The 57671-nt window shown below is 70.2% G+C and carries 53 protein-coding genes and 1 tRNA gene (1 of these 54 running past the window's edge); 18 read left to right on the plus strand and 36 right to left on the minus strand.

Annotated features, from left to right (window positions below):
- The 14 genes from VGR06_RS19520 to VGR06_RS19585 form a co-directional block, all read right to left on the minus strand.
- Positions 1-758, minus strand: a 758-nt coding sequence (locus tag VGR06_RS19520; RefSeq protein WP_327560532.1) for a methyltransferase, incomplete at its 3' end; no start/stop codon positions are given.
- Positions 759-910: 152 nt separating this feature from the next.
- Complete coding sequence (locus VGR06_RS19525) at positions 911-1819, minus strand: phytanoyl-CoA dioxygenase family protein (protein WP_327560533.1); 909 nt, start codon at positions 1817-1819, stop codon at positions 911-913.
- A gap of 14 nt (positions 1820-1833) precedes the next feature.
- Complete coding sequence (gene hppD / locus VGR06_RS19530; RefSeq protein ID WP_327560534.1) at positions 1834-2898, minus strand: 4-hydroxyphenylpyruvate dioxygenase; 1065 nt, start codon at positions 2896-2898, stop codon at positions 1834-1836.
- A gap of 55 nt (positions 2899-2953) precedes the next feature.
- Entirely contained in the window at positions 2954-4213 is a 1260-nt protein-coding gene (locus VGR06_RS19535; protein ID WP_327560535.1) for a beta-ketoacyl-[acyl-carrier-protein] synthase family protein, read from the minus strand.
- On the minus strand, positions 4210-5829 hold the full coding sequence (locus VGR06_RS19540) for a class I adenylate-forming enzyme family protein (RefSeq protein WP_327560536.1): 1620 nt from the start codon (positions 5827-5829) through the stop codon (positions 4210-4212). Before VGR06_RS19540 ends, VGR06_RS19535 begins: the two co-directional genes overlap by 4 nt.
- Positions 5826-6347 carry a beta-ketoacyl synthase chain length factor gene (locus VGR06_RS19545; RefSeq protein ID WP_327560537.1) on the minus strand — a complete coding sequence of 174 codons (522 nt, stop codon included), beginning with the start codon at positions 6345-6347 and terminating at the stop codon, positions 5826-5828. The genes VGR06_RS19540 and VGR06_RS19545 overlap by 4 nt, the downstream gene beginning before the upstream one ends.
- On the minus strand, positions 6344-7462 hold the full coding sequence (locus tag VGR06_RS19550) for a beta-ketoacyl-[acyl-carrier-protein] synthase family protein (RefSeq protein WP_327560538.1): 1119 nt from the start codon (positions 7460-7462) through the stop codon (positions 6344-6346). Before VGR06_RS19550 ends, VGR06_RS19545 begins: the two co-directional genes overlap by 4 nt.
- Positions 7463-7581: 119 nt before the next feature.
- Complete coding sequence (locus VGR06_RS19555; RefSeq protein ID WP_327560539.1) at positions 7582-7926, minus strand: hypothetical protein; 345 nt, start codon at positions 7924-7926, stop codon at positions 7582-7584.
- Between the two features lie 38 nt (positions 7927-7964).
- Entirely contained in the window at positions 7965-8240 is a 276-nt protein-coding gene (locus VGR06_RS19560) for an acyl carrier protein (RefSeq protein WP_327560540.1), read from the minus strand.
- Between the two features lie 107 nt (positions 8241-8347).
- The gene (locus VGR06_RS19565; protein ID WP_327560541.1) at positions 8348-9748 is read right to left on the minus strand and encodes a fatty acid--CoA ligase family protein; all 1401 of its coding nucleotides are present in this window, start codon (positions 9746-9748) and stop codon (positions 8348-8350) included.
- 232 nt (positions 9749-9980) lie between these two features.
- Positions 9981-11309, minus strand: a complete 1329-nt coding sequence (locus VGR06_RS19570) for a PLP-dependent aminotransferase family protein (RefSeq protein WP_327560542.1) — start codon at positions 11307-11309, stop codon at positions 9981-9983.
- A gap of 14 nt (positions 11310-11323) precedes the next feature.
- Positions 11324-12400, minus strand: coding sequence for an alpha-hydroxy acid oxidase (locus VGR06_RS19575; protein WP_327560543.1), 1077 nt, complete (start codon positions 12398-12400; stop codon positions 11324-11326).
- Between the two features lie 162 nt (positions 12401-12562).
- Entirely contained in the window at positions 12563-13948 is a 1386-nt protein-coding gene (locus VGR06_RS19580; RefSeq protein WP_327560544.1) for an MFS transporter, read from the minus strand.
- 61 nt (positions 13949-14009) lie between these two features.
- Positions 14010-16811 (minus strand): helix-turn-helix transcriptional regulator, encoded by a 2802-nt coding sequence (locus VGR06_RS19585; protein ID WP_327560545.1) that lies wholly within the window; start codon positions 16809-16811, stop codon positions 14010-14012.
- Positions 16812-16958: 147 nt separating this feature from the next.
- Here VGR06_RS19585 and VGR06_RS19590 point away from each other — a divergent pair, with 147 nt between their 5' ends.
- Entirely contained in the window at positions 16959-17843 is an 885-nt protein-coding gene (locus tag VGR06_RS19590; protein ID WP_327560546.1) for an SDR family NAD(P)-dependent oxidoreductase, read from the plus strand.
- Positions 17844-17903: 60 nt separating this feature from the next.
- Here the strand turns inward: VGR06_RS19590 and VGR06_RS19595 are convergent, their stop codons facing one another.
- Positions 17904-19181 (minus strand): GGDEF domain-containing protein, encoded by a 1278-nt coding sequence (locus VGR06_RS19595; RefSeq protein ID WP_327560547.1) that lies wholly within the window; start codon positions 19179-19181, stop codon positions 17904-17906.
- Positions 19182-19549: 368 nt separating this feature from the next.
- On the opposite strand from VGR06_RS19595, the gene VGR06_RS19600 reads away from it, so the two are divergent.
- A complete protein-coding gene (locus tag VGR06_RS19600) occupies positions 19550-20851 on the plus strand; it encodes an MFS transporter (RefSeq protein ID WP_327560548.1) in 1302 nt (433 codons plus the stop codon).
- Here VGR06_RS19600 and VGR06_RS19605 read toward each other — a convergent pair.
- Positions 20832-24329: a BTAD domain-containing putative transcriptional regulator gene (locus VGR06_RS19605; RefSeq protein WP_327560549.1), complete on the minus strand. Its 3498-nt coding sequence runs from the start codon at positions 24327-24329 to the stop codon at positions 20832-20834. The genes VGR06_RS19600 and VGR06_RS19605 overlap by 20 nt on opposite strands.
- A gap of 458 nt (positions 24330-24787) precedes the next feature.
- Between VGR06_RS19605 and VGR06_RS19610 the strand changes: the two genes are divergently transcribed.
- The 3 genes from VGR06_RS19610 (at position 24788) to VGR06_RS19620 (ending at position 29299) form a co-directional block, all read left to right on the plus strand.
- On the plus strand, positions 24788-26941 hold the full coding sequence (locus VGR06_RS19610; protein ID WP_327560550.1) for a phospholipase: 2154 nt from the start codon (positions 24788-24790) through the stop codon (positions 26939-26941).
- Positions 26942-27076: 135 nt separating this feature from the next.
- A complete protein-coding gene (locus tag VGR06_RS19615; protein WP_327560551.1) occupies positions 27077-28654 on the plus strand; it encodes an LCP family protein in 1578 nt (525 codons plus the stop codon).
- Between the two features lie 156 nt (positions 28655-28810).
- The gene (locus VGR06_RS19620) at positions 28811-29299 is read left to right on the plus strand and encodes a helix-turn-helix transcriptional regulator (protein WP_327560552.1); all 489 of its coding nucleotides are present in this window, start codon (positions 28811-28813) and stop codon (positions 29297-29299) included.
- Positions 29300-29538: 239 nt separating this feature from the next.
- On the opposite strand, the gene VGR06_RS19625 is transcribed toward VGR06_RS19620, so the two are convergent.
- Positions 29539-31014, minus strand: coding sequence for an NAD(P)/FAD-dependent oxidoreductase (locus VGR06_RS19625; RefSeq protein ID WP_327560553.1), 1476 nt, complete (start codon positions 31012-31014; stop codon positions 29539-29541).
- A gap of 64 nt (positions 31015-31078) precedes the next feature.
- Between VGR06_RS19625 and VGR06_RS19630 the strand changes: the two genes are divergently transcribed.
- Both VGR06_RS19630 and VGR06_RS19635 read left to right on the plus strand, forming a co-directional pair.
- Complete coding sequence (locus VGR06_RS19630) at positions 31079-31699, plus strand: helix-turn-helix domain-containing protein (protein WP_327560554.1); 621 nt, start codon at positions 31079-31081, stop codon at positions 31697-31699.
- Between the two features lie 130 nt (positions 31700-31829).
- On the plus strand, positions 31830-32222 hold the full coding sequence (locus tag VGR06_RS19635; protein ID WP_327560555.1) for a hypothetical protein: 393 nt from the start codon (positions 31830-31832) through the stop codon (positions 32220-32222).
- Here the strand turns inward: VGR06_RS19635 and VGR06_RS19640 are convergent.
- From VGR06_RS19640 to VGR06_RS19650, 3 genes are all read right to left on the minus strand, one after another.
- A complete protein-coding gene (locus VGR06_RS19640; RefSeq protein WP_327560556.1) occupies positions 32215-32436 on the minus strand; it encodes a DUF3618 domain-containing protein in 222 nt (73 codons plus the stop codon). The genes VGR06_RS19635 and VGR06_RS19640 overlap by 8 nt on opposite strands.
- 74 nt (positions 32437-32510) lie before the next feature.
- Positions 32511-32699, minus strand: a complete 189-nt coding sequence (locus VGR06_RS19645) for a hypothetical protein (RefSeq protein ID WP_327560557.1) — start codon at positions 32697-32699, stop codon at positions 32511-32513.
- Complete coding sequence (locus tag VGR06_RS19650; RefSeq protein WP_327560558.1) at positions 32700-34034, minus strand: beta-N-acetylhexosaminidase; 1335 nt, start codon at positions 34032-34034, stop codon at positions 32700-32702.
- On the opposite strand from VGR06_RS19650, the gene VGR06_RS19655 reads away from it, so the two are divergent.
- From VGR06_RS19655 to VGR06_RS19665, 3 genes are read left to right on the plus strand one after another with little or no spacing between them, the layout of a single operon-like run.
- Complete coding sequence (locus tag VGR06_RS19655; protein WP_327560559.1) at positions 33990-34589, plus strand: TetR/AcrR family transcriptional regulator; 600 nt, start codon at positions 33990-33992, stop codon at positions 34587-34589. The genes VGR06_RS19650 and VGR06_RS19655 overlap by 45 nt on opposite strands.
- 36 nt (positions 34590-34625) lie before the next feature.
- The gene (locus tag VGR06_RS19660) at positions 34626-36071 is read left to right on the plus strand and encodes an NAD(P)/FAD-dependent oxidoreductase (RefSeq protein WP_327560560.1); all 1446 of its coding nucleotides are present in this window, start codon (positions 34626-34628) and stop codon (positions 36069-36071) included.
- Positions 36068-36685, plus strand: coding sequence for a TetR/AcrR family transcriptional regulator (locus tag VGR06_RS19665; RefSeq protein WP_327560561.1), 618 nt, complete (start codon positions 36068-36070; stop codon positions 36683-36685). Before VGR06_RS19660 ends, VGR06_RS19665 begins: the two co-directional genes overlap by 4 nt.
- Here the strand turns inward: VGR06_RS19665 and VGR06_RS19670 are convergent.
- Genes VGR06_RS19670 through VGR06_RS19680 form a run of 3 tightly spaced genes read right to left on the minus strand, consistent with a single transcriptional unit; the run spans position 36682 to position 38556 of the window.
- Positions 36682-37080: a DUF3224 domain-containing protein gene (locus VGR06_RS19670; RefSeq protein ID WP_327560562.1), complete on the minus strand. Its 399-nt coding sequence runs from the start codon at positions 37078-37080 to the stop codon at positions 36682-36684. The two genes, VGR06_RS19665 and VGR06_RS19670, sit on opposite strands and share 4 nt — an antisense overlap.
- Positions 37081-37085: 5 nt before the next feature.
- The gene (locus VGR06_RS19675; protein WP_327560563.1) at positions 37086-37949 is read right to left on the minus strand and encodes an exodeoxyribonuclease III; all 864 of its coding nucleotides are present in this window, start codon (positions 37947-37949) and stop codon (positions 37086-37088) included.
- A 10-nt stretch (positions 37950-37959) separates the two neighbouring features.
- Positions 37960-38556: a TetR-like C-terminal domain-containing protein gene (locus VGR06_RS19680; protein ID WP_327560564.1), complete on the minus strand. Its 597-nt coding sequence runs from the start codon at positions 38554-38556 to the stop codon at positions 37960-37962.
- Between the two features lie 80 nt (positions 38557-38636).
- Between VGR06_RS19680 and VGR06_RS19685 the strand changes: the two genes are divergently transcribed.
- The gene (locus tag VGR06_RS19685; RefSeq protein ID WP_327560565.1) at positions 38637-39218 is read left to right on the plus strand and encodes a DUF1330 domain-containing protein; all 582 of its coding nucleotides are present in this window, start codon (positions 38637-38639) and stop codon (positions 39216-39218) included.
- On the opposite strand, the gene VGR06_RS19690 is transcribed toward VGR06_RS19685, so the two are convergent.
- Positions 39181-39963 (minus strand): hypothetical protein, encoded by a 783-nt coding sequence (locus tag VGR06_RS19690; protein ID WP_327560566.1) that lies wholly within the window; start codon positions 39961-39963, stop codon positions 39181-39183. The genes VGR06_RS19685 and VGR06_RS19690 overlap by 38 nt on opposite strands.
- Positions 39964-40397: 434 nt before the next feature.
- Between VGR06_RS19690 and VGR06_RS19695 the strand changes: the two genes are divergently transcribed.
- Positions 40398-40844, plus strand: a complete 447-nt coding sequence (locus tag VGR06_RS19695) for a hypothetical protein (protein WP_327560567.1) — start codon at positions 40398-40400, stop codon at positions 40842-40844.
- Here the strand turns inward: VGR06_RS19695 and VGR06_RS19700 are convergent.
- The 3 genes from VGR06_RS19700 to VGR06_RS19710 form a co-directional block, all read right to left on the minus strand.
- Positions 40819-41223, minus strand: a complete 405-nt coding sequence (locus VGR06_RS19700) for a hypothetical protein (RefSeq protein WP_327560568.1) — start codon at positions 41221-41223, stop codon at positions 40819-40821. The two genes, VGR06_RS19695 and VGR06_RS19700, sit on opposite strands and share 26 nt — an antisense overlap.
- Complete coding sequence (locus VGR06_RS19705) at positions 41220-42362, minus strand: XRE family transcriptional regulator (protein WP_327560569.1); 1143 nt, start codon at positions 42360-42362, stop codon at positions 41220-41222. Before VGR06_RS19705 ends, VGR06_RS19700 begins: the two co-directional genes overlap by 4 nt.
- A 203-nt stretch (positions 42363-42565) precedes the next feature.
- Positions 42566-42639, minus strand: a tRNA-Leu gene (locus tag VGR06_RS19710).
- 51 nt (positions 42640-42690) lie between these two features.
- Here VGR06_RS19710 and VGR06_RS19715 point away from each other — a divergent pair.
- The 5 genes from VGR06_RS19715 to VGR06_RS19735 all read left to right on the plus strand — a co-directional run bounded on the left by VGR06_RS19715 (position 42691) and on the right by VGR06_RS19735 (position 47759).
- Complete coding sequence (locus VGR06_RS19715; protein ID WP_327560570.1) at positions 42691-42864, plus strand: hypothetical protein; 174 nt, start codon at positions 42691-42693, stop codon at positions 42862-42864.
- 167 nt (positions 42865-43031) lie between these two features.
- Complete coding sequence (locus VGR06_RS19720; RefSeq protein ID WP_327560571.1) at positions 43032-43568, plus strand: hypothetical protein; 537 nt, start codon at positions 43032-43034, stop codon at positions 43566-43568.
- 32 nt (positions 43569-43600) lie between these two features.
- The gene (gene bcp / locus VGR06_RS19725; protein ID WP_327560572.1) at positions 43601-44074 is read left to right on the plus strand and encodes a thioredoxin-dependent thiol peroxidase; all 474 of its coding nucleotides are present in this window, start codon (positions 43601-43603) and stop codon (positions 44072-44074) included.
- A gap of 127 nt (positions 44075-44201) precedes the next feature.
- A complete protein-coding gene (locus VGR06_RS19730) occupies positions 44202-46661 on the plus strand; it encodes a PQQ-dependent sugar dehydrogenase (RefSeq protein WP_327560573.1) in 2460 nt (819 codons plus the stop codon).
- A gap of 792 nt (positions 46662-47453) precedes the next feature.
- A complete protein-coding gene (locus VGR06_RS19735) occupies positions 47454-47759 on the plus strand; it encodes a hypothetical protein (RefSeq protein WP_327560574.1) in 306 nt (101 codons plus the stop codon).
- Positions 47760-47843: 84 nt separating this feature from the next.
- Here the strand turns inward: VGR06_RS19735 and VGR06_RS19740 are convergent, their stop codons facing one another.
- From VGR06_RS19740 to rph, 5 genes are all read right to left on the minus strand, one after another.
- Complete coding sequence (locus VGR06_RS19740) at positions 47844-49886, minus strand: prolyl oligopeptidase family serine peptidase (RefSeq protein ID WP_327560575.1); 2043 nt, start codon at positions 49884-49886, stop codon at positions 47844-47846.
- A 104-nt stretch (positions 49887-49990) separates the two neighbouring features.
- The gene (locus VGR06_RS19745; protein ID WP_327560576.1) at positions 49991-50107 is read right to left on the minus strand and encodes a class III lanthipeptide; all 117 of its coding nucleotides are present in this window, start codon (positions 50105-50107) and stop codon (positions 49991-49993) included.
- 30 nt (positions 50108-50137) lie between these two features.
- Positions 50138-52696, minus strand: coding sequence for a class III lanthionine synthetase LanKC (lanKC, locus tag VGR06_RS19750; protein WP_327560577.1), 2559 nt, complete (start codon positions 52694-52696; stop codon positions 50138-50140).
- Between the two features lie 141 nt (positions 52697-52837).
- Positions 52838-53440 carry an RdgB/HAM1 family non-canonical purine NTP pyrophosphatase gene (gene rdgB / locus VGR06_RS19755; RefSeq protein WP_327560578.1) on the minus strand — a complete coding sequence of 201 codons (603 nt, stop codon included), beginning with the start codon at positions 53438-53440 and terminating at the stop codon, positions 52838-52840.
- Positions 53437-54192: a ribonuclease PH gene (rph, locus tag VGR06_RS19760; protein ID WP_327560579.1), complete on the minus strand. Its 756-nt coding sequence runs from the start codon at positions 54190-54192 to the stop codon at positions 53437-53439. The genes rdgB and rph overlap by 4 nt, the downstream gene beginning before the upstream one ends.
- Before the next feature lie 95 nt (positions 54193-54287).
- Here rph and VGR06_RS19765 point away from each other — a divergent pair, with 95 nt between their 5' ends.
- Entirely contained in the window at positions 54288-55370 is a 1083-nt protein-coding gene (locus VGR06_RS19765; protein WP_327560580.1) for a YbhN family protein, read from the plus strand.
- Here the strand turns inward: VGR06_RS19765 and VGR06_RS19770 are convergent.
- The 4 genes in view from VGR06_RS19770 to VGR06_RS19785 are tightly spaced (at most 33 nt apart) and all read right to left on the minus strand, a layout consistent with a single transcriptional unit that may run on beyond the window.
- A complete protein-coding gene (locus tag VGR06_RS19770) occupies positions 55261-56031 on the minus strand; it encodes an MBL fold metallo-hydrolase (protein ID WP_327560581.1) in 771 nt (256 codons plus the stop codon). The two genes, VGR06_RS19765 and VGR06_RS19770, sit on opposite strands and share 110 nt — an antisense overlap.
- Positions 56032-56042: 11 nt before the next feature.
- Positions 56043-56852, minus strand: a complete 810-nt coding sequence (gene murI, locus VGR06_RS19775; RefSeq protein ID WP_327560582.1) for a glutamate racemase — start codon at positions 56850-56852, stop codon at positions 56043-56045.
- The gene (locus VGR06_RS19780; RefSeq protein WP_327560583.1) at positions 56849-57487 is read right to left on the minus strand and encodes a rhomboid family intramembrane serine protease; all 639 of its coding nucleotides are present in this window, start codon (positions 57485-57487) and stop codon (positions 56849-56851) included. The genes murI and VGR06_RS19780 overlap by 4 nt, the downstream gene beginning before the upstream one ends.
- 33 nt (positions 57488-57520) lie before the next feature.
- Positions 57521-57671, minus strand: partial view of an MFS transporter gene (locus VGR06_RS19785; protein ID WP_327560584.1) — the end only. 1523 nt of this gene lie beyond the right edge of the window; 151 of the gene's 1674 nt are visible here — the last part of the coding sequence; its start codon lies beyond the right edge, outside the window; it ends in the stop codon at positions 57521-57523.

Consider the following 57671-nt stretch of genomic DNA (forward strand, 5'->3'; position numbering starts at 1 on the left):
AGGATGGTCTCGGCATGCCCGTCGGTCCAGTTGTGCAGAACCCTCGCCAGGACGTAGACATCGCCACCGGCCGGGATGTCGTCGAAGAAGTTCCCCTCGAGGAGTTCGACCCGGTCCAGCACGCCGGCCTTCGTGAGCCTCGGCCTGGCCGCGCGGATGGAATCCGGCAGTTCCAGTAGCACGCCGCGCATCCCCGGATGCGCGGTGAGTACCTCCGCAAGCAGCCCGCCGTTGCCGCCACCCACGTCCACGAGAGTTCGGACGCCACTCAGGTCGACCTCGGCCAGCAGGCCAGCGACCGGCTCGCTGCCCATCGCCTCTGCGAACACTTCGGCGATGGCTGGGTGGGCGGCCAGGTAGTCGTAGAAGGGCTGGCCGTGCACCTTCTCGAACGCCGGTTCTCCGGTGTGGACGGTGTGCATGATCTCGGCGAACGAGCGGTACACCGCCTCCCCGTGCATGATCGCCGCCTGGCGCAGCGAGCCCGGCACGTCCGCGCGGAGCAGCTCGGCGGCCGAGGTCAGCGCGTAGGTGTCCGGCGCGGTCTGGCGGAACAGGCTCATCGACGACAGCGCGCGCAGCATCCGGCGCAGGGCCTGGGGGTCCGCGCCGGCCGCCGCGGCCAAGTCGGTCACCGTGCGCGGACCCGCGGCCAGCAGGTCCGGCACGCCGAGCTTGGCCAGCGCGTACACGCACTGCGCCGGCACGCTCGCGGAGAGCGTGCCGAGCAGCCTGCGCCGCGCGAAGCCGTCCGTCATACCCCACCCCACCCCGCATGTTGGCCGCTCACGTCGCCATGTTGGCCGCTCACGTCGCCATGTTGGCCGATGGCGGCCAACACAGCACCGCCACGCGCAAACATGGCGACGTCACAGGCAAACACGACGACGTGGGGCGCCAACATGGATGTTCACCTCCGCCAGATGACCGGGCAGTACTCGGGGTCGGAGTAGTCCGGGTGGCCGTCCGGCGTGCGGCGCACCAGCGAGTCGTGGTTGTAGATGGCGAGGCTGCCGTCGGAGAGCGGGAACTCGCGGTAGGCGTTGTCGCCGTCCTGCAGGTGCAGCGAGACCGCCCGGCGCGGGCGGTCACTGCGGTTGGCGCCGCTGCCGTGGTAGGTCTTGCAGTGGTGGAAGCTCATGTGTCCCTTGGGGATGATCATCGGGATCTTGTCCACCGTGGCGTTGTTGTACGCCGCGTTCTCCTCGAGCATCTGCTCCAGCTGCGAGCGGTCCCGCTTGGCGAAGTGCTGGTTGGTGCTGTCCTCGAAGCCGACCTCCGCCCAGTTGTTGCTGCCGTCCACCATCGTGATCGTGCCCATCTCCTCGTCACAGTCGTGGAAGGGGATGAACGCGGTCAGCATCTGCTCCGAAGTGGACGACGCCCAGTAGTGCTTGTCGAAGTGCCACGGCACGATGTTCGACCGCTCGCCGGGGATCGGCGGCTTGTAGATCAGGGTCGTCTGGAACACCCGGATCTCCAAGGTCTGGGCCAGCCGCGCGGCCACCGCGCCGATGACCGGCTTGAGCAGCGCCTTGGCGATGCCGTCGCTCTCGTAGTGGACGTAGTCGTTGTGCCGCTGGACATCGCCGTGGGACGGCTCCCAGTAGGCCAGCCGCGGCGGTCTGGCCGGGAGGGTGCGGTCACGCTCCCCCGCGTAGTACCGCTCGGTCGCCGATAACAGGTCGTCGACCTCGGCGTCGGTGAACAGTTTCTTGGAAAGGTACCAACCGTGCTCGGCGAAGAACGCGACGTCCTCATCGGACGGCAGCAGCGCCAGATCCTGCTCGGTCAGCGTGAACTCACGTGCGACAGTCACTCGTATCCCCTCTCTCACTTACCGGAAAGCTCGCGCTGCTTGGCCGCGTAGAGCGCCTTGATGTTGCCGCTGCCGAAGGTCAGCGCCCCCCGGCGCTCGATGATCTCCAGGAACAGCGTGCGGCGGACGTGCATGGACTCGGTGAACACCTGCATCAGCTGGCCCCAGTGGTCCCGGTCGACCAGGATGCCCAGCCGTTGCAGGTCCTCCAGCGCCGCGTCCAGGTGCCCGACCCGCTCCTCCAGCGTGTCGTAGTAGGCCGGCGGCGTGCCCAGGAACCGCACCCCGTGCTCGGCCAGCGTGCCCACCGCGGTGACGATGTCGTCGGTGCCGAACGCGACGTGCTGCACGCCCGCGCCGGCGTGCCAGGACAGGAAGTCGTCGATCTGGCCGGGGCGGCGCTCCGGGTCCGGCTCGATCAGCGTGAACGTGACGTGCTGGGACGGGCTCTGCACCACCTTGGAGTCCATGCCCTGCCCGCCGACCTCGATGTACTCCTCGAAGATCTGGTTGAAGCCGAACACGTCCTCGTAGTACTTCGCCGTGGCGTCAAGGGTTCCGGCCGGCACGCAGATCGCGAGGTGGTCGATCTCGCGCAGCAGCTTGCCGTCACCGTGCGGGTCCGGCTCGTCCACCTCGATGGCGCCGGGCAGGAACTCCCGCTGCGGGCCGTGCCGCTCGACCAGCCGGTGGGTCACGTCGCCGAACCCGGACACCTCGGCCACGACCACCTTCACGTCGTCGCACACGTACTCCGCCGGCGGCGAGACCGGCTTCGCGCCCCGCTCGACGAGATCGTGGTAGGCCTGCGCCGCGTCGTCCACGCCGATGCCCACGATCGCCACGCCGTCGCCGTGCCGGCGCACGTACTCGGTCGCCGGGTGCTCGGCGACCAGTCCTGAGGTCAGCACCATCTGGATACCGCCCTGGCGCAACAGCAGCGACCGCTGTCCGGCCAGACCGGTCTCCGGGCCACCCTGCCCGCACACCGTGAACCCGAACGCGGTGCACAAATAGAACGCGGTCTGCCGCGCATCGCCCACGTAGAGCTCAATGTGGTCTATTCCAGAGATGTTCATTGTCCAACCTTCTCCTTCTCCCGGGCGCCGGGGTGACCGGCTCCGGCGAACTTGCTTATTGCCCCTTGGTGTTCCGCCGCGCCATGCCCGTGCTCGCCGGACCGAACAGCAGGCTCACGTTCTGCCCGCCGAAGCCGAACGAGTTGGACAACGAACGATCAAGGTGCTCGGTCAGCGGCGCCTTCCTGATGTGCTCGAGGGCGCACGCGGGGTCCGGGTCGTCGAGGTTGTACGTCGGTGGTGCGACATGCCGTGCGACCGCCAGCGCGCTGGCTACCGCCTCCACCACCCCGGACGTGCCCAACATGTGACCGGTCAACGACTTTGTCGAGCTGACCGGCGGAGTGTTAGGCCCGAACACCGACCTGATGGCTGTGGCTTCCGCCACGTCGCCCAGCTTCGTGCCGGTGCCGTGTGCGTTGATGTAGTCCACTTCGGACGGTTGGGTCTGCCCGTCGGCCAGCGCGCGGCGCATGCACTCCGCGGCGCCGGTGCCGTCCGGGCGGGGCGTGGTCGGGTGGTGCGCGTCGGTCGTGGCGCCCCAGCCGATCACGTCCGCGTAGCCGGCGGCGCCGCGCGCGTCGGCGTGCGCCGCCCGCTCCAGCACCACCAGCCCGGTCCCCTCGGCGAGCACGAAACCGTTGCGGCGCCGGTCAAACGGCCGGCTCGCCTCGGTCGGCTCGTCCCACCCGCGGGCCAGCGCCCGCGCGTTGCCGAACGTGTCGGCGAACGTCGGGAACAGCGGCGCCTCGCTGGCCCCGCAGAGCACCACGTCCGCCACACCCTCCCGGATCAGCCGCAGCCCGTCGGTGATCGCCTGCGCCCCCGAGGCGCACGCGGTGCCCACCGACGAGCTGTAACCCCGGATCCCGAACCGGATCGCGATCCGGGCCGCCGGCATGTTCGGCAGGATCCCGGTGAGCAGGTACGGGCTCACCGCGGGCCGGCCCCGCTCTCCGCGCGCCAGCACCTGCCGCTCCATGGTGGCCATGCCGCCCACCCCACCGACGATCACTCCGATGCGCGCCGGGTCCACGTCCCGGCCCACCTCGATCCCCGCGTCCGCCAGCGCGTCCGCGGCGGTCAGCAACGCCAGCACGACGATCCGGTCCAGCGTGTTGGCGTCCGGCCCCTTGAGCACCGTCCGCGGGTCGATGTCGGCCATGAACCCGCCGACCTCCAGCGACCCGGACACTGGATGCCCCTCCGGCGGGCGGGAAAGCCCGGACCGGCCGGCACACAACGCGTCGAAGACGTCCTCGACGCCGTCCCCGACGGGAGTGCGCAGGCCGATTCCGGTGATCGTCGCGCTCATCGGGCCAACTCGGCCAGATGCTGCTGGCGCAGCAGGAACTTGCGTACCTTTCCGGTCACCGTCAGCGGAAGGTCCCCTGTGGACACCGCGACCACCCGCCGCAGCGTGGATCCGGCCGGCTCACCGATCGCCGCGCGCACCCGCTCGGTGCGGTCGACGTCGGGATCGGCGCCGTCCTCGAGCTCCAGCAGGAAGTCCGTGGTGACCGTGCCGTTCTCGGTGACCACCACCGCGGTGCAGTCGATCACCTCGGGCATCGCCGACAGCACCCGCTCCTCGGACATCGCCGTGTACACCTGCCGCCCGTCACCCAGCTCGCCGGCGTCCGGCGCCCGGTCCATGTGGTAGAACCAGCCCTCCTCGTCGCGGTAGACGAGGTCGCCGTACAGGCTCCAGCCGTTGACCTTGAACCGGTAGGTGGTGACCGAGTCGTTCCAGTAGGTCGGCGACAGGCTCGGCGCCTTCAGCCCGAGGTAGCCGACCACGCCGGGCGGTACCTCGTTGCCCTCCTTGTCGATCACCACCGCCTGCACGAACTCGTAGGGCTTGCCGATGCACCGCCCGTACTTCTCGGTCTCGTTGGTGTGGTGGATGTAGAACATCGAGTGGCCCATCTCGCTGGAGCCCAGGCCGTCGATGAACACCGAGCCGGGGACCGTGACCACCCCTTGCCTGGTCACGGTCTGATGCGAGCCGACCGCCACCAGCCGGCGGATGTGCGACTCGTGCGCGCAGTCCCCGGTGTTGAACCACATCCGCACCGAGTCCAGGTCATGCTTCGAAAGATCGTACCGGGCAAGCCCCGCCCAGGTGACCGCGAAGCCGAACACCCCCGCCGGCCGCCACCGCTCGATCGCGTCGAGCACGTACGAGCCGTCCTGTTTGGACAACGAGTAGAACTCGGCCCGGTTGCCCAGCGCCTGGTTCATCATGATCACGGTCGCGGTGTGCGGGATGGGCAGCGCGTTGAGGATCCGGTTGGTGCCCTGCGCCTGCGGCAGCGTCAGCAGGTGCCGGGTCGCCGCGTAGATCGTGGTGTGGGTGTGCATCACCGCCTTCGGCACCCCGGTGGTGCCGGAGCTGTGCGTGATCACCACCGGGTCGTCCTCGTGGTGCGGGTAGTGCGGCGGCGCGGTGCCCGGGTCGCCGGTGCCCAGCTCGGCCGGGGCGGCCAGGACCGGCACCCCGATGTCGTGGCCGGCCAGCAACTCCCGGTGCGGCGCGTCGGCGAGCACCCCGACCGAGCGCAGCCGGCGGATGTACTCGGCGGCGATCTCCGGCGGCATCTTTCCGTTCATCAGCGCGGGAATCGCGCCGATCCGGCTCAGCGCCAGGAAGCTCAGGATGATGTCGGCCGCGTCGGTGGTCCATACCGCGACCGGGTCCCGCGGCTTGATCCCCCGCCGGTGCAACCAGTCCGTGCGGGCGTTCACCCGCTCGTCCAGCTGCCCCAACGTGATCATCGTCCCGGCCGGGTGCCGGCCGTCGACCTCGGTGTCGAAGATCAGGCCCGGGCCGTCCGGGTCCGCGCCGAGCCGCAGCAGGGTGGCCAGGACGTTGCCGGCCCCGAGGCTCTCGTCCGCCGCGAGCCGCGCCCGCATACTCCTAGGTTTCACTGCCCCTCCGTACACACCAGCACCGCGGCGGCGCCGGCCGGCCCACCGTCCACTTGAGATTCCTGTTCGACGAGCACGACGAGCGCCGCCGACGCGTCGCCGTCCTCGATCAGCGCGGCCGCCTGCGCGAGCCCGTTCGCCCGCGGATCGCCGGTCGGGCACAGGCACACGACCGGTCCGCCCAGCCCCCACCGCGCGGCGACATGACCGGCGATGGCGTTCGGCACGGACTGGAAGAAGAACAGCGGCCCCACCCGGCTGCCCGCGTCCACCGTCCGGGCCACATGGTCCGCCGACACCGCGTCGCCGCTGGCGCTCACGATGATCATCGCCACCGCACCGCCACGCTCCGGGGTGAGCGGGGGTTCACCGTAGTGCCGGCGCAGGCACCGGTCGGCCACCTCCGCCACCAGCGGGTTGAACGAGGACAGGATGAACCCCGGCACCGGCGGCAGCTCGCGATCGTCCGGCTCGGGCCAGCTCGCCTGGCTAACGACGGTTAACTCGGCGGCGATCATGGGGTCTTCACCACCAGCGCGGTGTTGGCGCCGCCGAACGCCGCGTTCACGCTCAGCGCATGGTCGCTGTTGACCGAGCGCGGGCCCGACGTGATCACGTTGAGCTCGCAGTCCTCGTCCGGTGCCAGGAATCCCGCGTTCACCGGAAGCTTCCCGGCCCGCATCGCCAGCACCGTGACCACCAGCTCGATCAGTGCGGACGCCTCCAGCGCGTGCCCGTGCGTCGCCTTGGTCGAGCTGATCGGGATCCGCGCCGCGGCCGGCCCCAGCGCCCGGTGCAGCGCGGCCGCCTCCGCGGTGTCGCTGTACGGCGTGCCGGTGCCGTGCGCGTTGACGTAGCCCAGCGCGTCCGGCTCGATCCCGGCCCGGCGCAGCGCCGCCGAGATCGCGCGCGCCATGCCGTCCCCTTGCGGATGCGGCTGCACGGCGTGGAAGGCGTCACCGGCCCGGCCCCAGCCCACGAGCTGAGCCAGCTCCGTGCGCGCCCGGCGGCGGGTCACCGCCACCGACTCCAGCACCACCGCGGCCACCGCGTCGCCGAGCAGCAGCCCGGTCCGGCCCACGCTGAACGGCCGCACCGCACCGTCGGTGGCCAGCGTCCGCCCGGCGTCGAACAACGCGAACTGGTCCGACTCGACCAGGTAGCCGCCGGCCACCACGACCCGCTCCGCCCGCCCGGTGCGGATCATTCCGGCCGCCTCGGCCACCGCGGTGCTCCCGGATACGCACGCGCTGGTGTACACCCGAGCCACCGGACCGGTCCCGACCGTGCCGGACAGGGACTCCGCCAGCTCCGCGGGAGTTCGCCATCTGTCGAGGGAAACCCTTGGCGCGTCAGGGAAAGCATGCACGGCCAGCATGAGCGGCGTGGCCGCGCGCTCGTCGTGAGTCAACCCCGCCTGCGTGCACGCCTGATCGATGACATCCGCCAGCTCGTCGCTCAGCGTGCCCGCGTCCGGCAGCGTCGCGGCGACCTTGACCCGATGCCTTTCGATGGGGAACCGCTGCACCGTCGTAAACGGCGCCGTTCCCGCCAGAGCGCCGGCCAGCTGCGCCTCCGCCCCCCGCCCGAGCGCGCTGACCGCGGCTAACCCGGCTAACCCGACCTCTTCCATGACTCAGACCGTGTTTTCCTCAGGATGAGGAACATTCACAACGATTCGTTGTGGCGGGACACCGTGGCCGGTCACCTGACCGACCGCTCCGGCAGACCGCCACGCAGCGACGGAGCCGTTCACGGTCTCGTGCCCGGCTCGGTCGAATGGTTGCTTGTCCGGCCACTCGGGCGAACCTCCGGCCCACCCTCGCTAGCCGGATCGTGAACGGCTCCGTCGCTCGACGCGTGCCGGCCCGCCGTCGCTAGTCGGTGTTGTGAATGCTCCTCGGGCTCGATCACTTCCCGGAGCACGTCGACCGCCCCCGAAACGGTTTGCATCCGGCCCAGCTGGCCGTCGTCGAGCTCGAGGCGCACCCCGTAGCGCTGCTCCACCTGGTGCACCAACCAGGCCAGCTCCATCGAGTCGATCCGCTCGGGAATGTCCGCGAACGGCCTCGTGTGAAAGCTGGCCAGGATCTCCACGACGTCATCCCGCCCGACCTTCGCGCCCCCGCTTGCACTCACTGGCTGGCCTGCCCCGCACCGTCCAGTTGCGCCACCCGGTCGGCCACGGTCGTGGTGAACTCACCCACGGTCATCAGCGCCAGCGCCTCGGACTCGTCGTCGCCGAACTTCACGCCGAACCGGTCCTCCACCCGCACGGCGAGATCGGCCAGCGCCAGCGACTCCAGGTCGACACCGGACGGCCCGAGGGTCGTCTCGTCGTCGACCCCCTCGACGTCGTAGTTCATCTCCGCCAGCTGGGCGATGACGAACTCGCGGATCTCCGCCCTCATAGGATCATCTCTCCTTCATGATTTCTCCCGGTCCTGTTCTGACCGAATTCAGTTATCGACCGGGTCCTGCCCGGCATGACGGCCGCGTGACTCTAGTCACGCTCCGCTTACGACGTCGCGGCCTTCAACACCGAGCGGTCGCGGACGAGCTTTCCGGTGGTGGTGCGGGGGAACGGGTCGAGCACGTGCACCCGGCGCGGTCGCTTGTAGGCGGCCAGCCGCTCGGCGAGCGCGGCGTCCACCGAGTCCGCCGTGGCGGGCGCGGCGAGCTGCACGTAGGCGGTGATCACCTCGTCGAAGAGGACGACCGCGGCCAGCACCCCGGGCAGCTCCCCGAGCGTGGCCTCCACCTCGGTCAGGTCCACCTTGAGACCGCCGACCGAGACCTGCGAGTCGAGCCGGCCCTTCACGGTGACCAACCGGGTTTCCGGGTCCACCGTGCCGGCGTCCTTGGTGTGCAGCCAGCCGTCCGCCCACCGGGTCGGGTCCACCAGTCCGATGTAGGGCGACTGCGGCCGGCTCACCAGAAGTTCGCCGTCGCGCTCGACCACGTCCAGCCCGGGCGCCGGCATGAGCGAGGGCCGGTGCTCGCCGAAGAGGTCCGTGGCGATCACGCCGACCTCGGTCATCCCCCACATGTTGCCCAGCGGAACGCCGTACTTCGCGTCGAACGCCCCGAGGACGGCGGCCGGCTGCAGCTCGCCGCCGGTGGTCATCCGCTTGAGCGAGGGCAGCTTCGGCGGGTCCAGCACCGAGGCCAGCAGCCCGATGTGGAACGGGACACCGAGCACGGTGGCGGGCGTCGGCTCGCTCGCCACCGCGTCCAGGATGCTGTCGCCGGTGAGCCGCTCCGGGGGCTGCACCACGGCGCCGGCGTGCAGGCCGTAGAGCAGCCCGCCGACCAGGCCCAGCACGTGCACCATCGAGGCCAGCACGATGATCCGCTCGCCGCGCTCCGGCACGCCGTCGATGCGGGTGTACCGGTCGAGCTCGGCGACCAGGTCGGCGGCCGTGCGACCGATCACCTTGGACGGTCCGGTGGACCCGGAGCTGAGCTGCACCACCGCGTGCGGCGTCGCGGCCGGGCGGCCCGGGTAGGTCGACACGGATTCCTCGACGTCGGCGAACGCGCGCAGCGCGCTGCTGCGAACGGTCTGCGGGGCGACCACGACCTGGGGGGCCAGCCGCTCGAGCGCCTTGTCCACCTCGAACTGGGTGAGCCGGTGGTCGAGCAGGATTACCTGCGCACCAATTCGCCATCCGGCGAGCAAGTTTGCGATGTATGCCACCGATGGCGGTAAACGTAACGCCAGCGATCCACCCGCGACCAAGCCGGCGGCTTCGAGCCGTGATTGTCGCTCGGCCACCATTCGGCGCAATGCGGATCGGTCAATTGGCCCATCCACACGTATGCAAATTTCGGTGTCCCTACCGGCGAGCAGGATCTCGTCGACCCATTCCGGGCTCGTCTCGAGCCCAGCCCGGGTCGCCGACAGTCCTTTCGTCATGAGCACTCCGCAAGGAGGCGTGCATTACCGAAATAAGCACGCCAAGTCCAGGTGTGATAACCAACCGGCTGTCGCCGCCGCAGCCGAGCGAACGGAGCGTACGTCACGACATGCCGAACGCACCATATGTGGATTGGTTACCGGATGATTACCCGCTGCACTTGAGCGCGGGCCGTAACCGAACCCCCACCAAGATCATCACCGAGCGTCGACCACGCCCGGTCCGCGCAGGTCAACCTGCGCGCAGCCGGTCGCTGATCAACGCCGCCACCCGCTCGATCCCGGCGTCGATCTGCGCGCCGGTGACCGTACTGCAGGACAGCCGCAGCGCCCGTACGGCGGTACCGGCGTCGTAGAAATGGTGCATCGGCGTCCACAGCACGCCGTAGTCCCGGGCCGAGCGCTCCAGCAGCGCGTCGTCCACGATGAATGGAACCGTGACCACGACGAAGAACCCACCGGCCGGTACGGTCCAGGTGACCGGGCCGGAACCGTTGGCGGAACGGGGGAAGCGTGCCGCGAGCCCGTCCAGGATCCGATTCATGTTCCGCGCGTACAGCTCGCGCTCGCGCACGTTCGCCTTGGCCAGGCTGCAATTGTACTGCAGCAGCTTGCCACCGACGACGGCCTGGGCGATGGGTGGGGTGTTCAGCGTGAGCATGCTCTTGATCTTCGAGAGCTGATCCGCTAAAAGGCCGATCTCCCCGCTCGCGTCCGCCACCCGCTGGTCCGCAACCACGTAGCCCACCCGCGCACCGGGCAGCACGGACTTCGCGAAGGAGCCCAGGTACACCACCCGGCGCCATTCGTCCAGCGCCTTCAGCGTGGGCAGCCGCTCCGCCTCGCCGTGGAACAGCCCGTACGGATTGTCCTCCAGCAGCAGGATGTCCTCGTCCCGCGCCACCTGCAGCAGCCGCCGCCGCATCGGCACGTCCAGGCTCAGCCCCGACGGGTTGGCGAAGTCCGGCATCACGTAAAGGGCCCGCGGCCGCCGGCCCGCTTCCCTTGTCTGGCGAATGCGCGCGAGCAGATCGTCGAAATCGATTCCGGCACTCCCGGTGGCCACCGGAACCACCGGCAGGTCCGCCAGCCGGGCAGCGCCGGTCAGCCCGACATAGGTCGGCGACACGGCGAGCAGCACGTCCCGCTCGTCGGCCCGCAGCGCCCGCGCCACCAGGAACATGGCCTCCTGGCAACCCACGGTGACCACAATGGACTCCGGGTCGACCGTGACGCCCTCGTCCAGTGACAGGTTCGTGGCGACCAGCTCGTGGATGATTCCTTTGGTCCGGCCATATTGGAAAACCAGGCGGCGAACCCGCTCCGCGGAGTAACCGAGCTCGTCCCCCAGATAGCTACAGAAAGTGCGCACGTACCGGTGCAGGTCCTCGAGGTCGAAGAACTCCTCGCACGGCCGCCCGGCAGCCAGCGTTATCGCGTCCGGGTAGTGGTGAGACACCTCGTTGAGGAAATTCATCGAGTTCAACGCTGGATCTTCCAGCGAGCCGTGCAGCGCCGCCGTGGTCAGATCGGCGGTATCGACTAAGTCCGTGGCATCCATTCGCCCCTCCCCATCTACAGAACCGCAAGCGTACGTGCCGCGGCCGGGTTCGCACACCCGGCGAGGGTCAAAGCGTCGCGAAGCTCACTCAGGAGTAACGAAAGCACCTGATGCGCTCCGTGCGCACCGTCCACCGCGAGCCCCCACAGCAGCGGGCGGCCCAGCAGCACCCCGGACGCGCCCAGCGCCAGCGCCCGCAACACGTCGGTGCCGCTGCGGATCCCACTGTCCAGCAACACCTCACACCGCGAGCCCACGGCGTCCACGATCGCCGGCAGCGCCGCCGCACTGGCCGCCGCGCCGTCGAGCTGGCGGCCGCCGTGATTGGACACCACCACCGCGTCCGCCCCGGTCTCCACCGCCCGCACCGCGTCCCGCGGATCCAGGATCCCCTTCACCACCAACGGAAGCGTGGTCCGCTCGCGCAGCCATTCCAGGTCCGCCCAGCCGAGCGCGGAGGCGAAGATCTCCTGGGTGTGCGCGGCGATCGCCGACTCGCCGCGCAGCGGGTTGCTGTGCGCGGTCGAGAACCCCCCGGAGACGAGGTTGGCCGCGACCACCTCGGCCGGCAGCCGGAAGGCGTTGCGCACGTCGCGCAGCCGGCGGCCGAGCACCGGCACGTCCACGGTGACCATGAGCACCTGGCAGCCGGCCGCCTCGGCGCGCGCCACCATGGCGTCCACTTGCGACCGGTCGCGCAGCCAGTACAACTGGAACCACGTGACGGCCCCGACCTCGGTGATCTCCTCGATCGTGGCGCTGCTCAGAACACTTGCCACATAAGGAATCCCGATATCGCGCGCGGCCGCGGCCAGGGCCAGCTCACCGTCCGGATGGACCAGTCGCTGGTAGGCCATCGGCGCGGCGGCCACCGGCAGGCTGGCCTCGCACTTGAGCAGCTGGCTGCCGGTGTCCGCGCCCCCAGAGCCGGCGAGCACCCGGGGCAGCAGCGCGACGGCGTCCAGCGCGGCCCGGTTGGCTGCCAGCGTCGTCTCGTCCCCACTGCCCCCGGCGATGAAATCCCAGACCCCCTTGGGCAGGAGACTCTCGGCGCGCAACTCGAAATCCGCAAGGTTCACCGCGTCATTCAAACCATCACCTCGCAAGCTCGCTGATGGAGACCCCAGCGCCTCGCAAGCTCGGCGCCGGGGCAGTATCCAACGGTTCGCTCGCAAGCTCGCTCACGCCGGCACAATGGCACGCGGTCCCCGGGCGAACAAGCCCGGGGACCGCGTCGGCGATCAACTTGCCGGTTACCGGTCGGCCAGCACCGCCGCCACCGACACCGCCGCGGCCACGGTCAGCACCCCGAACCCGACGTGGAACGCCGCACCCGCACCGCCGGCCACCCCGAACGCCAGCGCCCCGATCGCCGGGCCGGCGGCGAAGCCCATCGTCCGCAGCAGCGCGGTGATCCCGCTCGACGCCCCGGTGAGCTCCGGTGGCGTGGCCGCCAGGATCGCGGTCACGTTCGGCCCGGCGAACAACCCGTTGCCGGCCCCGATCACGGCCAGCGGCCAGGCGACGTCCAGCAACCCGGCGCCGGTGCCGACGGTCAGCATGGCCGCCGTCCCGCCGAGGATCACCAGCACCCCGGCGAGTGCCACCGGCCGGGTGCCGATCCGGTCCGCCAGCACCCCGGCCACCGGCGACACCACCGCCATCGCCGCGGACATCGTCAGCAGCGTCAGCCCGATCATCCGCGGCGCCGCGTGCAGCGTGTCCGCCAGGAAGTACGGCACCAGGAAGTTCACCCCGCCCACTCCGGCGGTCATCATCGGCAGCGCGGTCAATCCCAGCGCGATCGGCCGCCGCCGCAGCAATCCGATCACCGGCCGGGACGCCCGCAGCCGCAGCCACACCAGCACGGCGCCGATCGCGACCACGGCCAAGCCCGCGGGTCCGGCCACGCCGCCGCGACCCGCCAGGTCCAGGCTCAGGAACAGGGCCGTGGCGCCCACGCCGAGCACCAGCGCCTCGCGCAGCATGGCCCGGCCCGGCGCCGGCAACCCGGCCTTCGGCCCCAGCCGGGCGGGAATCGTCCGCCGCGCCACCAACGCCGCGAGGACCACGACCGGGATGTTCACCAGGAACACCGCGCGCCAGCCGTAGGCCTGGGCGAGCAGCCCGCCCACCGCGGGCCCGGCCACCCCGGACAGCGGGATCAGGGTCAGCACGATGCTCATCGCCCGCGCCCGGTGCTCCGGCCGCACCGACGTGGCCACGATCGGCATGCCCGCCACGCCGATCAGGCTGCCGAACAGGCCCTGCAGCACCCGCCCGGCCAGCAGCACCGGGAAGCCCGGCGCCACCGCGATCAGCACGCTGGCCACCCCGAACCCGCCGACCGCGAGCAGGAACGAGGGCAGCGGCCCGGCCCGGTCCAGCCAGCGCCCGGCCGGAATGCTCAGCGCCACAAGGGGAATCGTGTAGGCCAGCAGCACCCACTGGGTGAGCGCCGGGCCCGCGCCGAAGTCGGCGCCGATCAGCGGAAGCGCCACCGCGACGATGGTCAGGTCGAGCGCGGCGAGCACGATGCCCAGCGACACCGCCACGACGGCACCCCACCGGGTGCGCGGCTCGGTGTCCGCCGCCGGGCGGATCTCGGAGAGTTCGTTCGTCTTCGTCAAAGTCGTCATGCGAACGAGGTTCGCCCTAAGCCGCGCATCCCCACATTGGGACGGCGCCCTATTTCCCGGCTCAGCCGCCGCTGGTGTCTAAGACACCGAGCCGGTGTGCCGCGGCCGCCGCCTCGACCCTGTTCGCCACGCCCAGCTTCGCGATCACGTTGGAGACGTGCACGCTGGCCGTCTTCGCCGAGATGAACAGCTCCTCGGCGATCTCCCGGTTACCGCGACCCGCCGACACCAGCCGCAGGATCTCCATCTCCCGCGGAGTCAATCCCAGCTCCCGGCGCACTTGGTCGTCCGGCACGGTGTCCTTCGCGGTGACGGTGATCCGGGCCCGCCGGGCCAGATCGTCGATCCGGCCGCGCAGCGGTGTCGCACCGAGGTCATCGGCGATCTTGGCCGCGCGGCGCAGCATTGCCGCCGCGGTGTCGCGGTCGCCGTCGAGGACCGCGGCCTCCGCGGCGGGCAGCAGGGCCTGCGCCAACCGGTGCGGCTGGTTGAGCTCGTCCCACGCTCGCACCGCCGCGTCCCATGCCGTGCGGTCGAACGTCCCGCCGGCCCTGGTGAGTTCGGCTTCGAAGACAAGTGCCTCGGCATGTTGGACCGGCGTGAACCGGCCCACTCTGTCGGCCACCTCGCGCAGCCGGGATAGCAGCGGTGTCTGGCCATGCGCTTCGGCGACTGCGTGGGCGCCGAGCGCGAGCAGGTTCCAGGTGAACCGCGCGGCGTCGGCCAGGTAGGGCAGTTCCAGCGCCTGTTCGAGCACTGCGAGCGCGTCCGCCGTTCGCCCCTGCGCCAGCCGCAGCCGGATCTCCAGCCGGGGCAGCCGCAACGGATCCTGGGCGAACCCGGCGGCGCCGGCGAGCAGCTCGTGGGACTGCGCCACGGCGTCCTCGGCCACCGCGAGATCCCCCCGGTGCAACGAGATCACCCCGCGGTAGCACAGCAGGTGGGCGCGGAAGGTGGCCGGCGGCGCCAGGCTCAGCGCGTGCTCGACGCCGTCCAGCGCCTCGTCCCACCGGCCGAGCGCGTACAGCGCCCCGATCAGGTCGATGGCATGCCCGGCACCGTAGGCGCGGGCCACCCCCATGGCCTGGACCCGGGTCAGCGCGGCCCGGGCGATCTCGGCGGAGCGCTCGGCCCGGCCGAACCCCAGCAGGATCGACGCCTCGTGGTGCAGTGACCTCATCACCACGTGGTCCGAGCCGACCCGCTCGGCGAGGCGCCGCGCCTCGGCCAGCCGAACCAGCTGCGCGTCCAGGTCGCCGAGCCGGGCGGCCAGGATGGCAAGGGTGACCATGGCCGCCGCCTGCGCCCGGTCGTCCCCGGTGCGCCGCGCCAGGGTCAGCGCCTCCTCGGCCGCCGCCCGGGCCGCGTCCGGCATCGGCGGTCCCTCGAGGTACCGGCCGGCCAGGTCGTTGAGCACCCCGGCGCGCGCCGGATCGCCCGCCGGCACCAGCGCGACCGCCGCCCGAAGATCGTCGAGGTCGCCGGCCTGCCCGGTCTGCCGGCGCATCAGCCCCCGCCGCACCAGCAGCCGCGCCGCCCGCACCGGCTCACTTCCCTGATCCACCAAGGCGAGCGCCTCGGTGGCCAGCCCGGCACCCCGAGCGTGATCACCCGCGCTGTGCGCCGCCTCGACCGCCCACTCCAGCACACTCACCCGGTCCGCGCCGATCCGCCCGGCCGCGTCCGGCACCGACGGCCACAGCCGCAGCACGTGCGCCAGCATCTCCAGCTGCTCACCGAACGCCAGCGAGGCCGCCCGGTCCAGCGCCGCCCCGTGCGCCGCGACCAGCGCCGGGCCGGCCTCGCCGGCGGCGATCAGGTGCCGCGCCACAACGCCGACTTCCCTCCCGCCCGCGAGCACCTCGGCGTACCGCCGGTGCAGCGGCCCGCGCTCCCCGGGCAGCAAGCTGCCGTACACCGCCTCCCGGATCAGCGCATGCCGGAACGCGTACCCGTCGCCGTCCACCATGATCACGTTGGCGTCCACCGCGGGCCGCACCACCGCCGAGAGCGCCGCGTCGTCCAGCCCGGTCACGGCCACCAGCACGGCATGCGGCACCGCCGCCCCACCGGCCGCGGCCGCCCGCAGCACCGCGCCGGTCTCCGCCGGCAGCCGCTCGATCCGGTCCAGCAGCAGATCGGCGAGCGACGCCGCCGGTGGACCGCCGTCCAGCAGGGCCTCCACGAACAGCGGGTTGCCCTCGCTGCGCCGGTAGATCGCGTCGACCAGCTCGGGCTCCGGCTCGCGCCCACGGATGGCCCGCATCTGGGCCACGACATCAGCACGGGACAGCCGGCCGAGCTCCAGCCGGCGCACCCACGGCAGCCGGGTCAACTCGGCGATCAATGAGCGGAGCGGGTGCGCGCGGTGCACGTCCTCCGCCCGGTAGGTCACCACCAGCAGCAGCCGCGGCACCGACTGCTGGTTGCGCACCAGGAAGTCCAGCAGGTCCCGGCTGGACCGGTCGGCCCAGTGCGCGTCCTCGATGACCAGCACCAGCGGGCGTTCCTCGGCCAGCCGGTCCAGCTCGGCCAGCACGCGCTCGAACAGCCGCACCCGGCCCAGCTCGCCGTCGCCGGCCACGTCGAGCCGCACGTCCGAGCCCCGCAGCGCCGCCGTGAAGGGCGCGTACGGCAGCCCCGCGCCACCCAGCTCGACGCACATCCCGACCAGCGCCCGGGCTCGCCCGCCGCCCAACCCGGCCAGGAGCTCCCGCACCAGCCGGGACTTGCCCACCCCGGACTCACCGCCGACGAGCACGGTCGCCGGCTGCTCGGCGCCGGCGCCGGCCAGCGCGTCGCGCAGCACCGCCAGCTCGCCGCCGCGCCCGACGAGGATCGCGCTCTCAACACCCGGCCTCATATGCCGCGGATGCTAGCCGGACCGAACCCCCGCGATCACGCTCGTCGCACAATGCCGGCCGCCCGCCGCCGGTGGTCCCCACGGATCACCCGCCGGTCCAACACTGTCCGCAAGTTCCAACAGCGGAGTTCGGGGAGGGGTATCCCAATGGCATCCCTAGACGGAAAGGCAGTGGTGGTCACCGGAGCCGGGCGGGGCCTCGGCGAGGCCTACGCCTGGCAGCTGTGCCGGGCCGGCGCCATGGTGGTGGTCAACGACGTCGACGCCGAGGCGGCCACCCGGACCGCGGACGAGATCCGCACCGGTGGCTTCCCGGCGATCGCGAGCACCCACTCGGTGACCGACCCGGAGGCCGCCGCGGCGATCGTGGACCTCTGCGTGGACCGGTTCGGCCGAATCGACGGCCTGGTCAACAACGCCGGCCTCACCTACGAGTCCCTCCCCTGGGACGACGACCCCCAGCAGGCCCGGGAGCTCATCGAGGTCAACGTGCTCGGCACGATCTACACCGGGCTCGCCGCCCTGCGCGCCATGAAGGACCACGGCAGCGGCTCCATCGTCAACATCTCCTCCGGCGCGTCCTTCGGCCAGCGCACCCTGGGCGCCTACTCGGCCAGCAAGGGCGCCGTCGCCTCGCTCACCTACTCCTGGGCGCTGGACCTCGAAGCGGCCGGCATCCGCGTCAACGCCGTCTGCCCGGTCGCCTACACCCGCATGGCCTGGAGCTCCGAACGCGTGCGGCGCAAGGTCTTCCCCGAGCACACCCCCGATCGGGTCGCCCCGCTCATCGTGTTCCTGCTCAGCGACGACTCCGAGGGCATCACCGGCCAGATGATCCGCTGCAACGGCCCGCAGCTCCACCTCGTCGGCCAGCCCTACTTCAAGGCCCCCATCCTCGAACGCGACACCTGGGACACCGACACCGTCGAACGCGCCTTCACCGAGGTCTTCCAGGCCCACCTCGAGCCCTACGGCCTGGAGAAGCGCCTGCCACCCCGCCTGCGCGACTGGCTCACCCCGGCCACGGCTTAGCGCATGCCCTGAAGGCGGCCTTCAGGGCGTTGAACGTCCTGAAGGCCGCCTTCAGGGCATTCAACCCCGCCGCGATCGTGGGCGGCCGCCGTTCTCGCTCACCTTGATCTGGTTGCGGCCGCCCACCTTCGCCTCGTACAGCGCCGCGTCCGCCGCGTGCAGCAGCGCGTCCAGCTCGGCCGTGCCATCGAGACCGCCGGCGATGCCGACCGAGGTGGTGCGGCCCTCGATGGTCACCGGCTGCCCGCGCTTGTCCGTGGCCGGCACCCGCATCTCGGCGATCCCGGCCCGCACCCGCTCGGCCACCACCAGCGCCGCGGTCCCGTCGGTGTCGGGCAGCAGCAGCGCGAACTCCTCGCCGCCGATCCGCCCCACCACGTCGCCCTGCCGGGTCTGCTCCCCCAGCACCGCGGCCACCGTGCGCAGCACCGCGTCCCCGGCCGGGTGCCCCCAGGTGTCGTTGACCGACTTGAAATGGTCCAGGTCCAGCACCGCCACCGCGAGCGGCCGGCCGGCCCGGCGCACCCGGGCCACTTCCCGCGCCGCCTGCTCGTGCCAGCCCCGGGAGTTCAGCAACCCGGTGGTGTGGTCGGTCCGCGAGTCTCCGCGCAACCGCTCCACCTGCCGCACCGCCCAGTCCGCCGCGCAGACCACCGGCACTACCACGATTGGCGCCAACAATGAGTAACTCATCGCGAACACGACAAGGGCGGCAACACACAATGTGAGCGCCTCGAAAATATTGTCCTCACGGTTACCCAATGCGACTGACAAGTTCGGTCTCGGCGTGGATAGCACAATGACGAGCCCGACGTTGACGGCCTGCGCAACGAAATACGCCGCCGCCGCGATGATTACCGTCAGTGCCGCCGATGGCGTGAACCCCGAGCCGGCCACCACCGCGCCCGCCCGCAACACCAGCGTCACGACCAGCGCTCCGACCACGATGTTGGCGAGATTGAACGTCTGGCGGTACAGCGGACGGCGGCTGATCGGGTAGATCAGCACCCGGAGCCACAGCACGATGGACAGCGCGAGCAGCGGTGGGAGGAGCACCATGGCCGGAAACGTCCATACCACAGTGGTTCCCACGTGCGGTCCGTAGCTCCGGTCCCGGCGGCTCTCCTCCGTCCGCCACGAGATCCACACATGTGCCGCGCCAGCGACAGTCAACACGGCAGCGCGCAGGAGGTCCCGACTGTTCGGTATGGACCCGGTGACCAGACCGGTCACCGCCGCGCCCAACGCGAACAGTTCGACACCGATCACGTAGAGCAGAACCCGCCTCGGCAGCGACCACAGCCGCCAGTGCCGGATTTGCCAGACGGCGCCGCGCACAGGTTGTTCCTCAGGCGATTGGTCGGTCACACTTAGGGGACCCGATTGATCACCCACGTCCCGCCCGGAGCCGCTATGACCATCCGAACCAGGTTTATGCTGTCGCCGTCCGGGCCGACCCCCCGGAGGAGGTGTCTGCCGTGAGAGAGCGCGAATGGTGATGCCCAGGACCGTCCTCCTCCCCCCGCGGTCGACGTTCGTCCAAGGAGGTTCCGCCACACCTGGTTCATCGCGCAGCCGGTCGGGCTCGTGTCGGTGCGTAGCCCAAGATAGCCGGACGACTGCGTGAAGCCGGGTCCTCCTGCCAGTACTCTATGCAACAACGACATAACTGACCGGCTATCGTCACGTGACCCGAGGACAGCGATGTGAGCCGAACGGGCCCAAGCTTGGCCGCGGTCCTCGCCGTACCCGAGTTCCGCGCGCTGTGGTTCGCCGAGGCCCAGTCCGTCGCCGGCGACCAGCTCGCCAAGGTCGCGCTCGCCATCCTGGTCTATGACCGGACGAACTCCGCGCTGTGGGCCGCCGGGGTCTACGCGCTCACCTTTCTTCCCGCTCTGGCCGGCGGCGTCGGGCTGTCCCAGCTGGCCGACCGCCTGCCGCGCCGGCTGCTGATCGTGGCCTGCACCGCGGTGCAGGCGGTGCTCGTGGGCCTGATGGCGATCCCCGGCACCCCGCTGCTGGTGCTCTGCGTGCTGGTGGTGGCCCTCAACCTGGTCCAGGCACCCGCGCTGGCGGCGCAGAACGCGCTCACCCGGGAGCTGTTCGACAACAACGACCTGTACCTGCGCAGCCAGGACCTGCGCGGGATGACCACCAACACGGTGATGCTGGCCGGCCTCGGCGGCGGCGGACTGCTGGTCATGGCGATCGGCACGTCCTGGGCGCTCGCCCTGGACGCGGTGACGTTCGCGATCAGCTCGCTGGTGGTGTTCGCGGGTGTCCGGGAGCGGCCGGTGGCCGGCAGCCCCCAGGACGGCTGGTTCGGGGCCGCCCGGCGGGTGTTCGGAGACCGCAAGTTGCGGCTGCTGCTCACGATGGCCTGGCTGGTCGGCCTGGTGGTGGTGCCCGAGGGGCTCGCGGCGCCGCTCGCCCGGGAGATCGGGGCGAGCTCCGAAGCCGTCGGCTGGTTACTCGCCGCGGACCCGTTCGGTTTCGTGATCGGCACCTTCGTGCTGTCCCACTTCGTGTCCGGCCAGGTGCGGGTGCGCCTGATCGGGGTGCTCGCGACCGGCTCGGTGGGGATGCTGATCGCGTTCCTGGTGCACCCGAACCTCGCGGTGGCCCTCGTCCTGCTGGCCCTGGCCGGCGCGCTGGGCGCCTACCAGATCGCGGTCAGCGCGACGTTCAACACCTTGGTGCCCAACGAGATCCGCGGCGGTGCCATCGGCCTGGCCCGGACCGGGCTGCGGGTCGCGCAGGGCGTCGGCGTCGCGCTCGGCGGGCTCGTCGCCGAGCTGATCGGCTCGGCGGTCACCACGGTCGCCCTGGCCGGAGCCGCCGGCGTGCTGATCGCCGTCCCGGCCGCGATCTCCTGGGCCCGGCTCAACTCCCGCCCCGAAGCCCCCGGCACGAACGGAAAGTCCGTGCCCCACCCGCACATCCCGACGGTTCGCGCGGAACCCGACCCGATCCGGAGACGGCCGCGGGTCAAGCAGAAGCCGGACTAGTCAGGAGCGCCCGGACGTCCTCGGCCTCCGGGGTGCCGATGCCGGTGAAGATCTCCAGCGCGGCCCGCCAGGAGGAGGCGGCGCCCTCGGGGTCCCGGCTGGCCTGCCGCACCAGGCCGAGCACGTGCAGGGCGCGGGCCTCGGCCAGCCGCTGCCGCCGGGTCCGCACCGCCCGCAACGCGCGCTGCGCGTGCATCGTGGCCTGCTCGAGGTTGCCCAGCGCGAGGTAGCCGTGCGCGAGCTCGGTCAGCGCCCGGCCCTCCAGCAGCCGCATGCCGGAGTCGTTGAGCACGGCCAGCGCGTCGTGACCGTAGGCCACCGCGTCGGCGAGCTGCCCGGTCTCCCGGAGGGCGGCGGACAGTCCGATGAGGACGGATGTCTCGCCGTAGCCGAACCCGATCTCGCGGGCGATCTGCAGCGCGTCGGCGTAGTAGCCGCGGGCGATCTCCGGCCTGTTCCGTCGCAAGTGGACGGTCGCGAGCACGTCCAGCCCGCCCACCTCGTGCCGGCGCTCGCCGAGCTGCCGCCCGTTGGTGATGCCGGTTTGGGCCTGGGCATAGGCTTCCTGGTACCGGCCGGCGTCGCAGTTGGTCTCCGCCAGGCACACCAACCCGTTCGTCTCGCCGAGCTTGTGCCCCAGCTGGCCGCACACCGCCAGGCAGTCCACATGGAACTTGACCGCCCGGTCCAGCTCCCCGAGCGCCCAGTGCGCGAGGCCCAAACCGTTGCACGCCACCATTTCCAGCGTCCGGCCACCGATCTCCCGGCTGATCGCCAGCGCCTGGGTCTGGTAGGCGATCGCCCGGTCCGGCCGCCCGCGGGACAGCCACGCCGCGCCGACGTAGTTGAGGTCGCTGGCCTCGCCGAACCGGTTGCCGAGCCGCCGGTTGATGGTCAGCGCCTGCTCGTGGTAGAGCGAGGCCTGGGTGGGCTTGCCCAGTTGTGAGTGGACCCGGCCGAGGTTGTGCAGCGACCCGGCCTCACCGAGCTCGTTGCCGGTTCGCCGGTGCAGCGCCAGCGCCCGGCTGTGGCAGCTGGTGGCCTTGGCGTAGTCGCTCACGTTGTAGTGGATCAGCCCGAGCACGTCGTTGACCGACGCCTCGGCGTGCGGGTCGCCGTCCTGCTGCGCCGCGGTGACCGCGATCCGGGTGATGGCCAACCCCTCGGCGCAGTGCCCCCGGGCCACGAAGTAGCCGCGCAGCGAGTCGACCAGCCGCCACGTGTAATGCATCAGGTCCGGCGGGCAGGCCCGGACCGCGGCCACCAGGTTCGGCAGCTCGGTGTCCAGCCAGTCGATCGCGGCCGCCTCGCCGGCCCGCGCCACGGCCGGTTCGGGCGACTGGTCGCGGACGGCCGGGATGCGCGGGGCGTGCGGGTAGAGCAGCCGGGTGGCCGCGTCGGTCGCCCGCAGGTAGCTCGCCAGCAGCCGATCCGTCGCCGCCTGCATCGCCTCGGCACCATCCTCGGTGCGCGCCCGGTCCGCCGCGTACTCGCGGAGCAGGTCGTGGAACTGGTAACGGCCGGCGGCGTGCTCACCGACCAGGTTGGCCACCGCGAGCTGCCCCATCCACCGGCGCGCCTCGGCCGGCTCCAGGTCCAGCAGCGCGCCGGCCACATCCGCGGTGAAGTCCACCCCGGGCACCAGGCCGAGCCGCCGGAACAACCGCCGCGCCTCGGGCTGCAGCGAGTCGTAGGACAGGTCGAACGCGGCACGCACCGCGCCCTCGTCGTCGCCCTCCACCACCAGCTCGGTCAGCCGGCCGCGCTTGCGCAGCTCGTCGGTGTAGTCGCCGATGCTGGTGTGCTGGAGCGACGCCAGGTTGGCGGCCACGATGCGCAGGGCCAGCGGCAGGTATGCGCACGCCTCGGCCAGGTCGGTCACCGCGTTCGGGTCCTCGTCCGCGCGCTCGTCCGGGATCATGCGCCGGAGCAGCGCGTTCGCCTCCTCCGGGTCGAGCACGTCGAGGGTGAGCCGGTGCGCGCCCTCGGTCGCGGTCAGCCCGGCGAGCCGGTCCCGGCTGGTCACCAGCACCAGGCAGCCGGGGCTGCCGGGGAGCAGCGGCCGCACCTGGTCGGCGCTCGCCGCGTTGTCCAGCAGCACCAGCGCTCTCCGGTCCGCGAGCACCGTCCGGTAGAGGCCGACCGCCTCCTCCTCGTCGGCCGGCACCCGCTCCGCCGGCAGGCCGAGCGCGTGCAGGAACCGGGTCAGCGCCTCCAGCGGCCGCACCGGCGAGTCCGACGCGTACCCGCGCAGGTTCACGTAGAGCTGGCCGTCCGGGAACTCCTCCCGCACCCGGTGCGCCCAGTGCAGCGCCAGCGCCGTCTTGCCCACGCCCGCGGTCCCGGTCAGCGCGGCGATCACCACCGCTGTGTTGCTCGCGCTGTTTCGCTTGCGCAGCACGGCATTCAACCGGCCCAGGTGGTACTCCCGGCCGGTGAACCCGCCGATGTCCGCGGGCAGCTGCGCCGGCACCGGGTGGCTCAGCGCCGCCGGCGCCGGCCCGCCCGCGGTGACCACCTCGTTGCGGATGATCCGCAGGTGCGCCGCGACCATCTCGCTGCCCGGCTCGATGCCCAGGTCCTCGGCCAGCCGCCCGCGGATGTCGGCGAACAGCCGCAGCGCCGCGGCCTGCTGCCCGGACCCGGCCAGGCCCAGCATCAGCCGGGCGTGCAGACCCTCGTGCAGCGGCTCCTCATGCACCAGCTCCCGCAGTTGCGCGGCGACGTCCTCGTGCCGGCCGAGCCCGAGCGCGGTGTCCGCGTGCGCGAGCGCCGCGGCGATCCGCCGGCCGCCGAGCGCGGTGGCCGCCGGATGGTGCCGGATCCGGTCCGGCAGGTCGACGAGCGCCGGGCCACGCCACAGCCGCAGCGCCTGCTCGTAGAGTGCGAGCGCCTGCTCCGGGTCCGCCTGCCGGGCCTCGCCGGCACGGGCGATGAGCTCGTCGAACCGCAGCAGGTCGAGCTGCTCCGGCCCAAGGGTGAGCCGGTATCCCCCGCGCGCCGAGGAGATCGGCCCGGGCTGCCCGCCGGTCACCTTCCGCAGCCGCGAGACATAGGTGTGCACGAGGTTCTGCACGCTGTCCGGCGGCCGCGCGCCCCACAGCATGTCCACGATCTCGTCGTGCTGCACCACCCGGTTCGGCTGCAGCGCGAGCAGGGCGAGGAGGCTGCGCTGCTTGAGCGGACCCGTCTCCACCGGCTGCGCCCCCCGGTGCAGCTCCAGCCGCCCGAGCACGCCCAGCCGGAGCAGGTCGGCGCCCCGGTCCCCCGCCGTCCACGGCCCGTCCACGTCCAGCCCGACCACCTCGGCCAGCCGCTTGACCGATTCCCGCCGCGGCCGCGCGATCCGCCCCTGCTCGATATAGCGGACCGCGCGCACGCTCACCCCGGCCCGGGCCGCAAGCTCCGCCTGGGTCAGCCCGGCCCGCACCCGGCGAGCACGCAACTCCTCGCCGAATGTTGCCGATCCCCATTCCATGGCGTGCCCTCCCGTGCCACTTGCCGCTCATACTGGCCACGAAATTGCCGCTACGTCACCACCAGTCACTCGAATGGCCCAATACTCCCAGGTCAAACCCCTGTTCGCATCACGTTCCGTACCCAACCACATTCCAGATCCGTTCCAGCCCGACCACCAGCCCCGACAACTACCGTTGGTCCCGGTGAGTGGTGCGCCGCGACACCCTGGGGGTGCGCCGCGAGCATCACCCTGCCTGGGGGCAGACTTCGCCGCCCACACCACCGGGCCGGTGGGCCAGGGGGCCACCGGCCCGGCATCCGGGCCACCGGCATGTTGGCGTCTCACGTCGCCATATTGGCTCGCCACGTTGGTGTGTTGGCAGATCACGTCGGTGCGTTGGCTGGGCCACGCCGCCAGCGGCCAACACAGCGACGCCAGCGGCCAACACGCCCGGTCGAGATCGGTAGCCTCTGGTCATGGGGCTGCGTCGGGTGATCGCGAAGCTCCCTCGGCTGGGTTGGTTGACCGTGGTCGTGTTGCTGGCGGCGGGGTTCGCGGTGGTGGCGTCGCGGGCACGGGCGCCGCAGGTCCGGGAGCCGACGGGGGACGCGGCGAAGGCGGAGCGGGCGATCGAGGACCTGCTCGCGCCGCGGTCCGGGCGTGACCCGATCGCGGACCTGCCGGCCGACTTCACCGCGGTCACCGGGCACACCCCCGTGCACCTGCCGGCCCCGGACGGGACCACCCGGGTCGTGCACCCCGGCGGCGGCTGCTCCTCGCCGTGGGGGGACGACAACACCCGCTGGGACTACAGCGTCGGCTGCAAGGCCCACGATCTCGGCTACGACCTGCTGCGCTACGCCGACGCGAAGGGCCAGCCGCTCGGCCCGGACCTGCGCGAGCGGCTCGACGACCGGCTTTCGGCGGACATGCACGGCATGTGCGTGCTCAACCCGCGGGGCTCGGCGGGCCTGTGCCAGGTCGTCGCCTCGCTGTACTCGGTCGGCCTGGTGGTGAACTCCTGGCACCAGCGCTGGGGGCCGCCGCGCGCCGAGCCGATCGGCCCGTGGACGATCGGGCTGATCGTGATCGCCCTGCTCATCGCCGCCCGGGTGCCGGCCCGCTCCGGCCGGAACCGGCGCCACCGCCGCGAACCCGAGCCGACGCTCAGCGACACCGAGCGGGCCCAGGCCGGCTACCTCGGCGTCCTGCGCATCGTCAGCCTGACCGGCATCGTGCTGGCCGAGTCGATCCTGGCGCTCGCCTCCTGGGGCTCGAACCACGCCGGTTGGGTCTGGCCGCTGACCTGGCTGCTCCAACTCGTGCCGCTGTTCTTCCTGGCCGGCGGGCACGCCAACCTGATCGCCTGGCGCGCCGCCCACGACTATGGCGACTACCTGGCCGCCCGGATCGGCTGGCTGCTGCGCCCGGTGCTGGCGTTCGTCACGGCCTGGCTGGTCGTGCCGCTGTCCCTGGAACTGCTCGGCGCGCCGGAGGACGCGATCGCCGCGTTCGGCCGGATCGTGCTGCAACCGCTGTGGCTGCTCGGCCTGTACCTGCTGGTCGTCGCCGCCACCCCGGTCATGCACCGGCTGCACCGGTTGCTCCCGCTGGCCACCCCGGTCGCGCTGCTGGCCGCGGTCACCACGATCGGCGTGGCCGGGCACGGCTCGGTCGCCGCGCACGCCGGCGGGATCCTGGTGGCGCTGCTGTTCCAGCAGGTCGCCTTCCACTACGCGGACGGCCGGCTCTGGCGGGTGCCGCGCCCGGCCCTGGTGGCCACCGCGATCGCCGCGTTCCTCGGCCTGGTCGCGCTCACCACGGCCGGCGGACACCCGAAGCTCCTCATCGCCGAGCCGACCGAGTACGCCTCGTTCGCCCCGTCCCTGCTCGGCGTGCTGCTCATCGGTTGCGTCCAGGTGTGCCTGGTCGCGCTCCCCCGGCAGGCCGGCGCGTCGAAGCTCGCGGCCAGCCCGCCGGCCCGCATGGTCACCGTGCTGCGGGACGCGCCGATGACCGCCTACCTGCTCTACCTGTGCACGATGCTGCTGATCGCCGGCGTGGTGGTCGCCGCGCGCACCGCGGGCCTGCCGGCGACCGGCGTGGACTGGCTCACCCAGCCGCGCCGGATGCTCGCGCTGGCCCTGATCGGGGTGCCGACCATGCTCGCGTTCGTGCTGTTCGAACGCCGGGTGACGGCGCCGGACGGGGAGCCGGACGAGCTCGACCCCGACGAGCCACCGGACCGCGCCGCGGCCCCGCTCGACGCGGTCGCGGCCGCCCTCGGTGTGGCCTACGGGGCGCTCGGCCTGCTCGGGTTCGCGGCCACCGGGATCACCGGGCAGAGCGAGCCGCCGGCGCTCTTCGGCCTCCCGCTCGACCCGATGGCCAACCTGATCCACCTGCTGCTCGGCTGGTACCTGCTGCACTGCGTGCGGCTCCGGACCACGACCGAACCCTGGCCGTGGCTGCTCACCGCGGTCGCCTGCGTCGGTCCGATGATCACGACGATGAGCGGGCCGGGGCTCGCGGTGCACGGCATCACGATGGCGCTCGCCCTGGTCATCGCGGCCTGGCGGCTCCAGCCGGCGCTGGCCCGGTCACGGGCGGTGGCCGAAAGTACCCAATAGACCGTTTCGGGTGGTTGTCCGCGTGCCGGCGAAGCGGGCCGGGAGAGGTGTGTCACGCTGGGGACAACCCAAACGAGGTATGACACGTCATCACTGCCGTCCGGGGATCCGTGTTGCGTTGAGGAGGAGTCAGGGGTGAGTTACCGGCCGCCGCCGAGGTCTCCCGGCCCGACGACCGGTCAGTACGCCGGACTCCTCGAGCCGGAACGCCGCCCAGCGCCACGCCGCCGCCCGGCCCCGCCGCCCCGCCGTCCCCCGCGCCGGCTCACCGGGCCGAAGACCGTCCTGGCCATCGTCTCGGCGCTGATCCTCGTGGTCACCGGCTACTACTCCGGCAAGATCAACTCTCTGAACGAGGGGCTGACCAGGCAGGACGTGATCAGCGGCCCGCAGTTGGAGAAACCGCCGGACGGCGCGACAGACATCCTGCTGGTCGGCATGGACAGCCGCACCGACGCGCAGGGCAAGCCGCTGTCCAAGGAGATCCTCCGCCAGCTCACCGCCGGCAAGGCGGACGGCACGCTGAACACCGACACGCTGATCCTGATCCGCATCCCCAACGACGGCGGCAAGGCCATCGGCATCTCGCTGCCGCGCGACTCGTACGTGGACATCCCCGGCGGCTACGGCAAGCACAAGATCAACTCGGCGTACGCGCGAGCGAAGAACGACGCGATGGACAAGCTGCGCCGCCAGGGCATCAAGGACCAGGCCCAGCTCGAGCTGAAGTCCAACCTGGAGGGCGCGAAGAACCTCATCGGCACGATCGAGAAGCTCACCGGCGCCACGATCGACCACTACGCCGAGGTCAACCTGCTCGGCTTCTACGACATCACCAATGCCATCGGCGGCATCGAGGTCTGCCTCAACAAGGCGGTCAACGACGCCGACTCCGGCGCGCACCTGCCGGCCGGCAAGCAGAACCTCAAGGGCGCCCCGGCACTGGCGTTCGTGCGCCAGCGGCACGGCCTGACCAACGGCGACCTGGACCGGATCGTGCGCCAGCAGGTGTTCATGGCCGGCATGGCGAAGAAGGTGCTGTCCGGGGACATGCTCACCCCCGGCTCGGACACGCTGAACCAGCTCACCGCCGCGATCCAGAAGTCGGTGGTGCTCGACCAGAACTGGAACGTGATCCAGTTCGCCCAGCAGATGATGACGTTCACCGGCGGCAACCTGGAGTTCAAGACCATTCCGGTGGGCAACATCGCGCTGAAGACCGACGACGGGGATGCCGTCGAGGTGAACCCGCGGGACGTCAAGGCGTTCGTGCAGGGGCTGCTGCACGGCGGCGGGTCGCAGCCGTCCAGCGGCAGCCAGCCGCCGTCCTCCGGCAACGGCAGCGGCGGCGCGATCACCGTGGACGTGCGCAACGCCTCCGGCCGCACCGGCCTCGCCAACCAGGTCTCCCAGTCGCTGACCGCACAGGGGTTCAAGGCCGGGCAGACCGGCAACGCCGGCACCCGGACGAAGTCCGTGGTCCGGTTCGCCAGCGGAGAGCAGGACAACGGGCAGCGGGTGGCGTCCGCGCTCGGCGGCATCCCGGCCGAGGTGGACGGCAACGTCCCCAAGGGCCACGTGACAGTGCTGCTCGGCAAGGACTTCGACGCCAGCAACGGCAACCAGCTAACGGGCAGCGGACCGCTGGCGATGCAACCGGTGACACGGCAGCAACCCCCGGCCGGCCCCGGTGCCGATGGTTGCGTGAACTAGGCGCCCCTTGGTGCATGCGTCGTATGCACGTGCACCCATTCGGGCGAACCTTTGTGGTGACTTCTGTTAACCCGCGTAATCGCGCGCCCTCTCGTTGCTTCCACAGGTGTTGGCGGTTGGTCAATCGACCGCCCACCTTCGGGAAGGGGCGCGACGGTGGAGCTCGATGTGGCGACCTACCAGCGGGTTCTCGGTGACGAGATCCGCCGGCTGCGCAAGCAGCGGGGGTGGACGCGCAAGGACCTCAACGAGCGCCTGCAGAGCGACATCTCGCTGCAGACGCTGGCCACCTACGAGTTGGGCACCCGCCAGGTCTCCGTGGTGCGCTTCGTCGAGATCTGCCTCGCCCTCGACGCACTCCCCCACGACCTCCTGGCCCGAGTCCACGAACGAGTGTTCACCCACGCACCGGTCGGCCGCATCCGCATCGACCTCCGCAAGGTCGTCCGCGACCGCGCCCCCGAGCTCCTCCCCCTCCGCCGCTGGGCCGCCGGCAAACTGGCCGGCGAGCAGGCACCCCAGGGCGGCGAGGTCCACCTCGACATCTCCGCCCTCGAGCGCATGGCCGAGCTCTGCGGCATGGAAACCCTCGACCTGATCGCCCGCCTCCGCCGCATCGGCGGCGCCCCGGTCAACACCGCCTAGCCGAGATAGCTCGCCTGCCCCGGCGGTTTGCGTTGGCAGGCGGCGGTTTTCGGGGTGGCTAGATTTAAGGAAGGCTTAGGACGAGGGTGGGAGCTCGAGTTGATCTCATAGGCGCACCATGGCAGGTGGGACGGGGCGGGACTTCGGCGATTTGATCTTCTGGGTAGCCTGCCAAGCCGCACGAGCCGCGCGCTCCCAGACCACCCCCGCCAACCGCCGCGTTCCGTGCCCAGTCGGCACTACGCGGCCGGAATCAGCTCGTAGTCGGCGGGGTCGATCCTGTGGGTGCGCAGCCAGTAGCGCCAGGTGAAGCCGGGCCAGATGGTGCGGTTGACGCCCTTCGCGTCCAGGTACCAGCTCGTGCAGCCGCCGGTGGTCCAGATCCCGTTCGCCAGGCGGTGCTGGATGTCGGCCTGGAACCGGTCCTGGACGCCCTGGCGCACCTCGATCGCGCCGGACCGGTTCCGCTCGGTGAGCTTGATCGCGCCGGAGACGTAGCGGATCTGTGATTCGATCATGAACACCACGGAGTTGTGGCCGAGGCCGGTGTTCGGGCCGAGCAGGAAGAACAGGTTCGGGAAGCCCGCCACGCTCATGCCGAGGTGGGTCTGGATGCCCGCGGTGCGCCACTCCTTGGCCAGGTCCCGGCCGTCCCGCCCGGTGATGTTCAGATAGTCGTAGCCGTCGGTGACCTGGAACCCGGTACCGAAGATGATCACGTCGGCGTCCCGCTCGACGCCGGCGGTGTCCACGACGCTCGCCGAACGCACCTCGGCCACGCCGCCGGTGACCAGGTGCACGTTGTCCCGGTTCAGCGCGGGGTAGAAGTCGTTGGCGACCAGCACCCGCTTGCAGCCCATGGCGTAGTCCGGGGTGAGCTGGGCACGCAGCGAAGGGTCGGAGATGGACCGCTCCAGGTTCCACCGGGCGAACTTCTCGGCGAACTTGAGCATCCGCGGGTGCCCGTTGAACCCCAGCGCCCGCGCCTCGAGCAGCCAGTAGAGCAGGTTCCGGTACGCCCGCTGCGCCCCGGGTACGCGGTGGAACAGCGCCTTCGCCCAGTCCGGGATCGGGTGGTCGGGCTTGGGCAGGATCCACGGCGGGGTGCGCTGGTAGAGGTCCAACCGCCCGGCCAGCGGCGCGATCCGCGGCACGAACTGGATGGCGCTGGCCCCGGTGCCGATCACGGCCACCCGCTTGCCGCGCAGGTCGACGTCGTGGTTCCACAGCGCGGAGTGGAACGCCGGACCAGGGAAGCCGTCCAGCCCGGGCAGCGCCGGGATGTTCGGGATGTGCAGCGCGCCGATGCCGGCCACCAGGAACCGGGCGACGTACTCGGCACCGGTGGCGGTGGCGACGTGCCAGCGCAGCTCGTCGGCGTCCCACCGGGCCCCGGCCACCTCGACCCCGAAGTGGATGTTGCGGCGCAGGCCGTACCTGTCGGTGACCCGCCGCAGGTAGTCCCAGATCTCCTGCTGCGACGAGAACGACCGGGTCCAGTCGGGGTTCTGCTCGAAGGAGAACGAGTACAGGTGCGACTGGATGTCGCAGGCACAGCCCGGGTAGGTGTTGTCCCGCCAGGTGCCGCCCACGTCGTCGGCCTTCTCCAGCACGACGAAGTCCTCGCGGCCGTCCCGGCGGAGCTGGATGGCCATGCCGAGCCCGGAGAACCCGGTGCCCACCACGATCACGCCGGTCTCCACCCGCTCGGCCATGTGGCACCTCCTTGTCCAGAATCGCACCTTACTTCAAGTAGGTTACTTCCGGTAGAGTCCCTGCATGGCCCCCGAGCGGCGACGGCGGATGCCGCGTGCCGAGCGTGAACGGCAGATGGTCTCGGTCGCCGAGCGGATGTTCGCCGAGCGTGGCTACCAGGCGGCCTCGATGGACGAGATCGCCGAGCGGGTGGGCGTCTCGAAACCCATGCTGTACGAGTACTTCGGGTCCAAGGAGGGCCTGTTCGTAGCGTGCATCCGGCAGGCAAGGGCCGAGCTGCTGGCCGTCTCCACCGAGTCCATCGCCGGCCGCACCTCCGCCGAGGACGCCCTGCGCACCGGCCTGATCGCGTTCTTCGAGTTCACCGAATCACACCGGCGGTCCTGGGAGCTGATCCGGCGCGAGGCGATCGTGGCCGGACCGGCGGCGGTCGACGAGATCGAGGCCATCCGCCGGCAGCAGACCGCCCTGGACACGGCGCTGTTCGCCACCTTCCTGCCGGACGTCCCCGGGCAGGAGCTGGCGGCCATGGCGGAGATCGTGGTGGGCGCCTGCGAGCGGCTCTCGGTCTGGTACGTACAGCAGGAGGGGGTCAGCGCCAAACAGGCCGCGGAGTACGTCATGCAGCTGGTCTGGTACGGCCTGCGGGACCGGCTCGAGCGCCGGCCCGGGTCCCCTACTTGATCGATCATTCGGTCTTTTGTGCGGCTACGACCTGCGAAACCGCCGCCGATTGGGTTAAGTGCGTCATGCAGGGAATGGGATGGGGTCCAACGTAGGTACGGCGTGGGAGCAGAGAAGGTGGGGCGCGAACATGGCGGAGCCGATCGAAGCCAACTACACCCCCGACGGCGATGACTGGACCATCACGATCAAGGGTCGGGGCAGGACGCTGAAAGCCACGGCACCGGGCATCATCGCCGCTCGGGACCGCACCGACCAGCTCGTCGAGGAACTGGCCCCGGACGACGAGTACCGCACCGTGGTGCACCTGCTCAACGGCGACGCGGTCGAGTTCACCACGGCCTACCTGACCGCCCGGATGACCACCAAGTCCGAGCCGCCGCCCTCGGCCGAGCCGGAGGAGCCGCCGCAGCCGGAGCCCGCCGCCGAGGCCGCGCCGGCCAGGAAGGCTCCGAGCCCCCGGCCCCGCGAGCCGGAGGAGGCCTCGGCGGCCGACGAGGTGGCCTCGCCGTCGGCTAGCTGAAGATCTTCCGCAGCAGGAACAGGAAGATCAGCGCGCCGAGGCCGATCAGCGGGTACTTGACCTTCGGCTGGTTGAGCTTGCTGACCGCGCTCGCCCGGGCGTTGTCGACCAGCCGCTTGGGATTGGCCTGGGTGCCGAGCCGGTCCAGGGTCGAGGCCAGCGCGTCCCGCGCCTCCTCGATCTCCCGCTGAATGGTGTCTGGGTCCCTGGCCACGATTCCTCCTCGCCCGCATGCCTGGCGCCCCACCGTAGAGGAAACCGGCCCGGTCCGTGCGCCGACCCGCCGCCTCAGCCCGGAGCCACGCCCACCGCGGTGACGCGCCTCAGGAACCGGGGGTACCCGGGCCCGGCCGAGCCCCATGTGTGCTGGGCCATCACCCGAAGCCTCGGATACACCGCCGCCGCGATCTCCTCCTCGGTCCGGTCCGGATGGTCACACCACACGTGCAGCACCGCACCGAGGTTCCCGTCAGTCATCTACGGCCGCCAGCCGGCGTACATCACCGCGGGCGGCACGTTGAACGGCGCCGACACGCCGCCGGTCACGTAGTACGTGGGGGTGAACGCCGCGTTCTGCACCCGGTGTCCGGCGGCCACCAGGTCCGCCGGGCGGCACGCCGGCCCGCACCACGGCGTGCGGCCACCGGCCGACCAGTGCTCCACGACCACCTCCGGGCTGACCACGCCGGGCGCCCGGATGCCGTCGTTCCACATCCGCGCGGTCTTCCCGGCCGCGCGCACCACACCGCCTGCCCAGTCCACGAACCGGGCGAACGCGCGCGGCCCGGAAAGTCGCGGGTACGCGCGGAAGTCCCGGACGTACTCGTCGGCTCCGATGTGCCAGTACTCGCCGGGGAACAGCGGAAGAAACTCGCCGAGCAGGTCGCCCATCAGCGCGTAGGCCGCGGGATTCGACAGGTCGATGAGCCCGTCGCGTACCCGTCCGCGCCGGCTCACCAGCTTCAACTCCGGATGAGCGGCGAGGATCGCCCCCATGTGCGCGGGAAAGTCGATCTCCGGCAGCACCCGCACGTGGTAGCGGGCCGCGTACCCGACCAGTTCCTTGATCTCGGCCCTGGAGTAGTGCGCGGCGGACGTGATCTCCGGGTGCGTCCCGCTTTCCAGCCGGAACCCGAGGTCGTCGCTCAGATGCAGGTGCAGGTGGTTGAGCTTGAGATAGCCCAGCTCGCGGATCTGCCGCCGCAGGAACGCCATCGTGAGGTACTTCCGCCCGACGTCGAGCATCAGCCCGCGCTCGGGATAGGCCGGCCGGTCCTCCGCGCGGCCGGCCGGAATCACCCAGTCCTGGCGCAGGAGTTGGAGGAGCGTCCGGGTCCCGTGGAAGGCCCCGGCAGCGCCGGTCCCCCGGATCTCCGTGACCGGCCCGATGTCGAGCCGGTAACCCTCGCCGGACCCGCCGTCCATGCCGAGCACGACGTCACCCGGGCCCGCCCAGTGATCCCCGAGCCACGGAATGCTGACTCCGGTCACAGCTTGTAACTCACCGGCGAGCAGTTCGGCCGTGCCGGAGAGCCGGGGGTCCGAAGCCAGCACCCTGGTTCCCGGGCCGAACCGGTAGGCGCCCGTGCCGGGCATCCATGTCCGCAGAGCGGGAATCACCGCAGGTCCCCGGCCGCCCCCGACTGTCCACATGGGATCCGCCCTGCCGCCCGGAAACGGGATGTTCACCCCAGGTTTGACCCATCCATCGTGCCCACCGGCCGCGCGTCGACGCAAGAGGTTTCTTGCATCAGTAGCATTGCGTGTATGGGCTCTCACACTCGCGAACGGATCATGGATGTCGCCCTGCATCTGTTCGCCGAGAAGGGGGTCGCCGCCACCCCGATCACCGCGATCGAGAAGGCGGCCGGCCTGTCTCCGGGGAGCGGCAGTTTCTACCGCCACTTCAAGGATAAGACGGAGCTCCTGTCCGCCGTCGTCGACCGCGAGATGGTCCGGGTCAAGAAGGATCCGGACGCCCAGGTGTCGCACGCACCGGCGGACCTGCCGCCCGCCGAGGCCCTGGCCATCCAACTCCGCGCCGACCTCGACTTCCTGCGGGAACTGCTGCCGATGATGGCGATCCTGATGTGGGAACGTGGCCGGGCCCCGAACCTCGCCCAGCGGGTGCAGGAGACGATGGTCGAGCGCGGCGTCGACCTCGGCATCGCCGACCTGCTGTTCAAGGCCCCGATCGCGGTCGTCAAGGACGACCCCGCCGGGGCCGCCACCGTGATGATGTCCGCGGTCGTCGGCTACTTCCTGACGGTCGAGTACTTCGGCAGACCGCCAGCCGACGTCACCCCGGAACAGTTCACCCGGACGCTGGCCCGGTTACTCATCGACACCGGCGAGGAATCCCAGTAAACTAATTGGCTCCTCGCCAACAGACCGGAGACCCGGATGCCCTCCGCCCTGATCATCGGCACCGGCTTCGCCGGCATCGGCATGGCCATCGAGCTGCAGCGCGCCGGGCTCGGCGACGTGACGCTCCTGGAAAAGGCAGCGGACCTGGGCGGCGTATGGCGGGAGAACACCTACCCCGGCGCGGGCTGCGACATCCCGTCGCCCTACTACTCGTTCTCCTTCGCGCCCAACCCGTTGTGGCCCATGCGGTTCTCGCTGCGCGAGGACATTCACGCCTACCTCGGCGCGGTCACCGACCGGTACCGGCTGCGGGAGAAGATCCACTTCAACACCGAGGTCACCGGCGCCGCGTGGGACGAGGGACGCGGCGTGTGGCGGGTGGAGACGGCCACCGGCCGGACCTACGAGGCGAACGTCCTCATTCCCGCCGTCGGCCAGCTCTCCCGGCCGGCCTGGCCCGCCATCCCGGGCCGGGAGACGTTCACCGGGCACGCCTTCCACTCGGCGGAGTGGGACCACTCCGGTGATCTGACCGGCAGACGCGTCGCGGTGATCGGCACCGGAGCGAGCGCCATCCAGTTCGTGCCGCGGATCCAGCCGGAGGTCGGGCAGCTGACGCTGTTCCAGCGTTCCGCGCCGTACGTCGTGCCCAAGGCCGACACCGCCTACCGGCCGTGGCAGCACACCCTGTACCGCCGCATCCCGCAGACCCAACTACTGGAACGCGCTTTCTTCTGGGCGCTCTGCGAGTTCGCCACGGTCGGGTTGAAGAGCGACAACGCCATCACCAGGTCCGTCGACCTGCTCGCCCGGGCCATGCGCCGGCGGCAGATCAAGGACCCGGTGCTGCGTGCCAAGCTCACCCCGGACTACCCGGCCGGCTGCAAGCGGGTGCTGTTCGCCAGCAACTACTACCCCGCGCTCACCCAGCCGAACGTGTCCGTGGAAACCAACCCCGTCAAGGAGATCACCCCGACCGGCGTGCGCACCGCGGGCGGCGCGCACCATGCGGCCGACGTGATCATCTACGCCACCGGCTTCCGCACCACCGAGTTCCTCGGCCCGATGAAGGTGCTCGGGCTCGCCGGCCGCGATCTGCGCGACATCTGGAGCGGCGGCGCCCGCGCGTACTACGGCATCGCGGTTCCCGGTTTCCCCAACATGTTCCTGATGTACGGCCCGAACACCAACCTGGGCTGTGGTTCGATCATCTACATGCTGGAGCGGCAGGCCCGCTACATCCGCCAGGCCGTGCAGCACCTCGCCGCCACCGGATCGTCCTCTGTGGACGTTCGGTCGGAGGTCGCGGACCGCTTCGACGAGGAGGTGCAGCGCCGGCTGGGCCACAGCGTCTGGTCGCTGTGCCGCAGCTGGTACCGGGAGCCCACCGGCCGGATCTCCACCAACTGGCCGGGCCTGGTGTCCGAATACCACCGCAGAACCAGGACCCTCGACCCGTCCGACTACCGGGTGACGCCATGACCACAGCGACGCCGCGCTGGCGCAGACTGGAACCCGACCAGCGCCGCGAGCAGATCCTCGTCTGCGCCATCAAACTGTTCGGTGAGCGCCCGTACTCCGCGGTGTCCACCACCGAGCTCGCCCGCGAGGCCGGCGTGGCCCGCGGGTTGATCAACCACTACTTCGGCACCAAGCGCGATCTCTACCTGGAGGTCGTGCGACGGATGGTGACCCTGCCGGAGAGCGCCGTACGCCGGCTGCCCAAAGGCTCGCTGGACGAACGCGTCGACAGCGCCGTCGCCTGGTTCCTGGACGCGGTGTCGCGCAACCCCAAGACCTGGCTCGCCGCCATCGGCGCCGAGGGCGTCGGCGACGACCCGGAAGTCGATCGGATCCTCGCCGAGGCCGACGACATCGCCGCCGAGCGGGTGCTCGAGGCCGCCGACCTCGCGCACGTGGTGGCGCACCGCGAGGAGCTGCGCGCGATGATCCGCAGCTACAACGCGCTGGTGCGGGCCGCCGCCCGGGAATGGCTGGTCCGCGCCACCCTGCCGCGCGAGCACGTCCAGCTCCTGCTCACCAACACCCTGCTCTCCATCCTCCGCGACACGTTCCCCACCGTCCGCAAGGACTAGAGCGCGTACTCCAGCGTGTAGGTGTGCGAGCCGTCCTCGTCCCGCTTGATCATGATCTGCCCGGTGATCCCGGCAAGCTCATCGCCGCCGGTGCCAGGAACGATCTTCACCGCGAACCCGTCCGGCCCCGCCGTGTGCATCAGCACGAAACTGCCCTTGCGCCCGTGCACGCTGCCCGTGACCCGCTCCACCGCCACGTACGCCACACCCTGGAACTCGCCACCGTCCCCGGGAACGCTCACCCCGAGCATGTTCACCACGCTCGTGCCCGCCAGGTCACCCTGGAACGTCTTGGTCAACCGGGTGCGGCCGAGCTTCGCCGCCTCGCCCTCGTCGAAGATGTCGTCGTCCCAGGAGTCGATCTCGAACGTCCCGGTCGCGCTCTGGCTGCTCATGCCGATCATTTTGACTGCGGCAACTTCACCGCGCGCCTCCGGGTGGCCGGCGCCGACGGCGGCGGCACCACCGGCCCGATGTCCCCGTCCGGCGCCTCATCCAGGTCGACGATCACCGGCGCATGATCGCTCGGCCCGGTCCCCTTCCGCGCATGCCGGTCCACCCACGCCGCCTTGACCCTGGTCGCGACCGGCCCGGTGGCCAGCACCAGGTCGATCCGCATCCCCAGGTCCTGGTGGAACATCCCCGCCCGGTAGTCCCAGTAAGTGAACACCCGCTTATCCGGCCACCGGTCCCGCACCACGTCGCTCAGCCCCACGCCCTGCAGCTCCGCCAACGCCTCCCGCTCCGGCGCCGTCACGTGCGTCTGCCCGACATACGCGGCAGGATCGAACACGTCCTCGTCGGCCGGCGCGATGTTCATGTCCCCACACACCACCGCGTCCGTCGGCCCCGCCGCGATCACCTCTCGCAACGCCGCCAGCCACGCCAGCTTGTAGTGATAGTGGTCGGAGTCCGGCACCCGCCCGTTCGGCACGTACACCGAGTGCACCCGCACCCCACCGCAGGTCGCCGCCACCGCCCGCGCCTCCTGGTGCGGAAACCCCGGCGCCCCCGCCACCCCGGTCACCACGTCGTCGAGCCCAACGCGCGACAGGATCGCCACCCCGTTCCACTGCACCTCGCCGTACACCGCGACCTCGTACCCCCGGTTCGCGAGCTCCTCGCCGAGCAACGCGGTGAAGGCGTCGTCGGCCAGCTTCGTCTCCTGCAGGCACACCACATCCGGCCGCCGCTGATCCAGCCACGGCAACAACCGCGGCATCCGCTGCTTGACCGAGTTCACATTCCACGTCGCGATCCGCACCACGCCAACGTTAGCCGTGCGCACCGACGCTCAGCAGGCGGAGGGTGCGGTCTACCAGCCCGGCACGGAACTCGTCGGTGATCGGCTCGTGGCTGACCAGGAGGCGGAAGTAGACGGGGCCGAGCAGCGACTCGGTGGCCGCGACGGCGTCCACGTCCGGGGTTGCGTCGCCGCGCCGCTGCGCTCGCCGGATGATCTCCGCCGTGCGGTCGAGGATGCCGGCCCAGTAGCCCCGCGCGGCCTCGGCGAGGTCGCCGTCCGCACTGCCGGCGACCAGCCGCAGCATCACCGCGGCGGCCGGCGTTCCCACCGTGCCCGCCACCCGCGCGAGCACGTCCTCGAGATCCTCGCGCAGCGTGCCGGTGTCGGGCAGCGGGGTGTCCAGCGGGGTCAGCTCGACGAGCAGGTCCGCCATCAGCCGCTCGGTCGACAACCACCGGCGGTAGATGGTGGCCCGGTGCACGCCCGCCTGCTCGGCCAGCCGGTCGACGGCCAGGTTCTCCGGATCCCCACTCTCCAACGCCCGGCGCACGGCCTCGAACACCCGCGCCCGAACCTGCGCGTTCCGCCCCCCGGGCCGAGCCTTCACCTGATCAACCGACGCCACCCGCGCATCCTATCGCGACATCCGTCGCAACAGTGTTAACCTCACTACCACGACAACCGTCGCATTAATGAGGAGTGCCCGTGACCGACCTGTGGCACCAGCTGGTGCTCATCTGGATTCACCACCCGGCCCGGTTCCAGGAATACCTGGCGGAGATGGCGCCCATCGTCACCCGGTACGGCGGCGCCGCCGACCAGATCTTCACCCCCACCGCCATCCAGGCCGACGGCCTCACCACCCCAGACGCCGCCAACCTCGTCCACTACGACAGCCGCACCGCCTTCGACGCGTTCTCCGCCGACCCGGCGTTCCTGAAGATCAAGCACCTTCGCGACACGTCCGTCGACCTCCGCACCTTCGACGGCCGCCTCACCCAGGCCAACCCGACCCGACCCGGCGCGGACCGGGTCTATCTGATCGAGATCGGCCACGCCCCCGAGCTCGTGGAACCGGCCCTGACCAGCGATGACCGCCGGACCGAGTACACCCTCGACGTCGAGCCCACATGCGCCGCCGACCGTCCGCTCAACCGGGTCCGGATCTCCTCGTTCCCCTCACCCGCACAACGCGCCGCGTTCGACTGTGCCCACGACCCGACGGGCATCATCCGAATCGACACGGTGCTCAGCCCGGCCCCAAATCTCCCATCGTCGCCGAGCTGATGGTCCCGTCGGCGACGCTGTGCGCGACGATGCTGTGCGCCGTTCGAAAGAGCCGCCGAGCCTGCAAAAACAGGTACACATCGAGCACGACGACGGCCAGGAACACCACGACCTTGACCGAGGTCGGAACGTGAAGATTTAACAATATAGCTGTCCCCAGAATGGGCAACGGCACAAGAATCGCGTCTCGAAACTCGCTCTCCGACCTGATCCGGTCGTATTCCGCATAAAGTTCCGGTTTGGCCATGATGAGCCGTGGACCCATGGTGAGAACCTCGTTGAGGACACGAATCGCCATCCGCTCGCTCTCCTCGGAACCCGGCACCTCCGCCCCGCCGCCCGGCGGCCGGACAGCCTCATAGGCATGGATCATGTTGGTATACAACCGGTTGATGGCACGCCGGCTGATCGGCCGGAACAGCCCGCGCCACCCACCGGGCAGCCCGGCAAGGTTCTCGGGAGTTATCCTCGCCATGTACCGCCAACTTCGCCGGTACAGCATTGACTGCGCCGTCACGCTGGTAACCTCACCGACCAGCAGGCACACAACGCTGATGGCGACCAACCGGCCGCTCACCCCAAAAAGGTTCAGCAACTGCTCAGCCGGCGCACTGAGAATGGACCGCCCACCCGCTCGGTCCCGCCACACACCGGCACCCAGCAACCACACCGCCGCAAACCACATATACCCCGCGACCAACGCACTACGAACGTGCCGAAGGCCGGGCATGATCGACGCAAGCATGCGGCATGTTCGCACGACCAGGTCCCCTGAGGTGAGGACGCTGGTCGGCGGCCACGCGCCCAGCGCCGGGTCAGCAGGAGCTGGCACCGTGGGGGTCTGGGGGCTCGGCCCCAGACCCCCACGCGACCCGGTTTCCGCGCTCTCCGCGGACACACGTCCGCTGAGCGTGGGCCTAACGTGGCACAACCCGAACTCTTCGGTGCTCGTCGAGCACCCCGAGATCGCGATCCGTCCGATGCACACCCGACGCCTCACCTCCCAGATTTGCGCAGGTCAACGGCGCTGAGGGTGATTGATGGGACCGCGGGGCGGGCAGAATGGCGTCCGGTCAGCCAATGCCGGTTCGCTCGTCGACGCGCCGCAACGTGTAGCTCACAACGACCGTCCTGGCACTAATGAATTGGGTGTGGCTCCTTTGGAGGGAGTTGTCCATCGTGATCGGGGTGATCGGGTCTGGTGTGGCTGGTGGGACCGGTGGGGCGTTGACCAATGCTCTGAAGGCGGCCTTCGGGACGCTGGACGTCCTGAAGGCCGCCTTCAGGGCAGGTGTCGACCGCCCAATAGTCACATCGATCCCACCTGCCTCACCAGCCACGGCCCCGGCCAAACTCACATCCCTGGCAACGACGCCCGACGACACGAGGGGCAACGACGAGCAACTCCCTCCAACGGAGCCACGCCCTAATGAATTCCCGGAGGAGCGGGGTTCACAGCTCATCGTAATCCAGGAGACCGTTCTCCAATACGTGTTGACGGAAACCGCCGGGACCGAAAGGCAGGAAGTAGTCACTTTGCAAGAGGGTGTCGGCCAACTCCTCAACCATCACTGTCGTGAGTTTCTTCTCGCGAATCGCCTCACACAGCAGCGGAACGGTCGATAAGACCCGAATCCCCTTCTCCTGTGCGATCTGGCGTGGCGTCGTCTATCACCACTTCGCATTTGTAGACTTGCCCCATAGCCAGAACCCCGCATTCGCCCAAGTTCTTGCCGTTCGCAACCAGTCGGTCGCGGTAGTGCGCGAACGCTGCGACATAGTCAGGGTTGCACGATCGGTAGACACGGATCCAATCAGCTTCGAGCACCCCGCGAACGGCCGACGCGTGCTCGGCGGCGTTATTGAGTTCACGCTCGACGCTGTCAGGAATGTAGATGGGTCGCTCTCCTGCGAGAAACCCCAAAACTCCCAACCACCCCTGCGCCGCGAAGTGTCGCAATGGCCCGGTGTCGAACACCCAGGCGTTGTTGCCTGGAACCGTCACGAGACAAAATCCCAGATCTCATCGGGCCGCCGCTCGCGAATGCTCGGCAGATCCGCCTCGTCAAAAGTACCTTGAAGCAAGTCCAGAGCCCGCTCCCGGCTGATCCGCTCGTCGCGCACGAGTCGCAGTACTGCGAGCGAAAAAGGCCGGGGAACCGTCGTCCCCTCCAACTCTTCGAGGGGGACGTACAAGTTCATTTCAACCATGTCCGTCTTGGTGGTGCGGCACCTACGTACCGAAGCGATTGTCTCGCTGTCAGCCAACCCCATATCATTCAACCGCGTGGCCAGGGTGGCCATGTCAACTCGAAACTCACTTGCCAGCAGAATCGCCGCGCCGCGCTCTCCGGAGCCGTCAACCGTCTCAGGCCATTTTCGCGTGAGCGCAGCTCCAGGTAGAAGAAGTGCACGCGCGAAACGATCAATGCGCGACTCCATCGGCAAGGTGTGGTCAGAGTAGTCAGCTACTCGCCAGTCGACGGTGTAGTCATCTGCAATCAGATAGTGACCAAGCTCGTGCGCCAGCGCAAGCCGCCTGCGACCGACCTTCATGTGACTGTTGACAAGGGTGACACCACCGCGAGGCAGCAAGATCGTCCCGGCGTCAGCGGTGTCCTTGCCGATATCACGAGAGAACGCCAAGAGTCCGACGCTGGCAACACTGTCGGAGAGTTGACGGATTGGGTCCTCTGCTTCAAGGCCCATCAGAGTGCGTGCTTGCACAGCAAGTGCCTCGGCCTCGGCGTTGGTCGAAGGTGGCGCGATGCCAGCCTGATCGACCGCGCCAGCAGCATCCAACCCCAGTTGGTCGACTCCTAGCGAGGCAATGAACTCGACCTCATCGGCGAACTTCGCGAGTAGCGCGTCGATCTGCGAGTCCGTGGTGTCCAGCCCCTGGCTGGACCGGTGCGAGACAAGCGCCGGGGTGGGCTCCTCGAAGAAGGTAGACATGCGCACACCGATCGCAGCGGCGATGTCGGACAGTTCGAGCGCCGTGACCTTGCGAACGCCCCCCTCGATCTTGTTCACCGCCGTGCGCTCAAGACCGATAGCTTGCCCGAGTTCCTCTTGACTCACGCCTGCGCGCTTGCGTGCATCTCGGATGCGCTCACCTAGTGTCCGCGCGTCAACGTTGCCCATACGTGCGATTATCGCACAATCCAGCCGCTACGCGGAGGGTAACACGAGCGAGCGGGTGTGCTTCCCGGTGGACCTAACGCATCAGCATACGAACCGTTCGGGCGCCCAGCGCACGAACACGCGGGGGTCTGGGGGTCGCCCCCCAGAAGATACGACGGACAACCTGGTCCGCGCCGTCTGCGGACACACGTCCGCTGAGGACGTGGGGCCGGGGGGAGTCGAACCCCCACTGGCTGGAACCTAAATCCAGTGCCTCTGCCTGTTGGGCTACGGCCCCTCGTTGTGTTGCGCGTGCAGCCTAGCCAGGTGGTTGTGTCATCATGCAGGCATGGAGGTGCCCCGGCCGCTGCGGGCGGCGGTGGACTGGTTCGAGGCGCGGGGTGTCTACGTGCCGGGTGAGGATAACCGGATGCTCTCGCTGTGGCGGGACTTCGGCTGGTTGATCATCGCTTGGCTGTTCACGGTGAGCGTGTTCGTGATCTTCTTCGCGTTGGCGGCGTGAGGCCTTAGTTGGGCTGAAGAGGCTCGTTCGTTCACTCCAGGTGCCCTTACGGTCACAGCTCGGCTACAGGTACGACTCAACGGGTCAACATGGGCACCTGAACGGGCGCCAAACGTTCATCGTGGAGAGGCAACACATCACGCTCCCCGTCGGAAAGAAGCCACTACGTGAACCTGCTCAGGCTCACGGGCGCCTGCTGCACATTGATTCTTGCAGCCGCCTGTGCCGCGGGGCCCTACTCCGACGCCGCTCCGGACCCCCAGCGACTCAGCGGGAGCCAGACCACCAGCAGCTCGGCGCGCGGCGGCGAGACGAGCGCCCGCCCTGGAGGCCGGCACACGCTGGCCGGCGAGCTGGCGGTCACGGTGTCGGCGCCGAAGGCGTTCACCCCTACCGAGACCGCCTCACCGCACACGCCGCGCGCGGTGGCGTTCGAGTTGACCATCGACAACGAGGGGTCGGACGTCTACCGGCCTGCGCAGCTGGCGGTCACCGCGACGAGCAACGGTGTGGCCGCGCTCCAGGTGATCGACTCGACCCAGGGGTACACCGGCATCGTCGGCGCCGACGATCTGCCGCCGGGCGAGCACCTGCGGGTGGCGGTGGCGTTCGCGATCCCCAAGGAGCCGGCCGAGGTCACGCTGCGGATCCAGCCCAACGCGGCCGACGGCGGCGGGTCCACCCTGTTCCAAGGCACCGTGTAGGTGTGTCGGGACGGCACGCTAGCGTCCGTCCCATGAGTGAGCAGAAGCGGCTGGCCGAGGGAGACGCGGCGCCGGAGTTCAGCCTTCCCGACAGCACCGGCGAGCAGGTGTCGCTGTCCGACTTCCGTGGCCGCACGGTCCTCGTCTACTTCTACCCCGCCGCCGGCACGCCCGGCTGCACCAAGCAGGCCTGCGACTTCCGGGACAACCTGGCCGGGCTGAACGACGCCGGCTTCGACGTCATCGGGATCTCGCCGGACAAGCCGGCCAAGCTCGCCAAGTTCGTCGCCGACGAGAAGCTCACCTTCCCGCTGCTGTCCGACGAGGGCCGCGCCGTGCTCACCGAGTGGGGGGCCTACGGCGAGAAGCAGAGCTACGGCCGCACGATCACCGGGGTGATCCGCTCGACGTTCGTGGTCGGGCCGGACGGCAAGATCGCCAAGGCGCTGTACAACGTCAAGGCGACCGGCCACGTGGCCAAGCTGCGCAAGGACCTGGGCATCTAGCTCCCGCTCAGCGGCACACCCGTTTCGAAACCCACCCGCTGTGGCCTATGGTCGGCTCAGGCCGGCAATGGTTAGTAAACCTGCCTAATCATTGTCGGCTCGCGGACCCTGCCACAGAGGAGTGGGTATGAAGCGAGGGCGATCGCTCGTGCTGTTCGGGCTCACCGCACTGGCCGCTGGCCTCACGCAGGCCGCGCCCGCCACCGCCGGCGGGGTGTCCCCCGCCGCGGCCACCCGCTACGAGGCGGAGAGCGGCACCTGCCAGGGGACCATCGACGCCAATCACACCGGGTTCTCCGGCACCGGGTTCTGCAACCTCACCAACGCCACCGGTAGCTTCGCCGAGCTCACGGTGAACGCGGCCGGCGCCGGCAACGCCACGGTGGCCATCCGGTACGCCAACGGCACGACCACCGACCGGCCGATGGACCTCGCGGTGAACGGCACGACCCACGCCACGGCGGTGTCCTACGCCAGCACCGGCACCTGGGACGACTGGCAGTCCAGGACGTTCACGGTTCCGGTCAACGCCGGCACGAACCTGGTGCGGTTCACCTCCACCACGGCGAACGGCGGACCCAACATCGACTTCATCGACGTCGACTCGGCCGCCGCGTTCACCGACCTGCAGGCCGAGGACGCGACGATCACCCAAGGCGTGGTGGAGTCCAACCACACCGGCTTCACCGGGACCGGCTTCGTCAACTACGACAACGTCACCGGCAGCGCTGTCGAGTTCGCCAACGTCAGCGCCGCCGCGGCCGGCCCGGCCAGCCTGACGTTCCGGTTCGCCAACGGCACTACGACCGACCGGCCGATGCGGATCACCGTCAACGGCACCGACATCGCCGCGGCGCAGAGTTTCCCCGGCACCGGGAACTGGGACACCTGGCAGGAGATCGCGCTCAACGCGACGTTGCGGGCCGGCACCAACACGGTTCGGACCACCGCGACCACCGCGAACGGCGGGCCCAACCTCGACCGGCTCCGGGTCGGCGCTCCCGCGGACACCATCCGGCCGACCGCGCCCGGCCAACCGTCCTGCTCCGACGTCGGCTTCGACGCGCTGACGCTGGACTTCCCCGGCTCGACCGACAACGTCGGCGTGGTGGCCTACGACGTCTTCAACCTCGGTCAGAAGATCTTCGAGGCGCCCAACCCGCCGGGGCCGCCGGTCCGGGTCACCGGCCTGTCCCCGAACACCCGCTACCAGATCTCGGTGTTTGCCCGCGACGCCGCCGGCCTCGAGTCGGACACCAGCCCCGAGGTGGTCTGCACCACCACCGCCGATCCGGGTGACCCGACGCCGCCGACCACCCCCGGCGCACCGACCGTGACCAACGTCGGACAGACCAGCGCGACGCTCACGTGGGCGGCGTCCACCGACAACCGCGGCGTCGTCCGCTACGACATCCGGCTGGAGAGCAACAACTCGGTGCTCGACTCGGTGACCGGCAACCCGCCGCCCGCCACACGGAACACCACGGTGCTCGCCTGCGGCACGACGTACACGATCCACATCGTGGCCAAGGACGCCGCCGGCAACACGTCCGCGAAGAGCACCCCGCCGGTCACGTTCAGCACGGCCGCCTGCGGTGGTGGCAACAACCCGGGCACACCGGCCGCGGTGAGCACCGGCTGGTCCATCCCGTGGGACCTGTCCTGGTCGCCCGACGGCACATTCGCCCTGGTGACCGAGCGCGACACGTTCCAGGTCTTCAAGATCAACAAGAACGGCAGCGGCAAGACGATGGTCGGCACCGTGCCGAACAGCCAGACCACCGACGGCGAGGGCGGTCTGATGGGCGTGGCGTTCTCCCTGACCTGGAACGGCACATCCGACCAGGACGTGTTCTTCATGCACACCTCCTCGGAGGGCAACCGGGTGGCGAAGATGACCTTCAACGGCACCGCGCTGTCCGGCTACACCTCGATCCTCACCGGCATCCGCAAGAGCCGCTTCCACAACGGCGGGCGGATCCGGTTCGGCCCGGACGGCTTCCTCTACGTGGCCACCGGCGACTCCCAGCAGAGCAACCTCGCCCAGGACCCGAACTCGCTCAACGGCAAGATCCTCCGGATCACCAAGACCGGCGCCGCCGCATCCGGCAACCCGTTCGGCACCAGGGTCTGGACCCTCGGCCACCGCAACATCCAGGGCCTGGCCTGGGACGCGCAGAACCGTCTCTGGGAGTCCGAGCTCGGCAACTCCGCCTTCGACGAACTGAACCTGATCGTGGCCGGCCGCAACTACGGATGGCCGACCTGCGAAGGCACCTGCAACGTCTCCGGCATGACCAACCCCAAACGCACCTGGACCCCGGCCGAAGCCTCCCCCAGCGGCCTCGCCTTCGCCAACGGCGCCCTCTTCATGGCCGCCCTCCGCGGCCAGCGGCTCTGGCGGATCGTCCTCAACGGCGAGAACGTCTCCTCGGTGACCCAGCACTTCAACGGCACCTTCGGCCGGCTCCGGCTGGTGGTCAAGGTGCCGGGCGAGAACGCCATCTGGTTCGGCACCACGAACGCCGACAACAACGGCAGCGGCGGCCCCGGCTCCGATCGGATTCTCCGCTCCAACCTCACATAACATGAATTACCCTCAGTGCCGGGAGGGTGATGTATAGTGAACAGCGAGGGCGACAGAGACCCGGCCACCTCTTTACGAAACGAACTTTCCGGATCTGTCCGCGGAAATAGCGTAACACTTGACCGCCTGTCAAACGTCGCTGAGTAGTCTGGTAGGAATTCGCCAGCAGTCATTCGATCATGAAGGGTGATGGCATGCGGCGGATTCGGAGAGCGACGGTTGCGCTCATAGCCACCATCACGTTGTTGCTACTCCTCGGCTACTCGGCAAGTGCTTCCCAACATTGGGCTGGCTGTCCGGAGGCTTCTCAGTCGCAGTTCGATGACGGCTCGCCATAAGTCTGTTGGAGGCGATCCAATTTCGCTGGATCTCGTAGGCGGCCAGTGGCGCAGGGCCAGGTGGCACGTGCCGGCTCGACACCGTGCCACCTGGCCTGCGGAAGGTTGCGCAGGCGATTCGCGACACGATGTTCACACAATGTGACACATGACGAGTGAGCTGTGGTGGGACGACGACGGCGTCACCTACATCACTCGACGCTTCGAGCGCTACCCCGGAGCAAGGGGGCATCGAGCCCGCTTGGACGCTCGACCCGGCGGTCGACCCGCATCGGATAGTCCGCGAGCCTGACCCGAGAAGCTGGTCGGCCACACGCGGATCATCGGGTACTCGTCAAGTGCCGGGGTTCGTTCTTACCGTGATCGTTGATCCGGAGGACAACTCCGGGGTCACCGCATGGAAGACCCGCGGAGCGGACCTGCGCGACTACCTCGAAGGTAAGGAGGCACCGCTATGAACGATCCCGCCGCGGCCACTCGCCGAGCGCGGCATGCCGCCATCCGAGCCGAGGTCGCAGACGAGGAAACCGAGGCCGCCGAGAACGCGGCGGCGCTTGATGTGTCGCTCCATCTTCGGATCAGTCAGTCTCTTGATACCGAACTACGCAAGCGTGCCGCCGCAGAACATATCCCCACCTCCGCGTTGGTCCGTCGGCTGCTCACGCAAGCCGTCCATCAGCGTGACACTGGCGCGCTCACGGCCGCAGAGGTCGAGGAGATCGCGCGGCGGGTTGCCCGTGAAGAGCTTCAACGTGGATAGTCCAATCGTATGCGGTCCGAGCACCGTTGGGTGACGATGTTCGGACGTCAAGATCGTGAGCGGAGAGGAAGCCAACCAGGGGTTCTAACCGGGCAGAGGGTCCAGCCCGAGTTCGGTGACGAAGAAGGTTAGTTCTTCGTGTTCACGGTCGCGCATCTGTTGGGGTGTCATGCGGGTGTTGTGGCCGCAGTCGCGAATTCGGAGCAGGATCGGGTGGGGTGCGGAGGTGGCGTGCTGGAGTCGGGCGGCCAGCTTCATGCCGTGCCAGGAGGGGCAGAAGGGATCTCGGAGGGCGCAATCGAGGAGGACCGCGGGGTAGGCGACGCCGTCCTGGACCCGGTGGTAGGGCGAGTAGCGGTGGAGCGCCGCGGCGTCCCGAGGGCGGTCGGGGTCGCCCAGGTCGGGGCGGATGATCGCGGTCATGGTGTCGCCGTCCTGGCGGCAGCGGAGCAGGTCGGCGATCGGGAGCATGGGGACGGCGGCGCGGAACAGGTCGGGGCGTTGGGTGATCGCGGCGAGGGCGGGCAGGGAACCGGCGGAGGTGCCGAAGATGCCCAGGCGGTCGGATGCGGTGAGACCGTGCGCGATGAGGTCTTCGGCGATCGTGTGGACGTCGTCGAAGGTGGTTTGCTTGGTGGACAGGCGGGCGGCGTGCCACCAGCGGGGGCCGAACTCGCCACCGCCGCGGGGGTGGGCGTGGACGTAGACGCCGCCGAGTTGTACCCAGGCGGCGGGGAGCGTGAACAGGTACGCCGGTGGCCAGGGGTTGGCGAGGGCTCCGTAAGCGCTCATCACCGTGGGCTGGGGCACTTCCAGGTCCACGTCCGCGCGGGCGAGGACGAGGTAGGGGATGGAGGTTCCGTCCTGGCTGTGGGCGGTGCGGTGGTGGACCACGACATCACCGGCGACGACCCTCGGCGGGGTGAGCTCCGCCAGCGAGCCGGTGGCCAGGTCAAAGCGGTACGCGGCGGGTGAGCGGGTCAACGAGGAGAACACGAACGTGCACTCCTCGGGTCCGGGTGCGACCAGGCTGCCGCGTTCCGGGCCCGGCCAGGCCAGCCCGTCGCCGGGGAGCGGGATCTCGCCGGGAGAACCGCCGTCCGGGTCGAGGAGGAGCAGCCGGAACGCGCCGGCGACGTGCTTGCCGATCACCAGCCGGTTTCCCACCGGAATGGCGTTGAGAAGCACGGCGCCGTCGGAGGGCGGCAGCAACTCGGTCCAGCGGGTCCGGTCGGTGGGTGCGTCCAGCGGGATGGACACCACCCGGCCGTTGGGGTGGAGGTCGGTGGCGACCGCGACGAAACGATCTTTTATCACGTTTCCCTTGTAGCTGCCGCGGACACCGCTGAGGAACGGCCGCCAGGGCTCACCCGCGGCGAGGTGCCGGATGAACAGCGGCCGCTGGTCGACGCCGTAGACCAGCGCGTGACCGCTCTCCGGCGACATGACCACCCGCCAGGCCGGTGCGGCGCACTCCAGCTCCTGCCGCTGCGCCGGATTCGAGTCCAGGCGGCGCAGGTAGACACCGGGCGCCGAGGTCGCGGACTCGGGGACCACGTAGTAAAACCCGGTGCCGTCGGGCAACCAGGTCACGGTGCCGACTCCGTCATGGGGAAGCCCGTCGAGCAGGACCCGGCCCGTGTCCACGTCGATGACCCGCACCTGGACCGGCTCACCGCGCTCGGACACGCCGTAGGCCAGCGCCCGCCCGTCCCGGGTCGGCTCCCAGAACAGCAGCGCCGTCAGGGCATCCGCGTCGGTGCCCCGGTCGATGGCGTTCAGGTCCACGATCCGGTGACCGGGCCCGGTAGGCGTGTCGGCCACCTCCACCGCGGCCAGGCGAGCGTCGTCCGGCACCAGCTGGCGAAACCACCGGTCCCCGTGGCGCTCCGGGGCCCATTGCCACAACGCGTTGGCATACAGGCGATCCACCGTGTCACGGCAGCGTTGCCATTCCGGTGCGGCACGCAGGTATCCGGTGGTGAACCGGTTCTGTGCCGACCGCCACGCGGCGACCTCGGGGGTGTCACCCTCCAACCACTGGTATGGATCCTTGAAGTCGATTCCACCGATCGAGTTGGGCTCGGGGCGCACGGCGGTGGCCGGGTAGCTCGGAATGCCGGTCACGAAAGCCATCCTCCCTACACTGGCGACGGCGGCCGGTGGACGGATGCGGTCCACCGGCCGCCGCTTTCGGAGTCAGTGGCTCGTCTCCCGACGAACCGGCTGAATCACAGGCAGTTCGGACCGTGCAGCGCCGAGATCGACGTCAGGACGGCCGACGGAGCGAAGGACGCCTGCTCCTCAGCCGGCTCCTCCAGCTCCTGTAGCTCGAGAATGAACTCCACGAAAGGTCACCTCCTTTCCACCGATCGCACTCACCGGGCCACGGCGGGGCGCCGCGGTGGCCCGGAGACCCAAGGACCCAGCAGCGGCAGGGCGGGAACCGAGCCGGCGCGCACCGCGTGGGCAGCGAGCAGGACACCGGCCGTGCCCGTGGCCAGATCCATGGACAGGCGCAGGCACTGATCGCCGGGGAATACCGGCCGTCCCCGGTGCCGGACCGCGTGCCAGGACAGGCGGCTCAGGTGCGCCCTCGCCGCGCCCAGCAACCGTTGGTCACCGGTGCGCTCGTGCTCGACCGCCAGCGCCGCCATGAGCCCGGCGCGGCCGGTGAACAGACCGGGAAAGAGCACGAACTCGGTGTCGCACGCGGCCAGCAGCCGGCGCTGCACGGCGGACAGCTCCTCGTCCGGGCTGACCTGCAGATACTGGCCGAGTGCCACGGTGATGCCCGCGCTGCCGACCGCCAGGTACGGCATCAGCCGCTCCTGCTCGAGCACCTGCAGCGAGTTCCGCCCGCCGTCCCGGCAGTAGTCGAGATCCCGGCGCAGCGCCGTGACCGCCAGCTCGAGAAGGGCGTGATCGCCGGTGTCCCCGTGCAAGCGGAGGAACAGCAGCGCGGCACCGGAGAAGCCGTACATCAGGCCGGCGGCCCGCGGACGGTCCGGAGTGGACTCACCGTCCCGCACGAGCTGGCCGAGCCGCTCGGCGATGCGCAACGCGTGCTCGCGCAGCGCCGGATGCGCGCCGTCCCGGGCGAAGTCCAGCAGGTTCAACCCGGCGCCGGCCAACCCGCCGAACAAGCCGATGCCGCGCACCTCGATATCGAGCGCACGATCCAGGACGTTCAGCGCCTCCTCGTGCCGTCCCAGGAGATCGAGAACCTGGGCGACGCCGGGTAACCCTTGGTACAGCCCGGCAGACGGCTGCCGCGCGCGCCGGGCCGCGCGGACCAACCAGTCCACGTGCTCCGGCCGTGGCGAGTGGCCGGTGGCCGCGAGGGCGTACAGCACGCCGGCCGCGCCGTAGGCCAGTCCCAGGCCGCCGTAGCGGAACTGGTAGACGTCGCCGGGAAACAGCCGATCATCCCGGTTGGGGGTGGCGCTGGCGACGATGGCCTCCGCCACGGCCGGCAGCTCGTCCGTCCACTCGGGACAAGCCGGGTCCGGCGTGGTGGGTGGGCGGCCGAGGCACAGGTCGTCACGCAGGTGCCGGGCGAACGACTCGGGTACGGCGAACCGGTCCCGGATGATCCGTACGAACAGGTCCACCTTCCCCGGGTCGCGCGCGTGCACGGTCGGGGCGAACGTCAGGAACAGCCACAGCCGCACGCAGGCCAGCGCGTACCGGTCGATGTCGAAGCCGGAGCAGCCCTCCGGTGCGGCGAAGCCCGGCGCGCCGAGGCCCAGCCGGCGATTCTCGGTGACCGGGAAGGCCAACTCGAAGTCCACGAACGCCACCCGGCCGTCCGGGCGCACGATGATGTTGCCGGGATGGCAGTCACCGAAGACGACGCCCCGCTCGTGCATGGCGGCCAACGCGGCGGCCACCTTGCCGGAGATCTCCAACGCCCAGGCGACGTAGCCGGCGCCGTCCCGCTCGTCCAGTCCGAGCTCGGGGTAGCGCTCGCTGAGACAGGTGCGCAGCCCCTCGCCCTCGAGATATTCCTCGACCAGGAAATGGTGCTCCCAGCAGGTGAAGTAGTCCAACGGGGCCGGCACGACGTCCACATCGGACAATTGGCGGAGGGTGCGGTGCTCCCGGGCCAACCGGGCGACCGCGTCGTCGCCGTTCGCGTCGAGTCCGGCTCCGGGGCGTGCCTCCTTGAGGACCACCCGGCCACCGGTGCGGGTGTCCACCGCCAGGTACACCCCACCCCCGTTGGAGAAGTGCAGCGGGTGCTCGATCCGGTAAGGGAACTCCGGTGGCCGTTCCCGGTTGGCCGCGGTGACCCGCTCGGCCAGGAAACCGGGAACCGGCGCCCAGGCGGGCTTGTAGCCGCCGGGCCGGCGCACGTCGGGGACCAGCCGGCCGTCCGGAGCCGCCACGGCCAGAACCCGATCGCCGGTCTCGTCCAGGCAGTATCGCCCGGTGAAAGCGCCGTACCGGAGGTAGACCGGGCCGTCGCGCCAGCGCACGTCGCTGAGGATGTAGGGGCCGGGTTGCCCGACCAGCGCGTGGCCGAGGTCGGCGGTCGTGCGCTCCAACGCCTCGTCCCCGATCGGGTAGATCGTGCAGAACTTGCCGCTGGACGCGCGATCCGCGTACTTGGAGTTCAGCAGCAGCACGACGTCACGGCTGCGCAGGAACTTGAAGGCGATCTCGTGTTGAACGCAGAACTCCCATACCACGTTCAACACGTCGCCGGCCGTGTCCGGACCGGCCGAGACGTGCACCTTCCAACCCTGCTCGGGCAGGTGGACACCCGGCGGATGGTGCACGATCCACAGCCCTTCCACGAACCGCGTCCAGCCGGCGGGCAGCACCGCGGAACAATGTGGAAATCTACTTTCCGTGTCGTCGCGGCGATCCAAGGACTCGTAGAAATCCTGATCCGCAAGACAATGCAGCAGGTAAAAAGCCCGCACGTCCACGTAATTCACCCTCTCCCCGACACACGGTGAGGAGAACTGCTCGGCCTCCTATTGGGAGGACAGAACAACGACCGTAGTTCGCCAATCCCACGCCGTCAACCATGGTTGCGCAATCAACTCGGCTAACCGAGTGTTGGAAACTTACGCCAGGGCCCGAAGGTACGGGAGGAGAAGGCGCAAAGCCTGGCCGCGGTGGGAAAGTACGTCTTTCTCGACGGGGTTGAGTTCGGCCGACGTGACGGTGTGTCCGTCCGGTACGAAGATGGGGTCGTAGCCGAAACCGTTGGTGCCGCGGGGTTTGCGGGCGAGGATGCCGGGCCACGTAGCGGTGACGACGGTTTCCTCACCGGCGGGAGTAGCCAGGGCGGCGGCGCAGACAAAAGCCGCACCACGGCGGTTGTCGGGGAGGTCGGTGATTTGGGCCAGAACCAGGTCAAGATTGGCTTTGTCGTCACCGTGGGTGCCTGACCAGCGGGCGGAGAGTACGCCCGGCATGCCGTGGAGAGCGTCGACGGAGAGGCCGGAGTCGTCGGCTACGGCTGGGAGGCCGGTGGCTTGGGCGGCGTCGCGGGCTTTCGCTCGTGCGTTTTCCTCGAAGGTGGCGCCAACCTCTGGTGCCTCAGGGAAGTCGGGGACATCGGAGAGGCCGATGATGTCGATGCCGGTAACGTTTTCGGTGGCGAGGATGCGGCGGAGTTCGTCGAGTTTTTTAGGGTTGCGGGTGGCGAGGAGGATGCGGGTCATGCTTTGGCCTGGGGGAGGTCGCCGGGGTAGGGCTTGGCCAGGGCTTCGGTTTGGAGGAGGTTGATCTGGGCGCAGCCGGCCAGGGCCAGGTCGAGCATTTTGTCGAGAGTGGAGCGGGTGAAGGTGGCGCCTTCGCCGGTGCCCTGGACCTCGATGATGGTGCCGGCGTCGGTGGCGACGACGTTCATGTCGACTTCGGCGCGGGCGTCTTCTTCGTAGGGGAGGTCGAGGCGGATGCGGCCGTCGACGACGCCGACGCTGATGGCGGCTACGGCGCAGGACAGGGGTTGGGGGTCGGTGAGGCGGTTGGCGGCGGCCAGGTAGGTGATGGCGTCGGCCAGGGCTACGTAGCCGCCGGTGATGGCGGCGGTGCGGGTGCCGCCGTCGGCTTGGAGCACGTCGCAGTCGATCATGATGGTGTTCTCGCCGAGGGCGGCGAGGTCGATGCAGGCGCGGAGGGAGCGGCCGATGAGCCTGCTGATCTCGTGGGTGCGGCCGCCGATCTTGCCTCGGACGGACTCCCGGTCGGTCCTGGTGTTGGTGGCCGACGGCAGCATTGCGTATTCGGCGGTGACCCAGCCCAGGCCGGAGCCCATGCGCCAGCGGGGGACGCCGTCCGACACGCTGGCGGCGCAGAGGACGCGGGTGCGGCCGAACTCCACCAGGACGGAGCCGGCGGGCCAGTCCTGGAAGCCGCGGGTGATCTTGATGTCGCGGAGCTGGTCGTCGTTTCTGCCGTCGTTGCGAGCCACGTGGCCACCTTATGCGGCGCGGGGTCGCGCACATCACAGGGCCTGATTTCAACGGGCGTTGACATCGGTGCGGTAGCCGGCGGAGCATTGATCACATGGGGAAATGGTTGAGGTGGCTGGGGGTCGGGGCGGGGTTGGTGCTCGCCGTGGTGCTGCTGCGCGACCGGCTGCCCTCCCCCGCCGGCGTCTCGGCGTCGCTGCGCCAGGCCGACACCGGCTGGCTGCTGCTGGCCGCGGGCGCCGAGCTGATCTCCATGGGGATGTTCGCCCGGCAGCAACGCCGGCTGCTGACCGCGTTCGGCGTGCGGATGCCCCGGCACCGGGCGATCGCGCTGGCCTACAGCCGGTCGGCGATCGCGATCAGCGTGCCGGCGGGGTCGGCGGTCTCGGCCGCGTACGCGTTCCGGCAGTTCCGCACGGACGGGGCCAGCCGTGCGGTGGCCACGACCGTCATGGTGCTCTCCGGCCTGCTCTCGATGGCCGCGCTGGCGCTGCTGTACGTCACCGGCGCGGCGGCGGCCGGCGCGGTCCGGCTGGCCGCAGTGTGGCGGGAGCACCCGGCGCTGGTCGACGGCGTGGTGGCGCTGACCGTGGCCGTAGTGCTGATGATCATGCTTCTGGCCTGGCCGCGGCCGCGCACCTTTGCCGAGCCCCGGCCGCATACCGTGCGCCACCCCGAGCTGGTGCGGTGGCTCCGCCCGGTCGCGGACGCCGTGCGCAGTTCGCGCGACGTCGCCGGGCGGCACTGGGTGCTGGCGATGGGCGCGGCGACGGCCAACTGGTTGACCGACCTGCTCTGCCTCTTCGCGGCCGTCCGGGCGTTTCACCTCCCGGTCGGGCCGGTCGAGCTCGGCGCGGTCTACCTGACCGTGCAGATCGTCCGGCAGATTCCGCTGACCCCGGGCGGCATCGGCGTGATCGAGGTGAGCCTGCTGGCCGGTCTGGTCTCCGCCGGCGCGGCCGAGGCGCCGGCCACCGCGGCGATCCTGGTCTACCGGCTGTTCTCCTGCTGGCTGATCCTGCCGATGGGCCTGCTCGGGGCGCTGGTGCTGCGGCACTCGAACCGGATCAGATCCGGTAGCTCGCACCCTGCCGAACCAGCACCGTCTCTCCTTGAAACTCCGCCCGGGCCTCGGCCAGTATCGCGTCCTTATCAGTCCACGGCGGCACATGTGTGACCAGGAGCAGGCCCACGCCGGCCCGCTTGGCCAGCACGCCGGCGTCGGTGCCGGAGAGGTGCAGATCCGCCGGCCGGTCGGGGGCGTGCGTCCAGGATGCCTCGGACAGCAGCACGTCCGCGCCCCGGGCGAGATCGGCCAGCCGGTCGACCATGCCGGTGTCCCCGGTGTAAACCAGCGACCGGCCGCCGTGCGTGATCCGGAAGCTGTACGACTCGCACGGATGTGCCGCCGGAACGGCGGAAATCTCGAACGGTCCGATGTGAACGGTTCCGGCCGCGAGCGGGTGGAAGGCGTACACATCGGACAGGTCGGTGGCCGCCCGGTCCGCCTCGTCCGGGCTGTAGGCCGCGGCGAACCGGCTGGGCGCCTCCCCCGGCGCGTACACCGGCAGCCGGAGCTCCCGCGGGTTCCGGGTCGGCGCGGGGTGGTAGCGGCGGATCACGGTCAGGTCGGCGAAGTCCCCGCAGTGGTCCGGATGCAGGTGGGAGAACAGCAGCGCGTCGAGCGCGAACGGGTCGCGGACGGCCTGTAACTCGGCGAGCGTGCCGGTGCCGAGCTCGATGCCGAGCAGGAAGCCGTCGGCCTCCAGCAGGTAGCCCGACGACGGTGCCTTCGGTCCTGGGGCGCTCCCGGAGCAGCCGAGCACGGTGAGCAACACGCTGCACAGCCTTACATATGGGTCAACGGAGCCGCGGCGCCGAGGTCCGGGCCGAGGAAACGGCGAGCGAGGCGGTTGAACAGGTCCAACGGGCCGGTGGCGGTCAGCTCGTGTCCAATCGGACCGTCCATACTCGCGTCATTGAATAAATCAAGCTCGGTGAGCACGCGGACGACGTCCTTCGCGGTCTCCTCGGCGCTGGACACCAGGGTGACCGCCGGGCCCATGACGATCTGGAGCACGCCGGTGAGCAGCGGGTAGTGCGTGCAGCCCAGCACCACGGTGTCCACATCGGCCTGCTGCAACGGCTCGAGATACGCCTGGGCGAGCCCGAGGACCTGGCGGCCCGAGGTGACACCGCGCTCGACGAAGTCCACGAACCGCGGGCAGGCCACGGCGGTGACCTCGACGTCCCGGGCCGCGGCGAACGCGTCCTGGTAGGCGCCGGACCGGATGGTGCCGGCGGTGCCGATCACGCCGACCCGGCCGCGGGTGACCGCGACCGCGCGGCGTACGGCCGGGATCACCACCTCGACGACCGGGATGTCGTAGCGCTCGCGGGCGTCCCGCAGGCACGCCGCGGAGGCCGTGTTGCACGCCATGACAAGGAGTTTGACCCCGCCGGCCACCAGCTCGTCGGCGATGGTCAGCGCGTGCCGGCGCACCTCGGCGATCGGCAGCGGGCCGTAGGGGCCGTTGGCCGTGTCGCCGACGTAGCGCAGCCGCTCGCCGGGCAGCTGGTCGGCGATCGCCCGGGCGACGGTCAGCCCGCCGACCCCGGAGTCGAACACGCCGATCGGCGCGCCGGGACCCGGTCTCACCCGAGGATGTCGCCGGCGGGCGCCGGCTTGCTCGCTGCCCGCCGCCCGGCCATGGCCACGAACCAGGCGGCCAGCACGCCGGCCGCGGCGCCGAACAGGTGACCCTGCCAGGACACGCCGGGGTTGCCCGGCAGCACGCCGAGCAGCATGCCGCCCCAGTACAGGAACAGCACCACGGCCACGCCGAGCTGCAGCAGGCTCCGGGTGAAGATGCCGCGCACCAGCAGGAACGCCAGCCACCCGAACGCCACGCCGGACGCGCCGACGGTCAGGCCGCCGCCGGTGAGCCAGACGCCGATGCCGCTGATCACCCAGATCGTCGCGGTCACCGAAATCCACTGGCCGAGGCCGCCGGCCATCGCCAGGAAGCCGAGGACCAGCACCGGCAGCGTGTTGGCCAGCAGGTGGCCCCAGGTGCCGTGCAGCAGCGGCGCCCACACGATGCCGTCCAGCCCGGACAGCCGCCGCGGCACGATGCCGAACCGCTCGAGGTTGGCCGGCAGGATCCGGTCGATGAGCTCGATCAGGTAGAGCAGCACGGTGAGGCCGGCGACCACGATGGCCGCCTGCCCCGGGTTGGGCGGCAGGACGCGGTTGACCGGTCGCTCGGCCGGTTTGGCAGGCAAGGTGTCCACGTGTTCGAGACTACGGCGTCACGCGGGCCCGAATCATCGGGAAAGTCCCCGATGTTTGAGCTCCGGGCGGCGCCGGGGTAGCAGCAGCGCGAGCAGCATGGTGAGCACGATCGCGCCGAACGCCCAAGCGGCGGCCGGCTGCGCGGCGTGGGTGAAGTTGGCCGCCTGGGCCCGGGCCGCGGCG

This window comes from Actinophytocola sp., from assembly GCF_036002505.1.
Lineage (GTDB): Bacteria > Actinomycetota > Actinomycetes > Mycobacteriales > Pseudonocardiaceae > DASYTH01.

Coding starts and splice junctions, on each gene's coding strand:
- hppD (WP_327560534.1), bottom strand. CDS start 2,898: ATGAACATCTCTGGAATAGACCACATTGAGCTCTACGTGGGCGATGCG.
- VGR06_RS19535 (WP_327560535.1), bottom strand. CDS start 4,213: ATGAGCGCGACGATCACCGGAATCGGCCTGCGCACTCCCGTCGGGGAC.
- VGR06_RS19545 (WP_327560537.1), bottom strand. CDS start 6,347: ATGATCGCCGCCGAGTTAACCGTCGTTAGCCAGGCGAGCTGGCCCGAG.
- VGR06_RS19550 (WP_327560538.1), bottom strand. CDS start 7,462: ATGGAAGAGGTCGGGTTAGCCGGGTTAGCCGCGGTCAGCGCGCTCGGG.
- VGR06_RS19560 (WP_327560540.1), bottom strand. CDS start 8,240: ATGAGGGCGGAGATCCGCGAGTTCGTCATCGCCCAGCTGGCGGAGATG.
- VGR06_RS19565 (WP_327560541.1), bottom strand. CDS start 9,748: ATGACGAAAGGACTGTCGGCGACCCGGGCTGGGCTCGAGACGAGCCCG.
- VGR06_RS19570 (WP_327560542.1), bottom strand. CDS start 11,309: ATGGATGCCACGGACTTAGTCGATACCGCCGATCTGACCACGGCGGCG.
- VGR06_RS19580 (WP_327560544.1), bottom strand. CDS start 13,948: ATGACGACTTTGACGAAGACGAACGAACTCTCCGAGATCCGCCCGGCG.
- VGR06_RS19585 (WP_327560545.1), bottom strand. CDS start 16,811: ATGAGGCCGGGTGTTGAGAGCGCGATCCTCGTCGGGCGCGGCGGCGAG.
- VGR06_RS19590 (WP_327560546.1), top strand. CDS start 16,959: ATGGCATCCCTAGACGGAAAGGCAGTGGTGGTCACCGGAGCCGGGCGG.
- VGR06_RS19605 (WP_327560549.1), bottom strand. CDS start 24,329: ATGGAATGGGGATCGGCAACATTCGGCGAGGAGTTGCGTGCTCGCCGG.
- VGR06_RS19610 (WP_327560550.1), top strand. CDS start 24,788: ATGGGGCTGCGTCGGGTGATCGCGAAGCTCCCTCGGCTGGGTTGGTTG.
- VGR06_RS19625 (WP_327560553.1), bottom strand. CDS start 31,014: ATGGCCGAGCGGGTGGAGACCGGCGTGATCGTGGTGGGCACCGGGTTC.
- VGR06_RS19630 (WP_327560554.1), top strand. CDS start 31,079: ATGGCCCCCGAGCGGCGACGGCGGATGCCGCGTGCCGAGCGTGAACGG.
- VGR06_RS19635 (WP_327560555.1), top strand. CDS start 31,830: ATGGCGGAGCCGATCGAAGCCAACTACACCCCCGACGGCGATGACTGG.
- VGR06_RS19645 (WP_327560557.1), bottom strand. CDS start 32,699: ATGACTGACGGGAACCTCGGTGCGGTGCTGCACGTGTGGTGTGACCAT.
- VGR06_RS19655 (WP_327560559.1), top strand. CDS start 33,990: ATGGGCTCTCACACTCGCGAACGGATCATGGATGTCGCCCTGCATCTG.
- VGR06_RS19650 (WP_327560558.1), bottom strand. CDS start 34,034: ATGCAGGGCGACATCCATGATCCGTTCGCGAGTGTGAGAGCCCATACA.
- VGR06_RS19660 (WP_327560560.1), top strand. CDS start 34,626: ATGCCCTCCGCCCTGATCATCGGCACCGGCTTCGCCGGCATCGGCATG.
- VGR06_RS19665 (WP_327560561.1), top strand. CDS start 36,068: ATGACCACAGCGACGCCGCGCTGGCGCAGACTGGAACCCGACCAGCGC.
- VGR06_RS19670 (WP_327560562.1), bottom strand. CDS start 37,080: ATGAGCAGCCAGAGCGCGACCGGGACGTTCGAGATCGACTCCTGGGAC.
- VGR06_RS19690 (WP_327560566.1), bottom strand. CDS start 39,963: ATGCTTGCGTCGATCATGCCCGGCCTTCGGCACGTTCGTAGTGCGTTG.
- VGR06_RS19705 (WP_327560569.1), bottom strand. CDS start 42,362: ATGGGCAACGTTGACGCGCGGACACTAGGTGAGCGCATCCGAGATGCA.
- VGR06_RS19715 (WP_327560570.1), top strand. CDS start 42,691: ATGGAGGTGCCCCGGCCGCTGCGGGCGGCGGTGGACTGGTTCGAGGCG.
- bcp (WP_327560572.1), top strand. CDS start 43,601: ATGAGTGAGCAGAAGCGGCTGGCCGAGGGAGACGCGGCGCCGGAGTTC.
- VGR06_RS19730 (WP_327560573.1), top strand. CDS start 44,202: ATGAAGCGAGGGCGATCGCTCGTGCTGTTCGGGCTCACCGCACTGGCC.
- VGR06_RS19735 (WP_327560574.1), top strand. CDS start 47,454: ATGAACGATCCCGCCGCGGCCACTCGCCGAGCGCGGCATGCCGCCATC.
- rdgB (WP_327560578.1), bottom strand. CDS start 53,440: ATGACCCGCATCCTCCTCGCCACCCGCAACCCTAAAAAACTCGACGAA.
- VGR06_RS19765 (WP_327560580.1), top strand. CDS start 54,288: ATGGGGAAATGGTTGAGGTGGCTGGGGGTCGGGGCGGGGTTGGTGCTC.